This window comes from Arabiibacter massiliensis, assembly GCF_902386925.1.
Lineage (GTDB): Bacteria > Actinomycetota > Coriobacteriia > Coriobacteriales > Eggerthellaceae > Arabiibacter > Arabiibacter massiliensis.
In genome coordinates this window covers 3020096-3077766 of record NZ_LR698996.1, presented here as the reverse complement: position 1 = coordinate 3077766, position 57671 = coordinate 3020096, and the positions used below count along the sequence as shown (strand labels likewise).

Annotated in this window: 50 protein-coding genes, 1 pseudogene and 1 CRISPR repeat array (2 of these 52 running past the window's edge); of the genes and pseudogenes, 17 read left to right on the top strand and 34 right to left on the bottom strand. The window is 66.4% G+C overall.

Annotated features, from left to right (window positions below; genetic code table 11):
* Positions 1-314, bottom strand: the 5' end (the start) of a protein-coding gene (locus tag FX134_RS13195; RefSeq protein WP_080802881.1) for an asparaginase. The gene continues 691 nt to the left of window position 1, outside the view; 314 of the gene's 1005 nt are visible here — the first part of the coding sequence; its start codon is at positions 312-314; the stop codon falls past the left edge of the window.
* Positions 315-562: 248 nt separating this feature from the next.
* On the opposite strand from FX134_RS13195, the gene FX134_RS13190 reads away from it, so the two are divergent.
* Together FX134_RS13190 and FX134_RS13185 are read left to right on the top strand one after the other, a co-directional pair.
* Positions 563-1990, top strand: coding sequence for an amidophosphoribosyltransferase (locus tag FX134_RS13190; protein WP_080802879.1), 1428 nt, complete (start codon positions 563-565; stop codon positions 1988-1990).
* Positions 1991-2088: 98 nt separating this feature from the next.
* Positions 2089-2343, top strand: coding sequence for a hypothetical protein (locus FX134_RS13185; RefSeq protein ID WP_080802877.1), 255 nt, complete (start codon positions 2089-2091; stop codon positions 2341-2343).
* A 102-nt stretch (positions 2344-2445) separates the two neighbouring features.
* Here FX134_RS13185 and FX134_RS13180 read toward each other — a convergent pair whose 3' ends face one another.
* Positions 2446-3435, bottom strand: coding sequence for a diaminopimelate dehydrogenase (locus FX134_RS13180; protein WP_080802875.1), 990 nt, complete (start codon positions 3433-3435; stop codon positions 2446-2448).
* A 166-nt stretch (positions 3436-3601) separates the two neighbouring features.
* Positions 3602-4546, bottom strand: a complete 945-nt coding sequence (locus FX134_RS13175) for a LysR family transcriptional regulator (protein ID WP_172623490.1) — start codon at positions 4544-4546, stop codon at positions 3602-3604.
* A 142-nt stretch (positions 4547-4688) separates the two neighbouring features.
* On the opposite strand from FX134_RS13175, the gene FX134_RS13170 reads away from it, so the two are divergent.
* The gene (locus FX134_RS13170) at positions 4689-6386 is read left to right on the top strand and encodes an FAD-dependent oxidoreductase (protein WP_080802869.1); all 1698 of its coding nucleotides are present in this window, start codon (positions 4689-4691) and stop codon (positions 6384-6386) included.
* A 70-nt stretch (positions 6387-6456) separates the two neighbouring features.
* On the opposite strand, the pseudogene FX134_RS13165 reads toward FX134_RS13170, so the two are convergent.
* The 7 genes and pseudogenes from FX134_RS13165 to FX134_RS13135 all read right to left on the bottom strand — a co-directional run.
* Positions 6457-6957 (bottom strand): annotated as a pseudogene (locus FX134_RS13165) (molybdopterin oxidoreductase family protein); the annotation flags it as partial.
* A gap of 191 nt (positions 6958-7148) precedes the next feature.
* Positions 7149-10717: a CRISPR direct-repeat array (repeat unit 36 nt; unit sequence GTTTGACTACCAGTCAGTTTGTCACTGCTCCAAAAC).
* Positions 10718-10772: 55 nt separating this feature from the next.
* Positions 10773-11453, bottom strand: a complete 681-nt coding sequence (gene csn2, locus FX134_RS13160; RefSeq protein ID WP_080802863.1) for a type II-A CRISPR-associated protein Csn2 — start codon at positions 11451-11453, stop codon at positions 10773-10775.
* A complete protein-coding gene (cas2, locus tag FX134_RS13155; RefSeq protein WP_080802860.1) occupies positions 11450-11785 on the bottom strand; it encodes a CRISPR-associated endonuclease Cas2 in 336 nt (111 codons plus the stop codon). Before cas2 ends, csn2 begins: the two co-directional genes overlap by 4 nt.
* A complete protein-coding gene (gene cas1 / locus FX134_RS13150) occupies positions 11782-12660 on the bottom strand; it encodes a type II CRISPR-associated endonuclease Cas1 (protein ID WP_080802856.1) in 879 nt (292 codons plus the stop codon). Before cas1 ends, cas2 begins: the two co-directional genes overlap by 4 nt.
* Positions 12650-16765, bottom strand: coding sequence for a type II CRISPR RNA-guided endonuclease Cas9 (cas9, locus tag FX134_RS13145; protein WP_080802853.1), 4116 nt, complete (start codon positions 16763-16765; stop codon positions 12650-12652). Before cas9 ends, cas1 begins: the two co-directional genes overlap by 11 nt.
* A 169-nt stretch (positions 16766-16934) precedes the next feature.
* Positions 16935-19646 carry a formate dehydrogenase subunit alpha gene (gene fdhF / locus FX134_RS13140; protein ID WP_080802851.1) on the bottom strand — a complete coding sequence of 904 codons (2712 nt, stop codon included), beginning with the start codon at positions 19644-19646 and terminating at the stop codon, positions 16935-16937.
* Positions 19639-21477 (bottom strand): NAD(P)-binding protein, encoded by a 1839-nt coding sequence (locus tag FX134_RS13135; RefSeq protein WP_197735983.1) that lies wholly within the window; start codon positions 21475-21477, stop codon positions 19639-19641. The genes fdhF and FX134_RS13135 overlap by 8 nt, the downstream gene beginning before the upstream one ends.
* A gap of 348 nt (positions 21478-21825) precedes the next feature.
* Between FX134_RS13135 and FX134_RS13130 the strand changes: the two genes are divergently transcribed.
* Positions 21826-22152: an HIRAN domain-containing protein gene (locus tag FX134_RS13130; protein ID WP_080802846.1), complete on the top strand. Its 327-nt coding sequence runs from the start codon at positions 21826-21828 to the stop codon at positions 22150-22152.
* Positions 22149-22616 carry a hypothetical protein gene (locus FX134_RS13125; protein ID WP_080802842.1) on the top strand — a complete coding sequence of 156 codons (468 nt, stop codon included), beginning with the start codon at positions 22149-22151 and terminating at the stop codon, positions 22614-22616. The genes FX134_RS13130 and FX134_RS13125 overlap by 4 nt, the downstream gene beginning before the upstream one ends.
* Here FX134_RS13125 and FX134_RS13120 read toward each other — a convergent pair.
* Complete coding sequence (locus FX134_RS13120; protein ID WP_080802838.1) at positions 22613-23608, bottom strand: helix-turn-helix transcriptional regulator; 996 nt, start codon at positions 23606-23608, stop codon at positions 22613-22615. The two genes, FX134_RS13125 and FX134_RS13120, sit on opposite strands and share 4 nt — an antisense overlap.
* Positions 23609-23767: 159 nt before the next feature.
* Between FX134_RS13120 and FX134_RS13115 the strand changes: the two genes are divergently transcribed.
* The gene (locus tag FX134_RS13115; protein ID WP_080802835.1) at positions 23768-24724 is read left to right on the top strand and encodes an L-lactate dehydrogenase; all 957 of its coding nucleotides are present in this window, start codon (positions 23768-23770) and stop codon (positions 24722-24724) included.
* Between the two features lie 3 nt (positions 24725-24727).
* On the opposite strand, the gene FX134_RS13110 is transcribed toward FX134_RS13115, so the two are convergent.
* Positions 24728-25567, bottom strand: coding sequence for a TrmH family RNA methyltransferase (locus FX134_RS13110; protein ID WP_080802831.1), 840 nt, complete (start codon positions 25565-25567; stop codon positions 24728-24730).
* Between the two features lie 100 nt (positions 25568-25667).
* Here FX134_RS13110 and FX134_RS13105 point away from each other — a divergent pair, with 100 nt between their 5' ends.
* Together FX134_RS13105 and FX134_RS13100 are read left to right on the top strand one after the other, a co-directional pair.
* Positions 25668-26249, top strand: a complete 582-nt coding sequence (locus FX134_RS13105) for a hypothetical protein (RefSeq protein ID WP_080802829.1) — start codon at positions 25668-25670, stop codon at positions 26247-26249.
* 313 nt (positions 26250-26562) lie between these two features.
* Positions 26563-26754: a hypothetical protein gene (locus FX134_RS13100; RefSeq protein ID WP_080802826.1), complete on the top strand. Its 192-nt coding sequence runs from the start codon at positions 26563-26565 to the stop codon at positions 26752-26754.
* Between the two features lie 72 nt (positions 26755-26826).
* Here the strand turns inward: FX134_RS13100 and FX134_RS13095 are convergent, their stop codons facing one another.
* Both FX134_RS13095 and FX134_RS13090 read right to left on the bottom strand, forming a co-directional pair.
* On the bottom strand, positions 26827-27705 hold the full coding sequence (locus FX134_RS13095) for a patatin-like phospholipase family protein (protein WP_080802822.1): 879 nt from the start codon (positions 27703-27705) through the stop codon (positions 26827-26829).
* Positions 27706-27739: 34 nt separating this feature from the next.
* Entirely contained in the window at positions 27740-28102 is a 363-nt protein-coding gene (locus tag FX134_RS13090; RefSeq protein ID WP_080802820.1) for a transcriptional regulator, read from the bottom strand.
* 218 nt (positions 28103-28320) lie between these two features.
* Here FX134_RS13090 and FX134_RS13085 point away from each other — a divergent pair, with 218 nt between their 5' ends.
* Positions 28321-28698, top strand: coding sequence for a n-acetylglutamate synthase (locus FX134_RS13085; RefSeq protein ID WP_232050959.1), 378 nt, complete (start codon positions 28321-28323; stop codon positions 28696-28698).
* Here FX134_RS13085 and FX134_RS13080 read toward each other — a convergent pair.
* The 3 genes from FX134_RS13080 to FX134_RS13070 all read right to left on the bottom strand — a co-directional run bounded on the left by FX134_RS13080 (position 28695) and on the right by FX134_RS13070 (position 31082).
* Complete coding sequence (locus tag FX134_RS13080) at positions 28695-29435, bottom strand: TatD family hydrolase (RefSeq protein ID WP_080802817.1); 741 nt, start codon at positions 29433-29435, stop codon at positions 28695-28697. The two genes, FX134_RS13085 and FX134_RS13080, sit on opposite strands and share 4 nt — an antisense overlap.
* Before the next feature lie 209 nt (positions 29436-29644).
* Entirely contained in the window at positions 29645-30385 is a 741-nt protein-coding gene (locus FX134_RS13075) for a tRNA threonylcarbamoyladenosine dehydratase (protein ID WP_080802814.1), read from the bottom strand.
* Between the two features lie 67 nt (positions 30386-30452).
* Positions 30453-31082, bottom strand: coding sequence for a DUF6933 domain-containing protein (locus tag FX134_RS13070; protein WP_232050958.1), 630 nt, complete (start codon positions 31080-31082; stop codon positions 30453-30455).
* 754 nt (positions 31083-31836) lie between these two features.
* On the opposite strand from FX134_RS13070, the gene FX134_RS13065 reads away from it, so the two are divergent.
* Together FX134_RS13065 and FX134_RS13060 are read left to right on the top strand one after the other, a co-directional pair.
* Entirely contained in the window at positions 31837-33312 is a 1476-nt protein-coding gene (locus FX134_RS13065) for an ATP-binding cassette domain-containing protein (protein ID WP_080802812.1), read from the top strand.
* 98 nt (positions 33313-33410) lie between these two features.
* Positions 33411-34022, top strand: coding sequence for a helix-turn-helix domain-containing protein (locus FX134_RS13060; RefSeq protein WP_080802809.1), 612 nt, complete (start codon positions 33411-33413; stop codon positions 34020-34022).
* A 16-nt stretch (positions 34023-34038) separates the two neighbouring features.
* On the opposite strand, the gene FX134_RS13055 is transcribed toward FX134_RS13060, so the two are convergent.
* From FX134_RS13055 to FX134_RS13035, 5 genes are all read right to left on the bottom strand, one after another.
* Complete coding sequence (locus FX134_RS13055; RefSeq protein ID WP_080802807.1) at positions 34039-34911, bottom strand: hypothetical protein; 873 nt, start codon at positions 34909-34911, stop codon at positions 34039-34041.
* A gap of 226 nt (positions 34912-35137) precedes the next feature.
* Positions 35138-36655: a DUF92 domain-containing protein gene (locus FX134_RS13050; protein WP_080802804.1), complete on the bottom strand. Its 1518-nt coding sequence runs from the start codon at positions 36653-36655 to the stop codon at positions 35138-35140.
* A 5-nt stretch (positions 36656-36660) separates the two neighbouring features.
* Positions 36661-37542, bottom strand: coding sequence for a phytoene/squalene synthase family protein (locus tag FX134_RS13045; protein ID WP_080802801.1), 882 nt, complete (start codon positions 37540-37542; stop codon positions 36661-36663).
* The gene (locus tag FX134_RS13040) at positions 37539-39056 is read right to left on the bottom strand and encodes a phytoene desaturase family protein (RefSeq protein WP_080802799.1); all 1518 of its coding nucleotides are present in this window, start codon (positions 39054-39056) and stop codon (positions 37539-37541) included. Before FX134_RS13040 ends, FX134_RS13045 begins: the two co-directional genes overlap by 4 nt.
* Before the next feature lie 115 nt (positions 39057-39171).
* On the bottom strand, positions 39172-39573 hold the full coding sequence (locus FX134_RS13035) for an RrF2 family transcriptional regulator (protein WP_080802796.1): 402 nt from the start codon (positions 39571-39573) through the stop codon (positions 39172-39174).
* A gap of 257 nt (positions 39574-39830) precedes the next feature.
* On the opposite strand from FX134_RS13035, the gene sufC reads away from it, so the two are divergent.
* From sufC to sufU, 5 genes are read left to right on the top strand one after another with little or no spacing between them, the layout of a single operon-like run.
* Positions 39831-40598: a Fe-S cluster assembly ATPase SufC gene (gene sufC / locus FX134_RS13030; protein WP_080802792.1), complete on the top strand. Its 768-nt coding sequence runs from the start codon at positions 39831-39833 to the stop codon at positions 40596-40598.
* A 9-nt stretch (positions 40599-40607) separates the two neighbouring features.
* The gene (gene sufB / locus FX134_RS13025; RefSeq protein WP_080802789.1) at positions 40608-42023 is read left to right on the top strand and encodes a Fe-S cluster assembly protein SufB; all 1416 of its coding nucleotides are present in this window, start codon (positions 40608-40610) and stop codon (positions 42021-42023) included.
* Positions 42023-43378, top strand: a complete 1356-nt coding sequence (locus FX134_RS13020; protein WP_080802786.1) for a SufB/SufD family protein — start codon at positions 42023-42025, stop codon at positions 43376-43378. Before sufB ends, FX134_RS13020 begins: the two co-directional genes overlap by 1 nt.
* The gene (locus FX134_RS13015) at positions 43375-44607 is read left to right on the top strand and encodes an aminotransferase class V-fold PLP-dependent enzyme (RefSeq protein ID WP_080802785.1); all 1233 of its coding nucleotides are present in this window, start codon (positions 43375-43377) and stop codon (positions 44605-44607) included. Before FX134_RS13020 ends, FX134_RS13015 begins: the two co-directional genes overlap by 4 nt.
* Positions 44600-45034 carry a Fe-S cluster assembly sulfur transfer protein SufU gene (sufU, locus tag FX134_RS13010; RefSeq protein WP_080802782.1) on the top strand — a complete coding sequence of 145 codons (435 nt, stop codon included), beginning with the start codon at positions 44600-44602 and terminating at the stop codon, positions 45032-45034. The genes FX134_RS13015 and sufU overlap by 8 nt, the downstream gene beginning before the upstream one ends.
* Before the next feature lie 397 nt (positions 45035-45431).
* Here the strand turns inward: sufU and FX134_RS13005 are convergent, their stop codons facing one another.
* The 9 genes from FX134_RS13005 to FX134_RS12965 form a co-directional block, all read right to left on the bottom strand.
* Complete coding sequence (locus FX134_RS13005; RefSeq protein WP_080802780.1) at positions 45432-46094, bottom strand: TorD/DmsD family molecular chaperone; 663 nt, start codon at positions 46092-46094, stop codon at positions 45432-45434.
* Between the two features lie 56 nt (positions 46095-46150).
* Positions 46151-46729 carry a 4Fe-4S dicluster domain-containing protein gene (locus FX134_RS13000; protein ID WP_080802778.1) on the bottom strand — a complete coding sequence of 193 codons (579 nt, stop codon included), beginning with the start codon at positions 46727-46729 and terminating at the stop codon, positions 46151-46153.
* A gap of 13 nt (positions 46730-46742) precedes the next feature.
* On the bottom strand, positions 46743-49418 hold the full coding sequence (locus tag FX134_RS12995) for a molybdopterin-dependent oxidoreductase (RefSeq protein WP_087881581.1): 2676 nt from the start codon (positions 49416-49418) through the stop codon (positions 46743-46745).
* Between the two features lie 206 nt (positions 49419-49624).
* The gene (locus FX134_RS14640; protein WP_087881580.1) at positions 49625-50227 is read right to left on the bottom strand and encodes a TetR/AcrR family transcriptional regulator C-terminal domain-containing protein; all 603 of its coding nucleotides are present in this window, start codon (positions 50225-50227) and stop codon (positions 49625-49627) included.
* Between the two features lie 417 nt (positions 50228-50644).
* A complete protein-coding gene (locus tag FX134_RS12985) occupies positions 50645-51214 on the bottom strand; it encodes a VanZ family protein (RefSeq protein WP_080802770.1) in 570 nt (189 codons plus the stop codon).
* A 64-nt stretch (positions 51215-51278) separates the two neighbouring features.
* Positions 51279-52544, bottom strand: a complete 1266-nt coding sequence (locus FX134_RS12980; RefSeq protein ID WP_080802768.1) for an ABC transporter permease subunit — start codon at positions 52542-52544, stop codon at positions 51279-51281.
* On the bottom strand, positions 52537-53454 hold the full coding sequence (locus tag FX134_RS12975) for an ABC transporter ATP-binding protein (RefSeq protein WP_080802765.1): 918 nt from the start codon (positions 53452-53454) through the stop codon (positions 52537-52539). Before FX134_RS12975 ends, FX134_RS12980 begins: the two co-directional genes overlap by 8 nt.
* Positions 53455-53469: 15 nt before the next feature.
* Positions 53470-54276, bottom strand: coding sequence for a hypothetical protein (locus FX134_RS12970; RefSeq protein ID WP_080802764.1), 807 nt, complete (start codon positions 54274-54276; stop codon positions 53470-53472).
* On the bottom strand, positions 54273-54776 hold the full coding sequence (locus tag FX134_RS12965; RefSeq protein WP_080804075.1) for an RNA polymerase sigma factor: 504 nt from the start codon (positions 54774-54776) through the stop codon (positions 54273-54275). The genes FX134_RS12970 and FX134_RS12965 overlap by 4 nt, the downstream gene beginning before the upstream one ends.
* A 166-nt stretch (positions 54777-54942) precedes the next feature.
* On the opposite strand from FX134_RS12965, the gene FX134_RS12960 reads away from it, so the two are divergent.
* Positions 54943-55848, top strand: coding sequence for a DUF2268 domain-containing protein (locus tag FX134_RS12960; protein ID WP_080802762.1), 906 nt, complete (start codon positions 54943-54945; stop codon positions 55846-55848).
* 3 nt (positions 55849-55851) lie between these two features.
* Here the strand turns inward: FX134_RS12960 and FX134_RS12955 are convergent, their stop codons facing one another.
* The 3 genes from FX134_RS12955 to FX134_RS12945 form a co-directional block, all read right to left on the bottom strand.
* A complete protein-coding gene (locus FX134_RS12955) occupies positions 55852-56262 on the bottom strand; it encodes an FMN-binding protein (protein ID WP_080802759.1) in 411 nt (136 codons plus the stop codon).
* Positions 56259-56900, bottom strand: a complete 642-nt coding sequence (locus FX134_RS12950) for a TetR/AcrR family transcriptional regulator (protein ID WP_080802758.1) — start codon at positions 56898-56900, stop codon at positions 56259-56261. Before FX134_RS12950 ends, FX134_RS12955 begins: the two co-directional genes overlap by 4 nt.
* Positions 56901-57262: 362 nt before the next feature.
* Positions 57263-57671, bottom strand: the 3' portion of a protein-coding gene (locus FX134_RS12945; protein WP_143412203.1) for a M23 family metallopeptidase. The gene runs 329 nt beyond the window's last position; the window shows 409 of its 738 coding nt (coding positions 330-738); its start codon lies off the right edge, out of view; the stop codon is at positions 57263-57265.

Here is a 57671-nt window from a genome sequence, read left to right as displayed (position 1 = left end):
GGCTTGGGACTGCCCTGGATCAGGTACGACAGCGCGGCGGCCGTGTAGGCCATCGTGTCGGTGCCGTGCAGCACGACGAAGCCGTCGTAAGTCGCGTAGGCGCCCACGATCTCGTCGCGGATGCGCTCCCAGTCGGCCGGACGCATGTTCGTGCTGTCGATGTTCATGGGCTGCACCACGTCGAAGTCGCACAGCCCCTCGATCTCGGGCACGTAGCGCGCCAGCTCCGCGCCGCCGAGCGCCGGGTGGAGCCCCCGCTCGTCCTCGACCGAGGCGATGGTGCCGCCCGTGGCTATGATCAGGATGTTCTTCATGAGCCTACCCTTCGACTCTTTGTACCAGTTTTTGTGCAGTCTTTGTACCAGTTGGAGCAAGGCCTTCGGCAATCATACCAGACAAGCAGATTGCCGCGCCCTCCGCAAACACCCTCCCCCGCTTCGTGCAGAAAACGCGAAGCATCGGGCGGTTCGGCCCAAAGCGCCACGGGGAGCCGTATACTACTGTTTTCGTCTGCACGGCGGAAGACTCGGCGGCAAGGCAAAGCGAAAGGGCGAACAGACCAATGGGCGGATTCTTCGGGGCGGCATCTCACAACGACGTGGTGCTCGACGTGTTCTTCGGCGTGGACTACCACTCCCATCTGGGAACGAAGTGCGCGGGCATGGTGTTCCACGACGCGAACGACGGCTTCCAGCGCGAGATCCACTCCATTGAGAACACCCCGTTCCGCACGCGCTTCGAGGACGACCTGCCCGGCTTCCACGGCGGCAGCGGCATCGGCTGCATCAGCGACACCGACCCGCAGCCCCTGCTCGTGCGCTCGCACCTGGGCACCTTCGCCATCACCACGGTGGGCGCCATCAACAACGCGGAAGAGCTCGTGGAGGAGAACTTCGCCAACGGAGGCCGCCAGTTCATGGCCATGAGCTCGGGCAAGGTGAACACCACGGAGCTCGTCGCCGCGCTCATCAACCAGAAGGACGACTTCGTCTCGGGCATCAAGCACGCCCAGGACGCCATCGAGGGCTCGCTCACGCTGCTCATCATGACCGACGACGGCCGCATCATCGCCGCGCGCGACAAGATGGGCCGCCTGCCCGTGCTCATCGGCAAGAGCGAGGAGGGCCACTGCATCTCGTTCGAGTCGTTCGCCTACCACAAGCTGGGCTATTGCGACGAGTACGAGCTGGGCCCCGGCGAGATCGTCCTCATCGACGCCGACGGTTACCGCACCATCTCGCCCGCCGGCGATGAGATGAAGATCTGCGCCTTCCTGTGGGTGTACTACGGCTACCCCAACTCCAACTACGAGGGCGTGAACGTGGAGGTCATGCGCTACCGCAACGGCGCCATCATGGCCCGCGACGAGGCCGGGCGCGAGGGCGTGCCGGACGTCGACTACGTGGCCGGCGTGCCGGACTCGGGCGTGCCGCACGCCATCGGCTACTCCACCGAGTGCAAGACGCCTTTCGGCCGCCCCTTCATCAAGTACACGCCCACGTGGGCACGCTCGTTCATGCCGAGCAACCAGGAAGTGCGCAACCGCGTGGCCAAGATGAAGCAGATCCACATCCCCGAGCTCATCAAGGACAAGAAGCTCCTGTTCGTGGACGACTCCATCGTGCGCGGCACGCAGCTGCGCGAGACGGTGGACTTCCTGTACGAATGCGGCGCCACCGAGGTGCACATGCGCTCGGCCTGCCCGCCCATCATGTTTAGCTGCAAGTACCTGAGCTTCTCGAGCACCCGCTCCGAGATGGACCTGCTCGCGCGGCGCGTCGTACAGGAGCTCGAAGGCGACGAGGGCCAGAAGCACCTCGACGAGTACGCCGACGGCTCCACCGAGCGCGGGAAGTGCATGCTGCGCTCCATCTGCGAGCAGATGGGCTTCGACTCGCTGGGCTACCAGTCGCTCGACGGCATGATCGAGGCCATCGGCATCGACCCGGCCAAGGTGTGCACCTACTGCTGGACCGGCAAGGAGTCGTAGGGGAACTTTTCTCGCTGTACCGATAGAGGGACTTCTAAAAGCGTGCTTTCCGGTATGCTGTCCGCGTACTGGAAAGCACGTTTGTTTTAGGAGTCGCCATGAACGCAGCCGCCGCCCTCGCCCCCAAGCACGCCCGTCCCGCGCACGCGGAAACCCCCTTCGGGATCCGCGTGATCGCCGGCGGCCTCATCGACCCCGCGTGCGTCCCGCTCCACGCGCGCGCCGAGCGCCCGCCCCTCCCCGCCCGCACGCTGCGCGGCGTGCCGTACCGCCTGGACGCCTCCGAGCGCGCCTTCGCCGTCGCCGCCGGCATCCTTTTCGCCGCCGTCGCCCTCGCAGTGGCGCTGCTTTGAGAATGGCATAAAAGGGGACAGTCCCCTTTTATGCCAAAACGCGGAAGGGGCCCCGCCGACCATGCCGGCGGGGCCCCTCCGAACGTGCGATGCGCGCAGCCGTTACAGCAGGTGGGCGCGCAGATCCTCGGCGCTTTGCGCGGACAGGTACGCGGGCGGGATGTCGAAGAGCGTCTTGCAGCCCTTCTGGCCCTCCTGGCTCATGCGGTGCGCGGCGCGGGCGCAGGCCACGAGCACGCTGCCGGTGAACTCGGGGTTGGAGTCCAGCTTGAGCGAGAACTCCACCACGTGCGCGTTCTCGCCGTCCTGCCCGGTGACGCCCGAGCGGATGACCGAGCCGCCGTGCGGAATGCCGGCGTGGTCGCGGTCGAGCTCCTCCTGCGTGACGAACGTCACCATGGTGTCGTAGTCGGCGAAGTAGTTCGGCATCTCCACGATGGCGCGCTCGATGGCGGCCGTGTCGGCGCCCTCCTTCGCCACGACGAAGCACTCGCGCGTGTGCTTCTGGCGCGTCGTGAGCTCGGGGTTCTCGCCGTTGCGCACCGCTTCGAGCGCCGCCGGCACGGGCACGGTGTACTGGCGCGCATCGGCCACGCCCTCGACGCGGCGGATGGCGTCGCTGTGGCCCTGCGAGACGCCGCGGCCCCAGAACGTGCAGTCCGCGCCCTCGGGCAGGATGCTGCCGGCATACAGGCGCGCGAGCGAGAACATGCCCGGATCCCAGCCGGCGGAGATAACGGCCACCGTACCGCTCTCCTCGGCCGCCGCGTCCACACGGGCGAAGTGCGCGGGGATGTTCGCGTGCGTGTCGAACGAGTCCACGACGTTGAACAGCTTCGCGCAGGCGGGCGTCTGCTCGGGCAGGTCGTTCGCGCTGCCGCCGCACAGGACGAGCACGTCGACGTCGTCCGCATGCGGCGCGAGGTCGTCGGCCGAGAACACGGGCACGCCCTCGGTCAGCGGCTTCACGCTCGCCGGGTCGCGGCGCGTGAACAGGGCCACGAGCTCCATGTCGTCGTTCTGGCGGCAGGACAGCTCCACGCCGCGCCCCAGGTTGCCGTACCCCAAAATGCCGATGCGCGTTTTCGCCATAGGTCGCTCCTCAAGGTCGTCGTTCGTTTGTGATGCGACGATCATCCACGAATCCCACCCGCATCGTCAACGCACGCGCCCCAACTCCAACAAAGCCCCATCGCGTTGAAACGAGATGGAAACGCAAGCGGCCCGAAAGACGGCCGCGCGCCGATCGCGCCGCCCCTCATTCCGCTCGCGGCTCATGCCGACCCGAGGAGGATCCTTCGGGATGCGGCACCCGGGGATCGCCGTCGATGCGGCTCTTCAGATGGTCGCGAATGAGCCCGAACAAGGGAGTCCGCGCGAAATCGGGCCGGGCGACCAGGCACAGGTCGAAGGGAAAGCCTTCGAGGGGCAGGGTCACGACGTTCATGCCGATCGGCTTGAAGCGAGGTGCCCACGCCCCCAGGAACATCTCGCCGCACTCGCTCGTCCGGTGCAGCGCGTCTATGACGTTGCCCGTGATGGAGTATTCGCATGAGCATCCTCGAGCGGCAAGCTCCTCCTGGAGCGGCTGCAGCGTCTCCTCCATCCGGTCGAAGCCCACGAGGCTCTTGCCGTCGAGATCCGCGAGCGGGATGCGCTCCTTGAAGGCCAGAGGGCTGTCCTTGCGCACCGAGACGCCGAGGCTGAACCGGACGAGCGGAACGGCGACCAGCCCCTCCACCCTCTCAGGGTCGCACGCCATCAGCAGCGCGGCGTCCACGGTGCCCTCCCGCACCGCCGAAGCCGTCTCCGTCGTCTCGAGCGGCAGAACTTTCACCCCCAGCGAAAGCTCGTCGGCAAGGCTTTCCAGATGCTCGCCGATCTCGGGCAGCAAGAACGGGCTGAATGTTTCTGAATAGCCGATAGCCAAAGACGAGCGCTCACGCACGCACTCCTTGGCACGCTGCTCAGCGTCGTTGAAGCATTCGACGGCGGGGCGCATGATTGCCTCGAACAGCCTCCCCGCCGGCGTGAGGGACACGTGGTTGCGCTCGCTTTGGACCAACGACGCGCCCAACTCCATCTCCAGCGCGCAAATGGCCTGGCGCAACGCCTGCCGCGAGATGTAATGCGTCTTCGCAGCGCGCGTGAAATTGAGTTCGTCGGCGACGGAAAGAAAGTACCTGACGTGCGAGATATCCATGGGCGTCCTCCCAAACGCAACCTCTCCTTGCGTTTCGCTGGTCAGTATAGCTCCTTTTCTCCTCCCGCGCCCGCTTGTATAGTCGAAAGCGCATCGAGGCGATGCGAACCAGGGAAAAGAAGCATACGGAGGGAGAAGGATCATGGGAGAGATGAACACCGGCATCAGCCGACGCGGGTTCCTGCAGGGTGCGGGCGCGGCGGCCCTCGGCGCCGCAGGTCTGGGGCTGCTCGGAGGATGCGCGCCCCAAGCCCCGAGCGGAAGCGACAAGGGCTCGGCGGCGGAGGCGGAGGCCCCGTCCACGGACTGGCTGGGCGAGGCGCCGGTCATCGATGAGGCCGACGTGGTCGCCACCCACGAAGCCGATGTAGTGGTCGTGGGCGCGGGCACGGCGGGCCTGTTCGCCGCGTGCGCGGCGGTGGAGGAAGGCGCCTCCTGCATCCTCGTGGAGAAGGCAGGCACCGACGCGGTGGGCAACGGCGTGCGCGACACCCTCGCCGCGGTGGGCAGCTCCCAGCAGCTAGCCGACGGCGCCAACCCGGACAAGTTCGACGTCATCAACGAGATGGTGCGCCAGGCCAACGGCTACGGCGACGACCGCCTGTACCGCGTGTGGGCGGATCGCTCGGGTGAGGCCATCGACTGGTATGCCGCGCGCCTCAAGGAGAAGGACACGAACTTCCTGCACGAGATCGACGACCTTTCGAAGCCCCTGCGCTTCAAGACGTACGACGTGGGCCATTCCATCCAGTGGGAGGGCCGCGAGTATTCGACGACGTACGCGGCGAAGATACTGCTCGAGTACGGCCAGGCGAAGGGCCTCGAATGCCATCACGAGACCCAGATGCTGAGCCTTGTGAAAGACGAGAGCGGGCGCGTGAGCGGCCTGCATGCGAAAACCAAGGACGGCGTCGTGCGGTACAACGCGAAAAAGGGCGTCATCGTGTGCGCCGGCGGCTACGCGAGCAACCCCGACATGCTCGAGGCGCTGCAGCCCGAGACGGTGAAGATGATCGGCACGAACAAGGCGTTCCCGAGCGTGACCGGCGACGGCATCAAGGCGTGTTTGTGGGCGGGCGGCGTGATGGACGAGACGCATGCGGCCATGATCTTCGATCGCGCCGCCGTGCCGCCCGATGCGACCGACGCCTCCGCCGGCGACCTGTTCTGGATGGGCAGCCAGCCGTTCTTGAAGGTGGACCTGGACGGTAACCGCTTCACCAACGAGTCGGGCTGCTACGACCACATCCTGCACACCTCCTTCAACCTGAAGGACCAGACCTACTGCACCGTGTGGGATTCCAACTACCAGGCGGACATCGAGCACTTCGACACGCACGGATGCTCGCGCATCTTCCCGCACATGAACGGCACCGAGCCGGTCATGCCCATGTTCGTGATCGAGGGGATGAACCAGGGGCTCATGGAGAAGGGCTACATCGTGTCCTCCGACACCGTCGAGGGCCTGGCGAAAGAGCTCAACATCCCCGCCGACGCGTTCGCTGCCACGGTCGCGCGCTACAACGAGCTGGCTGACGCGGGCGAAGACTCCGACTTCGGCAAGGAAGCGCACCGCCTGAGCCATCTGGACACCCCGCCGTTCTTCGGCGTGCGCCAGCATGGCGGCTACTTCATCACCACGCTCGACGGCATCAAAATCGACGCCAACATGAACGTGGTGGACGAGCAGGGCGCGCCCATTCCCGGCCTATACTGCGCCGGCGACTGCTCGGGCGGCTACTTCGGCAACAGCTACGTGAACTTGCTCTCCGGCGCCGCCGCGGGACGCAGCGTGACGTTCGGTCGCCTTGCGGGGCAGAACGCCGCGCACGGGGCGTAAACGCCGACCGCAAACGCGACGGGGACAAGGGCTCAGGCGGGCGGGAACGCCCTCCTGAGCCCTTCCCTTTTCACACCCGCTCCACCCGCACGGCGCAGACCTTGTACTCGAGGGCCTTCGACACGGGGTCGAGGGCGGCGATGGTGAGCCAGTTGCTGTTGCCGTCTTGGAAGTGGAAGGGCATCCAGGTCTGCCCGGGGTTGGTCTTGGCCGACACGCGCGCGGTCGTCTCGATGGAGCCGCGGCGCGACGTCACGCGCACGCGGTCGCCGTCCGCCACCCCGAGCGCGTCCGCGTCTGCCTCGTTGACCTCGATGAACGACCTCCCCTCGATCGCATCGAGCCCCTCCGTGCGCCCCGTCATGGCGCGGGCGTTGTACTGCGCGAGCACGCGGCCGGTCGTGAGCACGAGCGGGTACTCCGCATCCGGCAGCTCGGCCGAGGGCCGGTACTCCGGCGTGGAGAACGCCCCCAGCCCCAGCGCGAACTCGCCCATGTGCAGGATGGGCGTGCCGGGATGCTCGCCGTGCGGGCAGGGCCATTGCAGGCCGCGCCCGGCCACGTCGGCGCCTGCCGCCGTACGACTACCAGCCAGTTTGCCACTACCCCAAGACGATGACCTGAAGGCCGAGAAGGTCGTTGTCATCAAAGACGGCGAAGCCTTCCTATTTGAGAAATAAACAACGCCGATACTCTGCCCCGGCGATTGACCCAGGTGGTGTTCGGCGTTGGCTTGATTATACAGCATCAGGATGGTTTTCGGTTTGACTACCAGTCAGTTTGTCACTGCTCCAAAACCGGGGGGCGGGATCTATGACCAGCGCGTCAGTTTGACTACCAGTCAGTTTGTCACTGCTCCAAAACATCCGAAATGTGGTACAATTCGACCCATAGGGCACCTCCCCTATCACCCCTTGGTGATAGGCAGGGTGCCTTTAGTTTGACTACCAGTCAGTTTGTCACTGCTCCAAAACTCAGTTCGCTGGTGCTCGGCTCGGAACACGTTTGACTACCAGTCAGTTTGTCACTGCTCCAAAACAAAGCCAGTGGGCCTTGGGAATAGATTCGAGTTTGACTACCAGTCAGTTTGTCACTGCTCCAAAACAGCGCGCGCGAGACGCCCCCGCCGACGGCGGTTTGACTACCAGTCAGTTTGTCACTGCTCCAAAACAATTCTGTGCTAAACGTCACCTGCCACGTGTTTGACTACCAGTCAGTTTGTCACTGCTCCAAAACCGCGACGTCGATGAGATCGTACCCGTCGAGGTTTGACTACCAGTCAGTTTGTCACTGCTCCAAAACCGTGCAGTCGTCGGCCATGTCCACGATGAGGTTTGACTACCAGTCAGTTTGTCACTGCTCCAAAACTTCTTGCGGCCCTTGTACGCATGCGCGCCGGTTTGACTACCAGTCAGTTTGTCACTGCTCCAAAACAGGCGGCGCAGCGCGTACCTGGGGAGCCAGTTTGACTACCAGTCAGTTTGTCACTGCTCAAAAACGTATGAATGGGCCAAAGCTCTCCTCCCAACGTTTGACTACCAGTCAGTTTGTCACTGCTCCAAAACAAAGGTTCACGAATGTCAAACCTCGTGAAGGTTTGACTACCAGTCAGTTTGTCACTGCTCCAAAACGCATGTTATCAATAAAACGGTCGTGTATCCGTTTGACTACAAGTCAGTTTGTCACTGCTCCAAAACTAGCTCATGAGCTTCAAACCCCGAGCCTTCGTTTGACTACCAGTCAGTTTGTCACTGCTCCAAAACGGATATGTAGCATTGAGCCACTTCTGGAAAGTTTGACTACCAGTCAGTTTGTCACTGCTCCAAAACAGCTTGCGCACGATCGCGGTGGCGGCGCGCGTTTGACTACCAGTCAGTTTGTCACTGCTCCAAAACGCGATATGGCAGATGGATGCAGCTTTTTCGGTTTGACTACCAGTCAGTTTGTCACTGCTCCAAAACCATAGCGCTGCAGCATGGCGGCGGTGGCCAGTTTGACTACCAGTCAGTTTGTCACTGCTCCAAAACCGCTTGAGCAGTACGCCGCGCCTTGCAGCCGTTTGACTACCAGTCAGTTTGTCACTGCTCCAAAACGGGTTCACGGCGTGGTACACCACGTAGTCGTTTGACTACCAGTCAGTTTGTCACTGCTCCAAAACTCGAGGCGCGTCCAATCGAAGTCCGTGAGCGTTTGACTACCAGTCAGTTTGTCACTGCTCCAAAACCGTAGATCAACGGCGTTACGCCGGTCAGCCGTTTGACTACCAGTCAGTTTGTCACTGCTCCAAAACGAATAGCCGCCATAACTTCCTCCTTCACCAGTTTGACTACCAGTCAGTTTGCCACTGCTCCAAAACGAGGATGAGGAGTCATGAGCAAGTACACCGGTTTGACTACCAGTCAGTTTGTCACTGCTCCAAAACAAGCTCGCGAAAGAGGGCAACCAGCTACCCGTTTGACTACCAGTCAGTTTGTCACTGCTCCAAAACTAGTTCGAGGTGTTGCGAGTGGTCACTCCGTTTGACTACCAGTCAGTTTGTCACTGCTCCAAAACGAGAACGTCGGCGGCGACGCGCAGATCGTTGTTTGACTACCAGTCAGTTTGTCACTGCTCCAAAACCCCTGAGTCGTCGGTAAGCACATAGCAGCTGTTTGACTACCAGTCAGTTTGTCACTGCTCCAAAACGATTGCCAGCGCTGCGCGAAGCGCCCGGAAGTTTGACTACCAGTCAGTTTGTCACTGCTCCAAAACGCCTCCATTGAGCGCAGGCTGCGAAGCTTCGTTTGACTACCAGTCAGTTTGTCACTGCTCCAAAACTTATTCTTCGGCACGTAACCGTCGCATGAGGTTTGACTACCAGTCAGTTTGTCACTGCTCCAAAACACATGTGGGGTGGTGACTGATGGATGCATGTTTGACTACCAGTCAGTTTGTCACTGCTCCAAAACAGCGCCTTCTTCTCCACGCCGTCCTCTACGGTTTGACTACCAGTCAGTTTGTCACTGCTCCAAAACGAGCGGTAGTAGTCGGCGAGCGTATCGAAGTTTGACTACCAGTCAGTTTGTCACTGCTCCAAAACGGATCGCGTGCCTCGGAAATTGAAGCTCCAGTTTGACTACCAGTCAGTTTGTCACTGCTCCAAAACAGAAGATAGCCAACCCGACGAGATAGGAGGGTTTGACTACCAGTCAGTTTGTCACTGCTCCAAAACGAGCAGCTGACCGCCCTTTCTCTCCAGCCTGTTTGACTACCGGTCAGTTTGTCACTGCTCCAAAACAGAAGATAGCCAACCCGACGAGATAGGAGGGTTTGACTACCAGTCAGTTTGTCACTGCTCCAAAACGAGCAGCTGACCGCCCTTTCTCTCCAGCCTGTTTGACTACCAGTCAGTTTGTCACTGCTCCAAAACGACGTAACGCACCCCCGCGCTAGTTTGGCGGTTTGACTACCAGTCAGTTTGTCACTGCTCCAAAACTTACCTCGGCGTATTCGTAAGGGTAGCAGTGTTTGACTACCAGTCAGTTTGTCACTGCTCCAAAACGAACGACACGGTTCGGTCCGCGAAGTCGAGTTTGACTACCAGTCAGTTTGTCACTGCTCCAAAACCAGCAGTCAGAGCGCGTGCGCATCGACATCGTTTGACTACCAGTCAGTTTGTCACTGCTCCAAAACCGCGTTTGCGGCATCGTATACCCCCACAAGTTTGACTACCAGTCAGTTTGTCACTGCTCCAAAACTGTAAAAGTGGTCAACGTGAAGACTGGTCAGTTTGACTACCAGTCAGTTTGTCACTGCTCCAAAACGCAAGGCGATCCTCCGACCACAAGGTCAACGTTTGACTACCAGTCAGTTTGTCACTGCTCCAAAACGGGAAATGCAATGGAGGCGAACAGATTTGAGTTTGACTACCAGTCAGTTTGTCACTGCTCCAAAACGGACGACCAGGCGGAAATCCGCACCGACTAGTTTGACTACCAGTCAGTTTGTCACTGCTCCAAAACACGGTGACCATTGCACCTCCCCAGGGCATAGTTTGACTACCAGTCAGTTTGTCACTGCTCCAAAACACTACCTCGTGGCGCAGATGCTTCTAGACGGTTTGACTACCAGTCAGTTTGTCACTGCTCCAAAACCGGGCTGCAACCCTAGCGCGGAGCTTCGACGTTTGACTACCAGTCAGTTTGTCACTGCTCCAAAACTAGGTGGCGCTCACCGCGCTGTCGATGGCCGTTTGACTACCAGTCAGTTTGTCACTGCTCCAAAACAGGGACTCGTACTGCTCCTCCGTCCCGTCGGTTTGACTACCAGTCAGTTTGTCACTGCTCCAAAACCGTTGGGGCAAAATCCTCTCTGCGGGAGGACGGGCAAACCGGCTGACGCGCATTTTTATGATTGGAGAAAGTCCATGTCAATGCGCATTTTTCTTTCATATTCGAAGTTCACATCATCAGGATCGCTCTCCAGTAACAGCACGTTCAATTCTGAAAAAATTGCTTGGCGATAGAACTCCTGGATCTCATCTGCCGCCAAAAAATTCTTCAAATTCACGAACACCAGCTGCTTTTTGAACGCTGCATCGGATGCAAACTTCAAGAACTTTATCAAGTTGTCAAGGAGCGTGTCGGAAGGATCAATCTCAACACCGAAGTCAAAGGCCTTCAGATACTTCCGCATCTCCCATTGTACGTCAAAAGCATAGTCCGATTGAAGCCGCAGCCCCAAAGCTGCAACCCGTTCGGACAGCGCACGCCCCGCCGACTCAATCTCCTGACGCACGTCATCCTCGGAGAGAAACATGTTCTCTACGCGCTCAAGCACCTCGCCGATAAGCGCCCGCTCCGTCCACGGAAGCTCAAAGGGATTAAACACGAACAGGAACTGGTTCCGCGAGCTGCGCCGCTCGTCATCGTCCCACAGCGCAAACGGCTCCAGCGCCTCGTCATCAAGCTCGGAGAACAGAGATTGACACACGCGCGAAAACAGCGTGCGGTTGTGAACTTCAAGCACCGATACCGCATCGTTTCCCAGGGTCAACGGCTCGGGAAACCCCGACAAAATAAGCTTCATAGCACCACGAACTCCTCCAAGGTGTCAAGCTCGCTGTAGGATTGCCGAGCGCCCGTGATGAACTCCATCGTCGCGAACTGCTTCTCGGTCACTTTGAGCGCCTGCACCAGTCCAGCCGGTGGACGATGCTGCCGCAGACGGCCGATAGCCGCGCCCGCCTGTGCATCGTTCACCACCAGCTTGGCGTACACCGACTCCTGCAGCATGAGAAAACCTTCCTTCACAAGGTACTTGCGGAACAGCCGGTATTCCTTGCGCTGCGCCGCCGTTTCCACCGGCAAGTCGAAGAACACGAACACCCTCATATAGCGCACCCTTTCCCGAGCGCTCATACCTGCTCGAAGCCTTCGATCTCGGATGCGGCCAGGTTCTTGTCAAGCGCCGCTAAACAATCCTGCACGAACAGCGACACCACCGAATGCAAGCGATACGAACCGCCCTTGTAGGCCACGACGCGGCTCCCCAGATCCCCCAGCAAGCGCCGAACATCCTGGTCGAAGAACTCCTGAGCATAGTCGAACGCCAGACGGTCGACGATAGGCCGGAACGGCTCCATCAGGTCGCACGAAAAGTTGAACTGGTTGTACTCGTTGCGGTGGCAGATGCCGCACTGGGTGAGGTACCCGCGCGAAACCACCTCCCTGTTCACCAGGGAGAGCAGTACGGCGTACCCATAGTTCAAAGCAGCGTTTACCGGCACGTTGTCATCGCGCGAGAAGCCGCGCCCGAACAGAGTCGCGAAGTAAAGGCGCGCCGCATGGGCCTCCCGATTCGTCGTGTCGCCCGACTTCACTTCGTCTCGGCATGCGTACAGGGCTTTCGCGGCCTCCACCTGGTCCTTTTCCTCAAGCACCCTCGCCTGCTGGCGAATCTTCTCCTTGACCACCTGCTGCCACACGCGCTTCTTGATAGGCTCGCCCCACGACAGCTGCTCCGCCACCCGCTTGCTGGCATTGTGCGCGCCGTACAGCGGAAGATACTGCCCGATGGGGTTGCACTTCTCGTCGGCCACCACTAGCGAAATCTTGCATTTGGCCAACTCCGCCAGCAGATAGGCGCTCAGGTATACCTGGGTGTTCTGCAGGATGATAGACGATATTTCCGACAGGTGGATCTTCTTCGTATCATCCGTTTTGCGCACCACCAGATAGCCGCCCTGATAGCTGCACCGGCACTGACTCTCGATGAAGATGGTTCTAAAGGCCAAGGGTCTCCCGCCTCTCGAACATACCGGTGACGGAGGAATCAACGAAGCAGACCTTGCCGGCGGAGAGTTCTTTTGAGAACGAAACACGCATGCAACCGGCGCACTTCGATCCACCCATCGCTGACAAATCGATCATATTAGTGTGAGCTGCCGCAATCGAGACAAGTGACAGAAGAACTTGGCCTCTTTCGGCTTCCCCAGTTTTCACGAACGATGGCTCTAAGTCTGCCACCTGCATCATTTGCCCCAGGCGCGATGCAAAGCGCGCATACTTCGCCTGCAGCGACCGCAGCATTCCCAGCAGCTCCTCTTCCGAGCACTCCTCTCCGCGCTCTATCCGACCGATCAGCTCGGTCTCGTCCTGCGAGAAAGCAAACTGCTGCGCATTGCGCACTTCCCTCTTCCCCGTGATATACAGCCGCGAATCGCCCACGATGATCTGCTGGTACTTGTACACCTTGCGCCTGCGGATACGCGCAAATTCGAGCCCCGACGCCGCCGCAAGCTCGCGCGCGTACTCCTCCAGCGCCTGCGGGTCGCTCACCAATGCCGACGCAACGCGAACCGGCACGGGCGCGAATTCCAGCACCCGCTGGTTTTTCTTAGGCTTCACGGCTTCATACACGAAGAAGTACGCGAACTGCTCACGGGAATAGCTGCCGTACCTGTGCGGATCGAGGCCCTTCTTCAAAGGAAGGTTCAACGTTTTGCCCGCCGCCCGCGGCGAGTAGATGGTCGCATCCCAAAACGCCCCGTGCGTCTCCTCGGGCATACGCGAGATGAAGCAGTCCTTGTAGTCGAAGCACCGTTTGATGCGATCGATTTCCGCCCCGGCGTCCCATGCGTCGCGGAATACCTCGCCCGTCTCCACGTCGAACCCGGGCGTGAGGAAGCTCGATACGATGAACCCTGCCGACCCGGGCATCTGACGCGTCCGTCGGAAGTCCTCCGCCTGCTTCTTGATGAACTGCTTTACCACGGCGGCCATCTTCACCGGCTCGCTGTACACGGCGGCGTGCCGATACCGCACAAACCGCCCCACCTGGCACGCTAGGTACGCGTCGTGCGCATGGTGGAAGTCGTTGACCTCGCGGCTCTTCACCAGCCCGCACTGCTCGCGCAGCTGATGCGAGATGCTTGCCTTCACCGGCTGCACCTCGCTTTCAGGATAGCTCGTCTGCAGCAGCTGCTGCACCTGCTTGACGATCTGACTCGTCTCCACCAGCTGGCGGTTGACGAACTTCTTCATCTGATCGTCGCTCACGCTCGTACGCGTAAGATTGTTGAACTTCTTCTCGCCGATGAGCTCCGCATCGCGCAACGAACGCCAGAATCCCCGCATGCGCGCGATGACCTTCTGATCGAGCAGCAGCGTGTCGAGCTTGCGCTCGTTCTCATCCGGAAATACGAGCACTTTGTTCTCGAAGCTGTCGTCCTTCGTGTAGGACTGCGGCAGAATATGGTCGACGTGATAGAGGTGCAGGTTGTTGATGTCCAGCGCCCGCCCGGAGTACATGCACTTGCCGCACTGCATGAAGTAGAGCGTCAGCCGCTCGTCATCGAGCGCGCGCGGATCGCGCTCCTTGAGCTCGGCGTACACGTCGGCGTGCTGCGCTTTGAGACTGGAAAGCGCCGCTTCCAGCGCCTTGTAGCGGCTGGTGGTGCGCCTTCCTTTGTTGCGTGCGTCCTCGTCGCGCGTCACCTCCACGTAGATATGCGCAGGGGGCTTGCCGGCGATCCCCGCAATCTCGTCCACAATCCGCAGCGCCTGCTTGATGCCGCGGCGCAGAGCGGGCGAGCCCGTCACCTCGTCCACCGACATGCCGCCCGCCTCCAACGCGCGCTCACGGTTGCGTTCGTCTATCTTCGCCTGGAACTCCAGCAGGTCGTCATGCAGTATCTCCATGAGGTTCATGGCCGCCCCCATGCGTCGCGCATGGTTCGGGTCGCCCTCCAGCAGGATGTCCATGATGGTTTTCGGGCCGTCGTCGGTGGCACTGCGCAGCCCGCACAGAAGCTCGCCCGACAGCCGCCCCCAGCCGGTGTAGCGTTTCTGGCAGAGCCGACGGATCTGGCCATCGCTCAGGCGATCGCCGTAAGCGAGCTTGATCTTGCGCTTCAAGATGGAGCGGTCCTCGAACACGGTGTTCCACAGGATGATATCCTCAGCCATGGCCTCATCGGCCTCGGTCAGCTCGTCCACCTCGAGTATCTTGCAGAAATCGTAATGCGAGGACAGCTGCGACTCGAATGCGTCCTCGCCCTGCCCGCCGGAAACGTGGTAAGCGCCGCCGACCGACGTACCGCCCTCCGGCCCATGGGTGCGCGCCAGCCACTTCTCCACCGTCTCGTAGGTCACGCGCTTGCGCTTCTTGAACAGATCCTCCACGATACCCAGGCGATCCTCCGCATCGAAGCGGTAGCTCTTGTCGCCATCCTGCGTCCAGCGCGCACCGGCGAGCTCGTTCAGCACGCAGAACAGCTCATAGACAAGCGAGCAGCGCGCCAGCACCGGCTCGCCTTTCAGATACGTGCAGGTGCCGGTCATGCGACGGATGAAATCCTCGGCGCTCTGGTCTTTGTCGATGACGTCTTCCCAGTTCCAAGGGTACACGCGCGCATTCTCCATCCCAGGCTTGCGCGACGACCACGCGAAGCGCGTCTCCTCCTGCGCGTTGCGCGCGGCGTTTTTCTGCGTGAGCGGACCCACGTAGTAGGGGATGCGGAACGTCACGAGCGATTCCAGCTTATCCTTCTCCTGGGCGAGGAAGGGGTAGAAGGCCTTCTGCCGCTCGATGATGGCGTCCATCTCCTCCAGATGCAGCTGGTAGGGAATGGTGCCGTTGTCGCTGGTCTTGAGGCGACGAAGGAACGTACCCGCCTCGATAGCGCGCTCGACGCCCGCGTAGCGCTCATCTGCGGCAGCGCCGATAGCGGCAAGCAGCTTCTGCACCTGCTTCAGGAAGTCTTCGTGTGAAAGCTTGCTCGCGCCCAGGTTGTACTTGGTGTAGCCCTGCGCCTTGTCGGGGTCGTAATCGCGCGTGCCCTCGTAAAGGGGGCCGCGGAAAAACTCGTCGTAGCGCTCAGGGCCGTAGGCGCGCACCAGGCTCTTGAGCGTTTCGAGCTCCCTGCGGTAGCGCTCGTACTCCCCCATCTTGCAAAACGAGAGCGTCTCGCCCTGCGCCTCGCTCAGAATGCCCATCAACACGTAGGACGAGTACACCTTTTGCATCGCCTCGAAAAGATCGCGCCCTTCGTCGGGGCAGGCGTAGGCCTCAACCTTCTCATCGTTGGAGAGCGCGAACTTGCTGCCCTCCGCCTCGACGAAGAACACCTGCGAGAAATCGGCCGCATACCCTACCACGGCGCTGGAAACCGCCTTGGCAAGCTTCTTGTAGGCCTTCTCCACGCCAAGCGCCGCTTCTGCTCGCTCGCGCTTCTCGGCAGGGCGCACAGACGCATCGCCCAACGCCTCCGTCAGCGCCTTCGCATTGCACGAGCAGTCGATGTCGTGTGCCTCGCACCATTCCTCCAACGCCCGGCACAGCCCTTCGACCGCATCCTCCATGTTGGCGTTCTTCGCGCTCAGCGCGGGGTTGTCCTGGTGCAGGAAGTTGCCACGATGCTTCACGATATTGTGAAGCGCCAGGTAGATGAGCCGAATGTCAGCCTTTTCGCCGGACTCCATCAGGTGCGCGCGCAGATGGTAGATGGTGGGGAACCGCTTGTAGTAGTCGGCCTCGGTGAAGTCGCTTCCGTTGAAGAGCGGCCAGCGGTAGTCGGCATGCGCGGGTTCGCGATCTTCCGGGAACAGGCGCGCCTGGTTCAGGCGGATGAAGAACTCGGGGTCGACCTTCGTCATCTCTTCCGCAAAGAACCCCTGCAAGAGGTCGAGCCGCTGGCGCCGACGGTCGTAGCGGCGGCGCTGGCCGCGGTGCACGCGCGTATCGGCGGCGGTTTCCGCAGAGGGAAACACCCGACTGCCCCACGTCGGCTTGCCCTTGAAACGGCAGAGGTCGCCCGCCTCGTCGAGCACCGACCAACCTACCGACCCGGTTCCGATATCCAGCCCCACATCGTACGACTCGACGTTGCGCAGATTCATAGCTTCCCCTTTCAGGACGTTCCTGCTAGAATGGGCGACATCTTGATACCAGTCAAGATGTCACTGCGAGTCAAAATAAAGGCCTAGCCTTACCTGCCCTTCGGGGCGCCGCGGAGGCGGCACTTTGACTCCACCGCAGAGGGGTCCTTCGGGACCCCTCTGTTGCTTTCTAAACCCGCTCCATCCGCACGGCGCAGACCTTGTACTCGGGGGCCTTCGACACGGGGTCGAGGGCGGCGATGGTGAGCCAGTTGCTGTTGCCGTCTTGGAAGTGGAAGGGCATCCAGGTCTGCCCGGGGTTGGTCTTGGCCGACACGCGCGCGGTCGTCTCGATGGAGCCGCGGCGCGACGTCACGCGCACGCGGTCGCCGTCGGCCACCCCGAGCGCGTCCGCGTCTGCCTCGTTGACCTCGATGAACGACCTCCCCTCGATCGCGTCGAGCCCCTCCGTGCGCCCCGTCATGGCGCGGGCGTTGTACTGCGCGAGCACGCGGCCGGTCGTGAGCACGAGCGGGTACTCCGCATCCGGCAGCTCGGCCGAGGGCCGGTACTCCGGCGTGGAGAACGCCCCCAGCCCCAGCGCGAACTCGCCCATATGCAGGATGGGCGTGCCAGGATGCTCGCCGTGCGGGCAGGGCCATTGCAGGCCGCGCCCGGCCACGTCGGCGCCGTCGAGGCGCGCATGGCTCATGCCGCCGTACGAGGGCGTGACCGCGGCGATCTCGTCCATGACCTCGGCGGCCGTAAGGCGCGGCTGCGCGTAGCCCATGCGGTTCATGACCTCGGTGAAGATGTCGGTGTCCAGCCGCGCGCCCGCCGGCCCCTCCACAGCCTTGCGCACGCGCTGCACGCGCCGCTCGGTGTTCGTGAAGGTGCCCTCCTTCTCCGCATAGCTGCGCCCGGGCAGCACGACGTCGGCGTACTTCGCCGTCTCGGTGAGGAACAGGTCGTCCACCACGAGGAACTCCAGCGCCTCGAGCGCGCGGATCACATGCCCCGTGTCCGGATCGGTACGCACGGGGTCCTCGCCGAACAGGAATAGGCCGCGCACGCGCCCGTCCAGCATAGCCGGGAAGCACTCGGTGGCCTTGAGCCCGCGCTCGCGCGGCAGACTCGCGCCCCACGCGCGCTCGAAGCGGCGCACGACCTCGGGGTCGGCCACCTTCTGGTAGCCGGGTAGGTCGTCGGGGCCGGCGCCCATATCGCACGCGCCCTGCACGTTGTTCTGCCCGCGCAGCGGGTTCACGCCGCCGCCGGGTTTGCCAAGGTTGCCCGTGATCATCGCGATGTTCGAGAGCGCCATCACGCCATCGGTGCCGGTGGAGTGCTCGGTCACGCCCAGGCAGTACACGATGGCGGCCGCCCCGGCCGCGGCGTACATCTTGGCCGCCGCCACGAGGTCGCGCCGATCGATGCCGCAGATGTCCTCCACGAGCTCCGGCGTGTAGTCGCGCACCGTGGCCGCGAGGATCTCGAAGCCCTCGGTGCGCTCGCGCACGAAGTCCTTGTCGTACAGCTCGTTCTGGATCAGGTAGTTCACCACCCCGTTCGCGAACGCGACGTTCGTGCCGGGCCGCAGCTTCAGGTGGATGTCGGCCTGCGCCGCCAGGCCGATGTCGCGCGGGTCCACCACGATGAGGCGGCACCCCCGCTCCACGGCGGCGCGCAGCTGCATGCCGATGACCGGATGCGCCTCCTCGGGGTTCGACCCCACGAGCATGATGACGTCCGCCTGCTGCGTGACGTCGGCGATGGAGTTCGTCATCGCTCCCGAGCCAAGCATGGTCGCCAGACCGGCGACGGTGGGAGCGTGTCAAACACGCGCGCAGCAGTCCACGTTATTCGTGTAGAGGCTGATGCGCGCCATCTTCTGGAAGAGGTAGATGTCCTCGTTCGTGGACCGCGAGCAGGCGAAGGCCGCAAGCGCCTCGCCGCCATGCTCGTCGCGCAACTCCGTGAAGCGGCGCGCCACGAGGTCGAGCGCATCGTCCCAGGTGGCGGGCTCGAGCTCGCCCGTAGCGGCGTTGCGCACGAGCGGCGTTGTCAAGCGGTCGGGCGCGTCCACGAAGTCGAAGCTGCCGGAGCGCCCCTTCACGCACAGAAGCCCCTTGTTCGACGGCCCCGGCGCGCCCTCGGCGTCCACGATGCGGCCTCCCTTCACCTGCAGGTCAAGCTGGCAGCCCACGCCGCAGTGCGGGCAGGTGGTGCGCACGCGCTCCGTCTCCCATGAGCGGTAGGCGCCGCGGCGCTTCTCCACGAGCGCGCCCGTGGGACACGCCTGCGCGCAGTTGCCGCACGACTCGCAGTCGGTGGCGCGCCAGTCGGGGCCGAACGGGGCCTCGATGGTCGTGCGCGCCCCGCGCTTGTCCGCGCGCAGCGTGTGGTTGCGCGCGGCGGCGTTGCACGCGCCCACGCAGCGCTGGCAGCGGATGCAGAGGTTCGGGTCGTAGGACAGGAAGGGGTTCGCGTCCGCCTTGGGCTCGGCCGCGCGCGGCACGGCGCGCTCCGGCCCCTCCACGCCCAGCTCGCGGCAGAGGTCTTGCAGCTCGCACGCGCCGTTTCCGGCGCACGAGAAGCACGGCGCTCCCACGCCGGGCCCATGATCGGCCACGATGAGCTCGAGCGCGATCCTGCGGTAGGCGTCGAGCCGCGGCGAGGAGGTGGTCACGACCATGCCGTCGCGCACCGGCGTCGAGCACGACGGCACCGGGTGCTCGAGCCCCTCCACCTCCACCACGCACACGCGGCACGCGCCGACGGCGCTCACGTCCTTCAAGAAGCACAGCGTGGGGATGCGCACCCCGGCCGCTCGCGCGGCGTCGAGGATGGTCGCGCCCTCGGTGACTTCCACCGTCAGGCCGTCTATCGTGATGCTAGGCATACTGCCGCCCGCCTTCCTCCGTCGATCCGCAGCCGAACACGTCGCAGCGCAGGCAGCGCCCGCACTCCTGCTCGACTTCCTCGCGGCTCATTCCCAGCTCAACGCCTTGGTAGTCGCGTTTGCGCTCTCGCGCGGGCCGCTCGGCCATCTCCACGCGCCCCTTCGGCACGCGGTCGTTCGGACGGGCCGCGGGCGTCTCGACGTCGCAGGGCAGCTTGTGATGGTAGCCCAGGAACTCGTCGATGTTGCGCGCGGCCGCCTTCCCCGCCGCGATGGCGCGGATCACCGTGGCCGGCCCCGTCTGGCAATCGCCGCCCACGAACACGCCCGCAAGGCCCTCGGCCGCCAGGTGCTCGTCGGCATCGAAGCAGCCCCAGGTGGTGCGCATGCCGAACTCCTCGAACGGCCCCGCTTCCACGCGCTGCCCCACCGCGATGAGCACGACGTCGGCCTCGATGCGCCGCAGGGGCTTGTCCGCCGGCACCGGTGACGGGCGGCCGCCGCGCACGGGACCGATCATCTGGGGTTTCGTCACGAGCGCCGTGCACCGGCCGCTCGCGTCCGCCTCGATGGCTTCCGGGGCCTCCAGCACGATCAGCTCCACGCCCTCGGCGATGGCGCTCTCCACTTCGGCCGGCAGCGCCGTCATGTCCTCCTTGCGGCGGCGGTACACCACCGACACCTCGTCCGCACCCGCGCGCACCGCCGTGCGCGCGCAGTCCATGGCCACGTTGCCGCCGCCCACCACCGCCACGCGCTTGCCCGTGAAGTCGGGATAGTCGCCGTCGCCGATGGCCCCGAGCATATCCACCGCCGACATGACGCCCTCGGCGTCGGCCCCGGGAAGCGCGAGCGACTTGCCCGCCTGCGCGCCCACGGCCACGTACACGGCATGGAACTCGGCCACGATCTCGGCCAGCTCGGACGCCCCGATGGCGAAGCCGCAGTCGGCGGTGATGGTGCCCGCGTTCAAAATGCCGCGGATGTCCTCGTCCAAGCGCTCGCGCGGGAAGCGGTAGGCGGGGATGCCGTAGCGCAGCATGCCGCCCAGCTGGCTGCGCGCCTCGAACACCGTCACGCGGTGCCCCATGAGCGCGAGGAAGTACGCGCAGGTGAGCCCGCTCGGGCCGCCGCCGATGACGGCCACCTTGCGCGCGGTGTCCACGCCGTGCTTCGGCGGCTCAACCTGGTCGGCAGGCGCTTGATCGACGGCGTACTTCTTGATGCCGCGGATATTCACGGGCGCGTCGATGAGCGCGCGGCGGCAGCGCGCCTCGCACGGGTGCTCGCAGACGAACGCGCACGCCGTGGGGAACGGGTTGTCCTTGCGCACCATGTTCACCGCGCCGGCGTAGTCGCCCGCAGCCACAAGCGCGATATAGGCGGGCACGTCCACGTGCGCCGGGCAGAGCGTCTCGCAGGGGATCGTCTGGCCGACGCCCTCCTGGCAGCGGCCGGCTGCCACGTGGCTTTCGTACTCGGCGGCGAACTCGTCCATGCCGTCGAGCAGGGCCTGGGCCGCCTCGTAGCCGATGGCGCAGTCGGACGTGTCGCGGATCATCTCGGCCAGCGCGCGCATCCGCGCGAGCTCGGCGCTGTCGGCCTCGCAGGCCGCCACGCGCTCGAGCATCGCCGCCAGCTGCGGCAATCCGTCGCGGCACGGCACGCACTTTCCGCAGGTCTGGGCCGCGCCGGTTCGCAGAAGCGCCAGCTCGGCAACGACCGGGCACGTGCCCGGCGGCACCGCCTCCACGCGCCGCGCGAACCGCTGCGCCCGTTCGGCGACCTTCGCGTCGTCGCGCGCCCGCGGCGCGATCGATAGCTTCGTCAACGTCTCCTCCGCCCTCTTCGGAAACCTTCCCTCCATTCTACCGCAACGCCGCCCGTCCTCCGCGCCTCTCCGGCGAACGCCCTCCTCTGTCATCCTGAGCGCAGCGACCGAAGGGAGCGGAGTCGAAGGATCCCGCACGGCGATAGCCGTGACGCTTCCTGCTGACGCCGCGCGGGATCCTTCGACTCGCTTCGCTCACTCAGGATGACAGAGGGGGGGCGCTTCGCTCAGATGCTTAGACAAGGCGCCATCCGCGCCTCGAAAGAATCTTCTCACCTGTCCCAATGGCGGGATAAGCGAATCGCCCCGAGCGCGTATCATGGCGGCATCGAGACAGAGGAGGCCATCATGTACGAACCATCACGGCATATCGCAACGTATCACATCGCAGGATTCCAGCACTGGGACGGCGCGCTCGCCCTGGGGAACCTCAAGCCGGGAACGCGGCTGGACATGGCGCCCGAGCCCGACAACCCGTTCGACCCCGAGGCCGTCGCCCTCTTCCACGAGAAGACGAAGCTCGGCTACATCCCTGCGGCGGAGAACTCGCTCGTCTCCACCTTGAGCTTCTACGGGCACGCCGACGCGTTCGAGATGCGCGTGCTGCAAGTCGACGCCGAAGCGGCCCCTTGGCGGCAGGTACGCGTGGGCCTGTACGTGAGGGACGCGCGATGAGCTCGCAGACCGCGCCCATCGAGGCGGCTGCGGCGTTCGCGAGCCTGTACCAGCGCTGGTTCGATGACCCGCGCGGCCTGGCCGAGGACAACCGCAGGCAAGCGCGGGAAACGCTCGGCGCCTACGTGGCGGACGTGCTCACGCTCTGGGACGAGCGCGCCCGCGCCTGGCTGCCCGGCGCGCCCACCATCCTGCGGCTCGAGACGTGCGATCTGGCCGCGTTCGCGATGCGCGAACCCCACATCGCGCTCTTCGTCGGCAGCGTGGAGACCGCTTCGCCCGTCGCGGGGCTGCGCTGGGAGAGCTTCCGCCCCTGCTCGTACGCCATCGGGCGAACGGTAGCCGACCTCGTGTTCGATATCGACGAAGACGGGCTGCTCGCAAGCGTCGAGGCCGTGCTCGACGACGGCGGCCGGCTGCTGTTGGGCAACCGCGACGCGCGGCCGCTCGCCCGCGCCGTCTAGCGCGCGGCTCGCTCGTAGGCGGCCACGATTCCGGCCAGATAGTCGCGGTACTCGGCCGCGAGCGAGGCCGGCTTCTCGATGCGCACGCGGTCGCCGAACTGCGCGAGCCAGCCGAACAGCACGGGGCTCTTCATCACCGTGGCGTACACGCGCGCCCGGCCCTCGCCCGCCGGCAGCGACTCGACGTCCTTGCCGAACCGGTCGATGACCGCGCCCATGGCCTCGCCGTCCACGAGCAGCGTGGCCGCCACGGGCTCGCCCGAGTACATGCCGAACGCGCGGCCCTCGAGCTCCTGGGCATCGAACGTGGCGATGCGCTCGTTCTTCACGGCGGGCTCGTCCGTGACCCTGATGCGGTCCATGCGGTCGACGCGGTAGGTGGCGAAGCCGTCGTGCTTCTCGTTGAATACAACCAGGTAGTAGTACCCTTCGGCGTACACGAGCTGCACGGGCGTCTCGACGTAGCGCTCGCCGCCGTGCTGCAGCACCTTCTCCTTGGCCGCATCGTACTTGAAGTAGACGAACGAGATCTGCAGCTTCCGCGCGATGGCCTCCTGGATGCGGTCGACGCTGCGGAACACCGACTCGTTCTGCATCTTGATGCGGCCCTCCACATGCAGCCGCTTGTCGAGCAGCGCGCGCTGGCGGGCGGACGCGAGCTTCTTCACGGCCTCGACGAGCGCATCGCTTTTGCGCTCGGTGAGGAAGCGCGAGCTCTGCACGGCGTCCACCAGCAGCAACAGCTCCGGAAGCGCGAAGTCGCGGCTCTCCAGGGCGTACTGCACCGGAGCGCGCTGGTAGGTGCGCACGTCGAAGCCGAACTCGCGCAGCGCCTCGATGTCGCGGTAGATGCCCTTGCGCTCGGCCGTGATGCCCTGCTCCTCGAGCCGGTCGAGGATCTGCGACATCGTGAGGCCCTGCTCGGCATCGGTCTCCTCCTCGAGCATCTTCATGAGGTACAGCAGCTTGAGCTTCTGGCGGTTGACGGCCATGGGAATCCTCCTTCGCGCGATGCGGCCCCGATCGGGCTGCGGCACCAGTATAGCCTCTATCCCCCTTTCGGTACAGACAATCGATGGATCTCCTTGACGCGGCGGCCGGGCTGCGGTAGGTTCTCGGCTTGAGAAAGCGAAACGATCGGAAGGAAGCATATGCAGCGCGTAGTCAATGATCGGAAAGTAGCCATCGTCGGATGCGGGTTCGTGGGCTCGGCCACGGCGTTCGCGCTCATGCAGAGCGAGCTGTTCACCGAGATGGCGCTCATCGACGTCGACCGCGACCGCGCCGAGGGCGAGGCGCTCGACATCGCGCACGGCATGCCCTTCGCCGGCCCCATGAGCATATTCGCGGGCGACTACGACGACGCGGCGGACGCGGCCATCATCGTGGTGACGGCCGGGGCGAACCAGCAGCCCGGCGAAACGCGCCTCGACCTCGTGCATAAGAACGTGCGCATCTTCAAATCCATTATCCCCGAGATCGCGCGGCGCGACTACCAGGGCATCCTGCTGGTGGTGTCGAACCCGGTGGACATCCTCACGCACGTGGCGCTGAAGCTGTCGGGCATGCCGGAGAACCGCGTCATCGGCTCGGGCACGGTGCTGGACACCGCGCGCTTCAAGTACATCCTGGGCGAGCACCTCGGCGTGGACCCGCGCAATGTGCACGCGCGCATCATCGGCGAGCACGGCGACAGCGAGATCGCGGCCTGGAGCACGGCGAACGTCTCGGGCATCCCCGTGAACGACTTCTGCGAGCTGCGCGGCCACTACGAGCACGACGAGGCCATGCGCCGCATCGCCGAGGACGTGAAGAACAGCGCGTACGAGATCATCGCGAAGAAGAAGGCCACCTACTACGGCATCGCCATGGCCGTGAAGCGCATCTGCGAGGCCATCGTCCGCGACGAGAAGCCCATCCTGCCCGTGTCGAACTTCCAGCACGGCGTCCACGGTCTGCACGACGTGGTGCTCAGCATGCCCGCCGTCGTGGGCAGGGGCGGCATCGAGTACCAAGTGCCCGCACCGCTGTCGGACGACGAGCTGGCAAGGTTGCGGGAGTCCGCGAAGACGATGCGGGAAGTGATGGCCGGGCTGGATCTGGGCTAGGCGCTAGTCGCGCCACTTCGTTCTGAGTTCCCAGAAGGCCACGGCGCTGGCGGCGGCCACGTTGAGGGAATCGACGTCGTGGTCCATGGGGATCTTCACGGTGTAGTCGCAGGCGGCGATCGTGGACGCGGCCAAGCCGTCGCCCTCGGTGCCCAGCACGAGCGCCAAGCGCTCGCAGTCGCGTAGGCGCGCATCGTGCAGGTAGATGGCGTCTTCCGCGAGCGCGAGCGCCGCCGTCGCGAAGCCGAGCGAGCGCAAAAGCGGCACCCCCTCGGCCGCCCAGTCGCGCACGCCGCCGATGCGCGTCCACGGCACCTGGAACACCGTGCCCATCGACACGCGCGCGGCGCGGCGGTACAGCGGGTCGTGGCACGAGGGCGTCACCAGCACCGCGTCGATGCCGAGCGCCGCAGCCGAGCGGAACGCGGCACCCACGTTCGTGTAGTTCACGATATCCTCGAGCACGGCCACCCGCCGCGCGCCGGCCAGCACCTCCTCCACGCTTGGTAGCGCCGGCCGCTCGAACGCCGCGAGCGCGCCGCGCGTCACCTCGTAGCCGGTCAGGGCGTGAAACTGCTCGCGCGTGGCCACGAACACGGGCGTCTCGGGGTCGGCCGCGAGCGCGCGCTCGACGAGAGGCATGGTCTGGTCGAGCCACTTCTCCTCCATGAACAGCGAGCGCATCCGCACGCCGGCGTCCAGCGCGCGCTCGATGACCTTGCGCGACTCGCCGATGAACAGGCCGCACGCCGCATCGGGGTACTCGCGCAGCTGCGCGTCGGTCATTCCCGAATACGCCGCGAGCCGCGGGTCGGACAGGTCGCTGAGACGGATGATGGGCATGTCGTTTTCCTTTCGCTCGACAGTCATGGTACCACCGAGCGCCCGAGTGCCCTATACTCGATCCATACCGATCGCGCACGACCGACCCGAAGGAGCGCCTGTGGCCGCCACCGTCAAAACCCTCATCGAGCATCACGGCGAACTGTACTGGGGCACGCGCACGGCCACCCCGGGCTACCATTACGGGCTGGCGCTCGAGCTGGTCCCCGAGGGCGTCATCGCGCAGGTCGTGTACGTGATGAGCGACCTCGATGAGGACGACGAGCCGCTCGTGACGCCCGACGACCTTCTGACCTGCTACACGACGGCCGACCTCGAGGCCAAGGGCATCGTGCTGAGCGACCTCATGGAGGACGAGGGCGCTGAGGACGCCATCGGCTGGTACTGCATCGAGGAGTCGCTGTTCGAGAAGGAGCGCGTCGACGAGCTGCTCGAGAGCAACGAGCGGCTGGACGGCTACCTTGACATCGTGCTGCAGATCATGCTCGTCTCGCCCGAGGAGGTGGCCGCCGGCCTGCCCTCCCTCGACGAGATCGGCTTCTTCGACCTTCTCGACGAGCTGGAGGGCGTCTCCGAGAAGATCGACCGCGGCGAGGTGGCGCGACCTTTGCCCTTCAAGTTCCGCCTGGTGGGCGACGCGCTGCTGGGCTGGGAATTCTCCGACGAAGCCGACTTCCACTAAGCGCGCCGCACGAAGCCGACGCCCGCTTGCGCCACGGAAAAGCTCGAAAAGCGTCGATCAAGGAGACAGATACTACGGGCGAGCGGCAATTCCGAGAGGACAACTTGGCGCACCTTGGCGACAGCATCGCCTTCTACCGTGACGCTTTAGCAGCCTCCCTTGATTCATGCGTTCGCGTGAAATAGAGTGGTAAAAGGTAGAAATTCACTTGTTCGCATGAGCGGGTTCTGTCGTTTGAGACCAGAATTCAATTGGCGATAAGCGAGAAGACTACCCTGCCCCCGAGTCCGCTCCTCTCGCTGAAAGGATTATGATGATTAGCTTCTTCGATATCGTACCCCTTCTGTTCGGAGGCCTAGATTCAAATGATGTCGAAGATCTAAAAAAAGATATGGGAGATGCCCGCGAGAGAGAGGACGGGAGGAGAGCGCTTATCGTAGTGTTGACTGCGCTTTTCGGTCTCGCAATGGCTATTGTAGGAGTAGTCATAGTTTTCTTTTCTTGACAACAGTACCGACCGTATATCGTCCCCATTGAGCGCACGAGAAAGTCACCCGCCGAAGCTGCCTCTGTCATCCTATGAGCGGCTCAGGAAGCGTTCCCACGTGGGCAGCTCCTTCTGGGCTTGGGCGCGGCCGCGTTGGAAGTTGGCCTTGAGCTTGCGCTCGTCGCGCTCGGTGTTGGCCACGCCCTGGTCGTTCGCGTAGAACACGTAGGCGCGGCCCTCGGCCTCCAGGCGCGCGAGGCGGTCGAGCTCGGCGTTGTAGCGCTGCGCCCACGTGTCGAGCGCCGCGCGCAGGCGGGGACGCCGCCAGAAGTACGCGTCGTAGAGCCGGTTCGGCCGCTCGGGCCGCCGGTAGCCGCGCGGACGCGTGCACACGACGAAGTAGCGGCGCAGGCCGTCGTCGGTGGCCCGCGGCAGCATGATGCCGCCGCCCACGCCGATGCCTCCGTCGTAGAGCGCGCGGCCGTCCACCCAGGTGGGAGGCACGATGATAGGATAGCTCGTGGACGCGCGCACGCGCAGCATGAGCTCCTCTTCCGAAGGGAAGTCGTCGCGCGTGAAGAACACGGTGCGGCCGCTGTCGCGGTCGATGGCCTGGAGCGTGACCCGCGCCGGGTTCGTCTGGAAGGCCGCGAAGTCGAACGGAAGCCGGCAGCCCGAACGCGCGCGGCCATCGCCGTGCAGCAGAGCGTCGAGGCCGTCCGCACCTGCGAGCGGGGCTATCCACCAGCGGAAGGCCAGGTCATCCAAGCACGTGGTGAACGAAGCTTCCGCGCGTGCCGCGTCGCGCGACACGTAGTCGATGGCGTTCGTGGCGCCCGCCGACAGGCCGTACACGTCGTCGAAGAACAGCCCGGCGTCCAGCATGACGGAAAGCGCGCCCGCCGAGTACGAGTTGCGCATCCCGCCGCCCTCGAAGATGAGCGCCACGTTGCGAATAGTGCTTTCCATCGCGCGATCCTCCTTTCTCCAGGCGCCTGCCGCCCTACAGCGCCGCGATGGCGCTCCGGACGGCGGCGATGTCGGGCGACGGAGCCGTCAGCTGGCGATACAGCTGCTCCACCTGATCGCGCAGCGCGATCTCGCGCGCATCGCTCAGCACGAAGAACGACACCTGCAGGTAGAGCTTGAGCTCCTGGGCGCTCTCCAGCTGCGCGGGGTTCGTGGACGGGCCCGCCGCCCGCGCGTCGGCAAGCGTCGCCAGCATGCCCTTCGTCACGCGCCGCATTCGGGAAAGGCTCTGCTTGCGGTCGCGATACGCCTGGTACTGCGGCAGAAACAGCGCCGTGCACACCGCGAGCACCTCCGCGCACGCCGTGAACCACTCCGGCAACGACCCGAGTTCCACGCCGCCTCCTTTCGCCAGCCTTTTCGCAAGCCACTATAGCCGTGCTCGTCGGAGCTGCCGCGCCTGCGGATGCATCCGTCACGCCCCTGTGGCCGCCGCGTGAGTTCGCGGGGACTCGCACCGACTCCGCGTGCGCGTTGAGGCGACCCGGCACGCCGTCCGCTTCACACCGGTGATAAGATGCCTGCGATACCCCACGTCACAGCGAAGGGAGCGCCATGCCGATGCCGAACTACGATGGCCGCGTGTTCGTATCGCTCGAGAACACGGAGAACGGCGAGGTGGATGGGCGGACGCGGTTCGCCTACCACCAGAGCGGCGCCACCGTCTGGGCCGACTATGCGGGCGGCGACATCGTGCAAGGTCATCTTGTGGGCACAGCGGACGGAAGCGGCCGTTTACATTTCCTCTACCACCACCTGAACGCCGCGGGCGTGCTGCGCGCGGGCGAATGCGAGAGCGTGCCGGAGGAGCTGCCCGACGGTCGTGTTAGGCTTCATGAGGCATGGCGTTGGCTCAACGGCGACTGCTCGGCCGGCACTTCAATCATCGAGGAGCGGGCGGCGGGCAATTGCGAGGCCGAAGGGAGAGACTAGAGCTTGAGCAGGGCGCGGCTGGTGCGGGCTATGCGGTCGGCGAGGGGTTCGGGATCCTCGCGGCGCAGGCGCGCGATCTCGCCGAGAGCGTCGTGCAGAAGACGGGCTAACTCCTGCGCCGGGACGGGTGGGCCGGCGGCGGGCGGCTCGTCGGTTTCCAGCAGCAGACGGTTTCGCGGGATGGCCTGGGCGTAGGCGCGGCCGCGCTTCGATGCCAGCATGTGCGGCCCCACGGAGAAGTAGCAGCCCAGCTTGGCGGCGCGCAGCAGCTCGTCGGATGACCCGGAGAACCAGTGGAGGATGCATGCGCACACGTCGAACGTGCCGCGGCGCTCGAGGATATCGAGCACGGCGCCCGCCGAGCGCACGGCATGGAGGGAGAGCACCTTGCCGCCCTCTGCGGCGCAGGCGGCGGCGATACGGTCGAACGCCGCTATCTGCGCCTCGCTCGTCGAGGCGTACTTCGGGCCGAAGTCGAGACCCACTTCGCCCACGAACCGGGATGCAGCCACGTTCGCGACAGCGCGCTCGACGGCCGCCTCGCCCGCCGGGCCGTCTTCCACCCACCACGGATGCAGGCCCGCGCCCACGCGCACGTTGGAACACAGCGCGAGCAGCCGCGCGGCCCGCTCGTAGCCCTCGGGCTCCACCGTCACCGAGAACGCGCCCGTCCCGCACGACGCGAGCCCGTCCGCAAGCGCCCGCGGATCGTCATCGAAGTCCAAATGGCAATGCATATCGAACAGCCGCAGATTGCGCAGGTTGTCATCCTGAGCGAAAGCGACGCGGGCCGCGTACCCCTTGTCATCCTGAGCGCAGCGCCGCAGGCGCGGAGTCGAAGGATCCCGCGCGGTGTCAACAGGACGACTCCCGGCTACCGCCGCACGGGATCCTTCGACTTCGCTCGGCTGCGCCTCGCTCCGCTCAGGATGACAAGCCGTTTCGCTCATACGCGCTCGATTCCCGCCAGCTCGCAGATCACCTCTCCGGCGATCATCTGGCCCATGATGGGCGGCACGAACGACGCGGTGCCCAGGTTCGACCGCTCGCGGCGCGCGGCGCCCTCGCGCACGGGCACGTCCACCGGCTGCTCGCACGAGTACAGCACGCGCAGGTGCCGGATGCCGCGCTTGCGGCCCTCTTTGCGCATGATGCGGCAGAGCGGGCAGTTCACCGTGTCGTACACGTCCGCCACGCGAAAGCAGTCGGGGCGCAGCTTGTTCGCCGCCCCCATGCTGCTGATCAGGCGCAACCCGCGCTCGTCGGCGTACTGCGCGATGGCCAGCTTCGCCGAGATCGTGTCGATGGCGTCCACCACGTAATCCGCACCGCCGGCGTGCGCTTCCAGGAACGCGGGCACGTTCTCGGCCAGCAGGAACTCGTCGATCGTCTCCACCTGCGCGCCGGGATTGATGTCGGCGATCATCGCACGCGCCACGTCCACCTTCTTGCGCCCGATGGTGCTCGTAAACGCGATGGCCTGGCGGTTGATGTTGCTCGCCTGCACCACGTCGTGGTCGACCACGATGAGCCGCCCTACCCCGCCGCGCGCGAGCGCCTCGACACAGTTCGAGCCCACGCCGCCCACGCCGAGCACCATGACCGTCGAGGCCGCGAGACGCTCGAGGCCGTCGCGTCCCATGATCAATTCGAGTTTCGAGGTGGCGGTGTCGCCGGTTGTCGTCATGCGCGTCCTTTCCGTCGGCGACCATGGTAGCACGTGCGCAGACGCATCTTCGAGCGAAACGGACGCCTCAGAGCGCGGAAGCGTCCGTTTCGCTCGAAGATGCCTGCCCAGCCGCCACCCGCATGCCGATCCCCAGACGCGCGAGGTCGGCGGCAAAGCGCTCGGCGGGCAGGCCGAGGCCCTCGAAGCCGGCCGCCTTGCAGGGCATGTGCTCGTTGACCAGGCGGCAGAGCTCGAGCGGGAACGGCTCGGCCGCCGCATCGAGCGCGAGCGGAAGCCGCAGCAGCTTGTCCACCAGCACATTGAGGAACGCGACGGGCCGCCGGCCGTGCGTGCGCGTGACCTCGGGAGCTCCGGCGAAGAACAGGTACGCGTCGATCGCGCGATCGTCGAACCCGCAGGTCGCGAGCGATGCGCGCATCGCCGCGAGCGCGACCGCCTCCCAGTCGCGCCAGTCCGCCGGCTGCATGCACGCGAAGGCGGCGAACCGGTTGCTCGCGTTCGCCAGCAGCAACACGTCGGCCCCGCCGAGCGCCGCGCGGTGCGCCTCCCAGCAGAACGCGAGGTCGTCCGGCTCGCCGTACGGCGGCCGCGCGAGCCGCAGATGCCGCTGCAACGGTATGGTGATGCCCAGCTGCACCGCTTCGCCTCCCTTCATACCGCCCGAATCGATGCGAACCAGTATACCCGACGGCACGCGCCCGCGCCTTTCGTCCTCCCAAGCGAAGCGGACACAGCGAACGCCACCCCCTGTTTGGACGCAGCGACGGACAGCGGCGTGCTTTTTGCCCGATCGCGGCGACCGGACGGCAGAGTGCGTCTGCCGTCCTGAGCACGGCGACCGAAGGGAGCGGAAACGAAGGATCCCGTGCGGCGGCGACCGCGACGCTTCCTGCTGGCACCGCGCGAGATCCTTCGACTCCGCTGCGCGGGCCTCCTCACGCTCGCTCGGACATTCCGCAGTCTTCCCGATGCGACCTTGCAGCGGAAACGAAGGTTCATGGCAGGTTCTGACGGAAATCCGCCATCCGACAAGCCGCCGTGACGACATGCGTCCATCCGCTTTTCGGTGGCAAGCGTCTGAGCTGCGAAAATGGAGGACTGCCCCAAAGCAGTCTGAGAAGGGCCGCCGAACAAAAGGCAGATTTCCGTCGTTTTCTGCCACGAAGCCGCATTTCGCGTGCACGGAATCGGCTTGCCGCCCCGTCCGGGCGCGTGCTACACTGGGCGGCGTCAACGTTTCGCGGCCGCCCCATATGCCAGGCAGCCGCTTCTGCAAGGAGAGCGATACATGAGGTTCTAGCGATGCCACTCACCCGACGTACCCCTTGGCGCCCGCATGGCGCCGGGCTCTGCGCGGATCGCATCGCAGCTTCATAGGCGCCCCATCCCTTCCGCATACGCGCTCGCCCGCGAGCATCCGCGCAGGCCCCTTCACGAAGGAGGCCTCCATGGTTCTCACCTTGCACGACATCTGCTACACCTACCCCGGCTCGCCCGCGCCGGCGCTCGACGGCGTGTCCGCCACGTTCCCGCAAGGCTGGTGCGGCATCGTGGGCGACAACGGCTGCGGCAAGAGCACGCTCGCGCGCATCGCGTGCGGCCTGCTCGTGCCCGATTCCGGCTCGGCGTTCCCGCGCCTGGCCGCCGCGTACTGCCCGCAGGACGCCTCCACCCCGCCCGAGATGCTGGAGGAGTTCGCCTGCGACTTCTCGCGCGGGGCCCAACGCCTGCGCGAGAGCCTGGGCATCGACGACGACATGCCCTGGCGCTTCGACGCGCTGAGCTTCGGCGAGCGCAAGAAGATTCAGGTGGCGTGCGCGCTCTGGCAGAACCCGCAGGTGCTCGCCCTCGACGAGCCCACGAACCACGTGGACGCGCGCTGCCGCGAGGCGCTCGCGGACGCGTTGGCCGGCTTCCGCGGCATAGGGCTTCTCATCTCGCACGACCGCGCGCTGCTGAACCGGCTGGCAAGCCGCTGCCTCATGCACGAGGCCGGCAGCTGGACCATGCGCCCCGGCGGCTACGACCAGGCCCGCGGCCAGCAGGAGCGCGAGCACGCCGAAACCTCCGCCCGCAAGGAGGCCGCGAAGCGTGAGGCCGCGCGGCTCGCGGCGGAAGCCGACGCCCGAGCGCACCTGGCGGCGCGAACGGCCAGCCGCCTGAGCGCCCGCCATCTGGACAAGCACGATAGCGACGGGCGGGGCCGCCGGCAGCTTGCCGTGTTCACCGGCAAGGACGGTCAGGCAGGCGCCCTCGCCGCGCGCATGGACGCCCGCGTCGCGCGGGCACAGCAGGCGGCGGCCGGCATCCGCGTGGCGAAGCGCTACGACGGCTCGCTCTGGCTGGACGCGAAGCCCCACCCGCGCGCGACGCTCCTGTTCATGGAGGAGCACGACATCCCCTGCGGCGAGGGGCGGCTGCGGCTGCCGAAGCTGGCGGTCGGACACGCCGACCACGTGGGCATCTCCGGCCCGAACGGCGGCGGCAAGTCCACCCTCGTGCGGCACCTGCTGCGCCAGCTGCCCGCCGACGTGCCCGCGCTCGCCATCCCTCAGGAGGTGGGCCCGGACGAGGCCACCCGCGTGCTCGCACGCCTCCACGGTGCCGATGAGGCGCGGCGCGGGAGGCTGCTCTCCTTCGTCACGCAGCTCAACTCAAGTGCCGAGCGCATCCTGGCCGGCCGCGACGTGAGCCCCGGCGAGCTGCGCAAGCTCATGCTGGCCGAGGGCGCGCTCGACGGCCCGGCCCTCATCGTGATGGACGAGCCCACCAACCACCTGGACCTCCACTCGGCCGAGGCGCTCGAGCAGGCGCTCGCCGCCTACCCCGGCGCGCTCGTGGTGGTCTCGCACGACGAGGCCTTCCTCGACGCCTGCACGAGCACCCGCTGGATCGTCGACGAGGGGGCGGTGCGCGTGCGGTGAGAAGGGTGGCAGCACCCGCCTCCACGGAGCGTAGGTTGCGGGGGCGGCGGCGCGCGGGCATAATCGACCGCACGGACAACGACGGCAAGGAGCATCGCATGACAAGCTACGTGACCGGCGGCGCCATCCGCGCGCTGCGGGAGAAGAAGGGCTGCACCCAGCGCGAGCTGGCCGAGGAGATCGGCGTCACCGACAAGGCCGTCTCGAAATGGGAGACGGGCAAGGGCCTGCCCGACATCGCGCTCGTGGAGCCGCTCGCGCGCTCGCTGGGCGTCTCGGTGGCCGAGCTGCTGTCGGGCGAATGCGCCGTGAACGCGAACCGGTCGGCCAACATGCTGCGCGGCAAATTCTACGTGTGCCCCGTGTGCGGCAACGTGGTGCACGCCGCCGGCGAGGGCGCGTTCAGCTGCTGCGGCATCCTGCTGCCCGCCTTGGAGCCCGAGGAGGAAGACGAGGGCGGCGCGCACCGCCTGGTCGTGGAGCAGATCGACGGCGACTTCCACGTGTCCCTGGACCACCCCATGGACAAGCGGCATTACGTGAGCTTCATGGCCTACGTCACCACCGACCGCGTCCATATGCGCAAGCTCTATCCCGAGCAGGAGCCCGAGGCGCGCTTCCCCATCATGGGGCCGGGCATGCTGTACGCGTTCTGCAACCGCCACGGTCTGTTCGCGGCGAAAGCACGTCCGGCGCGGCTGCGGCGCTGAGGTCGCAGCCGACGGCTCACTTCGGGGATGTCGAAGACGAGCCGGAGTCGGAACCCGTCCCGTTGCCGGCGGAAGGGTCGTTCGACGAACCGGAGTCCGGCTTCGCGGAGGGGTCGTCGGGGGCGGATCCGCCGCCGGAGTCGGGCTTCGTTTCCGATTCGGAGCCCGCGTCCGGGTCGGCGGGTTCGGAGGAGCCGGCGTCCGTGCCCGGGTCGGTCGTCGCGCCGGGCTGGTCCTTCGACGCGTCTTTGCCCGCATCCTGCGCGTTCGCGTCGCCCTCCTTCGCGGAATCGGGCTGCTCGTCGGACGTCGCGGGCGCATCCTGGCCCGCCTGCGTTCCCGCTGTCCCCGCGTCGGTCGAAGCCGTCTGGCTGCGCGCAGGCAGGAGGGGCTCGGTCTTCGCGCCCACGCCCTGGCCCGACGACGCCAGGTCGATCGCCACGGCGCTCACCGCCACGGCGACGAGCGCAGACGCGACGGACACGGCCAGCACCCCGCGCTTGATCTTCCGCTTGCGCTCGCGCTCGACGCGCGCCCGCCGCACTGCGGAATCGCCGCTTCGGAGGGCGTCGTCCGCGTGCGCCGCGCGGGGCAGGGCCGTCGTCTTCGCGGCCCCGTCGCCGTCCACCGCCTTCGGCCCGACGGCCCCGGTGGGGTTGAGCTCGCGCAGCTTGTCGGCCGAGCGCTGCAGGAACTTCTTGTACAGCTGCGAGGCCACCGCCGACACCACCGAGCCCACGCCCACGCCGATCACCGAGCCGTAGATTCCTATCTGCGACGCCAGCAGCATCGACGTCACCGCCGCTAACGCACCTGCCGTCACCTGGGCAAACGACAGATCGTCGAACAGCCCGCCCTTCTTCTGCGCCTCGTTTCCGCCCTTCGTCATCGCCAAACCTCCCCGCGCCTTCCGCGCCCATCATGTGCCGTCGTTCGCCCCCGAACATACCGAACGCGTGTGGAAGCCCCGCGAAGTTCACCCAACCGTTACCGACGTCCCACGAAATGCGCGTACGCGCGGTCATGCGCGCCGCCATGGGACGATTGTCGACCGAAACACACGCATCAGAGCGCTGTGGCGTGTGTTTCGGTCGACAATCGCATGCCGGTTGCCGCTACGCCACCACGAGCAGGCCGAGCGCTACCACGGCGAGGCCGCTCATGAGGTTGACGGCGTCGTTGGTGACCCAGGCGTAGCCGGACACGAGGGCGGCGCGAGCGGCGCGCGGCGGCGTCTCCACGAGGGGCGCGTCGGGCGCGTCCGAGCTGCGGTACTTCGCCTGAACGAGCACGCCGAGCACGCTGTCCACGAGAGAGCCCGCCACGCCGCACGCGACGATGAAGAGGAACGCCTCGGGCCCGGCGGGGATGGCGTAGCCGAACGCGCGGAACAGCAGCATGGCCAGAAGCGCCGAGCTCGCCGCACCCGCGACGGTGGCAGCCAGCCCGAGCGGGCTCACGCCGCCCGAGAGCCCGCGCTGCATGGGACGTCGCGTGAGGATGCTCACCGGCGGCCGTCTGCTGTACACGCCCACCTCGGACGCCCACGTGTCGGCCGTGCTGGCCGCGAGCGCGCCCGCCGCCAGGACGAGCAGCCACGGATTGCCCGCGACCGCGTACGCGAGCGCGCACGCGAGGAACGGCACGCCGTTGGCCAGCACCTGGCGCAGCCTGCGCGGCCCGTCGTGCTTCCGGCGCGCCGGCGCTCCCCCGCGCTTCGCGGCGCGGCGCGCCATGAGCTTCGCGGCCACGTTCGAGCTGCCGAAGAACCACATGAGCAGAAGCCACAGCGGCCAGCCCCCGATGCCGAAGGCGAGCGCGCCCACCGCCACGGCCCCGAGGGCGCCCGGCTTCGTGAGCAGCCGCATCCGCAGCGACGCCACGGCCACCGCGCCGCTCAGCGCGACGCCGGCCAGCACCGAGGCGAGCGGAGCGCCCGGCAGGAACAGCCCCACGTAGAGCGCCGTCACGCCGAGCGGCACGAACAGGTTGTCCAACCCGTCGGTCGAGAACAGCTCGAGCAGCGTCGCCGCCACGGCCAGCACGGCCGCGATGCCGAGGGCCGCGAGCCACGCCGGCGCGCCACCCGCCGCCATCCCGGCCCCCAGCGGCGCCGGCGCGAGCAGCACGGCCGTGCACGCGAGAAAGCTCGCGCCCAGCATCACCGCGCTGCCGACGTAGGACTTCCCGCCCCCGGCCGCGAGCGCGATGCGCCGCCGCCCGAAGCGCTTCCCCGCCACGGCCGCGAACCCGTCGCCGAAGGCCATGCAGAACACCCCGAGCGCGCCCACGTACGGCGCGCCGACGCCGAACGCGTACAGCGCGAGCACGGCGAGCGACACCGCGTAGTACACGGTGCCCGGCGTGTCCTCGCCCTCCTCGCGCGCCATGAACGAGAGCCTCTGCTTGCGGTACGCATAGTAGTTCACGGCGATGAACAGGGTCGGAAGCGCCGCCGCCCACCACGGCGACGTGAAGAACCACGACGCCACCGCCCACCAGCCGCCCAGCCCGATGTGCACGAGCTTGCGCGTGGCCTCGGCCGACGCGCCCCGCCGCGCGAGCAGGCTCGACGCCGCGAGCACCGCGCCCACGTACAGGCCCGAGAACGCGACGCCCAGAAGGTTCCCCATAGCGCTCACCTCCCCTCGGCCAGCGCCGCGGCGGCTGCGCCCACCAGGCGGCGCGCCTCGCCCTTCGGCACGGAGCAGCGCCGCTCGAAGCAGGCGTACCCTTCGGCGCGCACCTCGTCCATGATGGCGCGGTACAGCATGAGCGACGACAGCGTGGGCAGCCGGCTGTCCTCGTCGAGCGCGCGCACGTCGCGCTCCATCGGGAGGTACAGCTCCTCGGAGCGCCGGGCCACGGCCTCCCACGCGCGCCGGAACGCCTCGTCAACGCGATGCGCGTGCAGGCCGTCGAGCGTGCAGCCCGCCTCCTCGAGCACCGACGCCGGCAGGTACACGCGCCCGCAGGCCAAATCCTCGCCCACGTCGCGCAGGATGTTCGTGAGCTGCATGGCAACGCCCAGCGCCACGCCGCTCTCGCGCAGCCCCTCGCCCACCGGCCCGGACGCATGCAGGAGCGGCAGCAGCATGAGCCCCACCGAGCCCGCCACGTAGTAGCCGTACTCCTCCAGCTCCTCCATCGTGGCCGGCTGGCGGAACGCCAGGTCGCGCCGCTGCCCCTCGATCATGTCGTAGAAGGGCCCCCCGTCCAGGTCGAACGTCGCGAACACGGCCTCCATCGCGCGCCACAGCGGCGCGTCGGGGGCCTCGCCCGCCAGGAAGCGGTCGAGCCCGTCGCGCAGCGCCTCGAGGGAGGCCGCGCTCGCATCGCGGTCCACGCAGTCGTCGGCCGTGCGGCAGAACGCGTAGAGCGCGTACACGCCCTGGCGCTTCGGCTCGGGCAGCAGCGAGAACGCCCGGTAGAAGCTGTTGGAGTTGCGTTCGATCACCGACTCGCACCACGCGAAGTCGGCCGCCCGCTCGGCGAAGAGCGCCGCGGACGCCGGGCTCATCGAACGTCCTCCACGTCGGCGGCGCGCCCGTCGTCGCGCAGAAGCTCGTCGGCGGCCAGCTTCGCGCTCAGAAGCACGATGGGCACGCCCGCGCCCGGATGCGTGCTGCTGCCGCAGAAGTACAGGTTCTCGCACTTCCGCGCCTTGTTGTGCGGCCGCCAGTAGTTGCTCTGGAACAGCGTGGGCCGCAGGCCGAACGTCGCGCCGTTCTCCGCGTTGAAGCGCTCGGCGAAGTCGAGGGGCGTGTAGACGGTCTCGGACACGATGTGGTCGCGCACGTCGTCGTACACCGTCTCGCGCTCCAGCAGGTCGAGCACCAGCTCGCGGCGCGCGGCCACCTCGTCGGGCCCCCACGACGGGCCGCGCGGCGAGAGCGGCGGCACCGGTACGAGCACGTAGAGCGTCTGGCCGCCCTCGGGCGCGAGCGACTCGTCCAGCGAGCCGGGCGCGTAGCAGTAGAACGACGGATCCTCGGGGAACCGCTCGTCCTCGAAGAGGTCGGCGATGTTGCGCTCGAAGTCGGGCGCGAAGCGGATGGAGTGCACGGCCTCCTGCGGGTAGCGCTTGTCCAGCCCCAGGTAGAGGATGAAGCACGAGCACGAGTACGCCATCGAGTCGATCTTGTCGTCGGTGTACTTCCCGCGCGCGGCGTCGTTGTCCACGAGGTTCTTCATGGCGTAGGGGAAGTCGGCGTCGCACACCACGTAGTCCGCGCGGTCGAGCGCGCCGTCCGCCTCCACGCCGCACGCGAACCCGTGCTCCATGGCGATGCGATCAACCGGCGCGGACAGATGCAGCTCGCCGCCCAGCTCGAGGAACAGCCGCTCGAGGCCCTGCGCCAGCGCGTACATGCCGCCCGGCATGAACCACACGCCGTAGAGGAGCTCGATCATGGGGATGATCATGTAGAGCGAGGGCCCCTCGTAGGGCGAGATGCCGATGTAGAGCGTCTGGAACGCGAGCGCCTTGCGCAGCCGGTCGTCCTTCACGTGCTTGGCCACCGACGAGTACGCGTCGCCGAGCGTGTGCAGCCGCACGCCCGCCACCAGGCTCTTCGGGTTGTAGAAGTCGCTCGGTTTGCGGAAGGGGCGCTGCAGGAAGTTGTCCTTGGCGATGAGGTAGCGCTTGTAGAGCAGCGCGAGGTACTCGAAGTAGCCCTGGGCGTCCTGCTCGCTCACGCCCTCCACCGTGGCGGTGATGGCGGACAGGTCGTTGGAGAGCCGCAGCCGGTCGTCGGGGCCGAAGGAGATGTCCATGAGCGGCTCCACCTTCTGCAGGGGGATGTACTCGTCGGGGTCGCGGCCGCAGACCTCGAACACCTCGCGGTACAGGTCGGGCATCATGACGATGGTGGGGCCGACGTCGAACGTGAAGCCGTCCTTGCAGATGCGGCTCATCTTGCCGCCCACCTGCGGCTCCTTCTCGTACAGGGCGACCTCGTAGCCGGCGTGCTGCAGCCGGACGGCCGCCGCGAGGCCGCCGACGCCGGCCCCGATGACGATAACCCGTTTCATGCGACTCCTTCGACGTGTGCGATGCGCTATCCGGTCAGTGTATGGCCTGGTAGCGCGCCGCCCCGTCCGGGGAGCGCATCGTGGGGCGATCCGTAGCGGACGCGTAAGGCGAGCGTTAGAAAGCGGAGAGGTCGGCCAAGGTCACGCCGTCGACATACTGCTCGATGACGCCGTCGAGACCCGCCCAGAAACGCACGGTGGTGCACTCGGCTGCGCGCGGGCACGATTCGCCGTCGAGCGCGAGGCAGGCCACGGGCGCGGTAGTGCCCTCCACGGCGCGCAGGACGTCGCCGGCGCGCACGTCGGCCGGGTCCTTCGCCAGCGCGTAGCCGCCGCCCTTGCCGCGCACGCTGCGCAGCAGGCCCGCCTGCACGAGGGGGCGCGCCAGCTGCTCGAGGTACTTGAGCGAGATGCCCTCCGCCTCCGATGCCTCGCGCAGCGACACCGTGCCCGCGCCCTCCTGCGCGATGCGCACCATCAGCCTGAGCGCATACCGCCCCTTGGTCGAAATCAGCATCGATCCGTCCTTTCCTCGCCAACGCCTCGAACTCGTCTGCGGCACGCTCCCAATCTTCGCTCCAAAAACACGCCTCAGCGCGCGAGGCGTGTTTTGGAGCGAAAATGAACCCTTGGGCCAGAATCCTGACACTCAACGCGCCGCTCGCCGTTGTTTGCCTAAATTCTAGCATCTTTGTAGGATTATGTCTTGACATTCCGCGCCGTCACCGTATCTTAATCCTAGCAAACTTATATGATTAAGAAAGGCACGCGAATATGGCATCCCAGACGAGCGCACCCCTCCTCTCCCTCCGCGGGCTCTCGGCCTCGGTGGACGAGACCCCCATCCTGCACGGCATCGACCTTAACGTGGGCGCAGGCGAGACCCACGTGGTCATGGGCCCGAACGGCGCGGGCAAGTCGACCCTCGGCCACGTGGTCATGGGCGATGCCGCCTACCGGGTTGACGCCGGCTCCATCGAGTTCGACGGCCGCGACATCACCGAGCTCTCCCCCGACAAGCGCTCGCGCGCGGGGCTCTTCCTCAGCTTCCAGGCGCCGGTGGAGATCCCCGGCGTGCCGCTGTCCAGCTTCCTGCGCGCCACGATGGCCGGCCGCGAGGGCACGGGCAGCCTCAAGGGCAAGCAGTTCAAGAAGCACGTGCGCGCGCTGGCCGAGAAGCTGGACATGGACGAGTCGTACCTCGACCGCGAGCTGGGCGTGGGCTTCTCCGGCGGCGAGAAGAAGAAGCTGGAGATGCTGCAGCTCCTGCTGCTGGAGCCGAAGCTGGCCATCCTCGACGAGACGGACTCGGGCCTGGACGTGGACGCGCTCGGCGTGGTGTCGCGCGGCATCGAGGCGTATCGGCGCGCGACCGGCGGCGCGCTCGTCATCATCACGCACAACACGCGCATTTTGGAGCACCTCGACGTCGACCGCGTGCACGTGATGGTGCGCGGCCGCCTGGTGGCCGAGGGCGACGCCTCGCTCATCGGCGAGATCGACGAGCAGGGCTTCGAGCGCTTCGAGCAGATCGAGCGCTAGGAGACGACCATGCCAAACGAAAACCGCACCTACGTGGAGGACGTCGACCGCACGCTCTACGACATCCGCGACGCCACCGACCCCGCGCGCTACCTGGACGCGGGCCTCACGCCCGACATCGTCCGCGAAATCTCGGCCAAGAAGGGCGAGCCCGCCTGGATGCTCGACTTCCGCCTGAAGGCGCTCGACACCTACCAGCGCATGGCCGCGCCCGACTGGGGCCCCGGCCTGGACGGCCTCGACATGGACCACATCGTCACCTACGTGAAGCCCAAAAGCGAGCAGCAGGCCGACTGGGAGAGCCTGCCCAGCGACGTGAAAAACACGTTCGACCGCCTGGGCATCCCTGAGGCCGAGCGCGCCTACCTGGCCGGCGTCGGCGCGCAGTACGACTCCGAGCTCGTGTACCACAACATGCAGAAGACGGCCGCTGACATGGGGATCGTCTACTCCGGCATCGAGGAGGCGCTGCACGAGCCGAAGTGGGAGGCGCTCATCCGGGAGAAGTTCATGACGCTCATCCCGCCCACCGACCACAAGTTCGCCGCGCTCCACGGCGCGGTGTGGAGCGGCGGCTCGTTCGTCTACGTGCCGGCGGGCGTGAAGCTCGACTTCCCGCTGCAAAGCTACTTCCGCCTGAACGCGAAGGGCGCGGGGCAGTTCGAGCACACGCTCATCATCGTGGAGGACGACGCGAGCCTGCACTTCATCGAGGGCTGCTCGGCGCCGAAGTACAACGTGGCGAACCTGCACGCCGGCGCGGTGGAGCTGTTCGTGGGCAAGCGCGCCTCGCTGCGCTATTCCACGATCGAGAACTGGTCGAAGAACATGTACAACCTCAACACGAAGCGCGCCCGCGTGGAGGAAGGCGGCGCGATCGAGTGGATCAGCGGGTCGTTCGGCAGCCACGTGGGCTACCTCTACCCCATGTCGGTGCTGGTCGGACGCAAGGCCACGTCCAGCTTCACCGGCATCACGTTCGCCGGCGCGGGGCAGAACCTCGACACCGGCTGCAAGGCGGTGCTCGCCGCGCCCGAGACGTCGGCCACCGTGGAGACGAAGTCCATCTCGAAGGGCGGCGGTATTTCGACGTTCCGCTCGTCCATCGTGGCCACGGAGAACGCGAAGGGCTCGGCCGCCAGCGTGTCGTGCCAGTCGCTCATGTTGGACGACCTCAGCCGCTCGGACACCATCCCGGCCATGGACATCCGCTGCAAGCACGTGGACATCGGCCACGAGGCCACCATCGGACGCATCGGTGACGACAAGGTGTTCTACCTCACGAGCCGCGGCGTGTCCGAGGAGGAGGCCCGCACGATGATCGTGAACGGGTTTGCCGACCCCGTGAGCAAAGAGCTGCCGCTCGAGTACGCCGTGGAGATGAACAACCTGATCAAGCTCGAAATGGAAGGGGCCATCGGATAATGGAGACCCTCACGATACAACACGCCAACGCCATGCCCGCCCCCACGTGGCACCGCCTGCGCATGAACGACGCGGCCATCGACCTTCCCGCTGGGTTGACGTTCGCCCGGCAGGTGGAGGTTGAGTGCGCCGAGGAGCTGCTGGGAGAGGCGGGGGCGTTCGAGGAAGCCCTTTCTGTGGCCGCGCAGCGGTTTGGGGAGCAACCTGCCGAATGCGCGGCCGACCAGGGGTTCTCCCCGGTTGAACCCGCAAGCCTCCCAACATCGGCTGCGCACCAGGTTGACGACCAAGCAACTCTCCCTGCAGCCACGAAAAGCGGGCCGGCTGCGCACCAGGTTGACAGCCCAGCAACTCTCCCTGCGGCCACGGAAGCCCTCGACACCCCGGCCCTCTCCTTCTACCAGCAACAGGCCTTCGAATCCCGCTACCTCTCCGCCGCCGACGTCTTCACCACCGGTATGGGGGACGAAGTCCGCGAGTACCTCGAGTTCGCGGCGGGCGACCCCCTCGTCTTCGCCACGCGCCCCGGCGAGAACACCTGCGCCACGGTGCGCGTCAGCGGCGTGGACGGCGCGGTGAACGCGGCCGCCATCGACGTCGTGGCCGCCCCGGGCTCGTCGCTGTCGCTCGCCATCGCGCTCGACTCGCCGGCTCCCGGCTCGGGCGTCGTGGGCGTACGGCTGCGCGTGTTCGCCGGCGCCGACGCGCGCGTGAACGTCAGCTGCACGCAGACGCTCGACGACTCGTGGACCGTCCTCGACGACGCCGGTATCGTGCTGGCCGAGCGCGCCCGCGTGCAGGTGCGCCACACGGTGCTCGGCGCCGGCCGCGCCTTCACGGGGCTCGACGCCGACGTGCGCGGCGATGACGCGCGCCTCGACCTGGACACGCGCTACCTGGGACACGGCGCCCAGCAGCGCGACTTCAACTACGTCGCCCACCAGCGCGGACGCCGAACCGTCTGCAACCTCGACGCGAACGGCGTGCTGGCCGGCGCCTCGACCAAGACGTTGCGCGGCACCATCGAGCTCGTGCACGGCTGCAAGGGCTCCTTCGGTTCCGAGCAGGAGACGGTGCTTTTGGCCGATGAGCGCGTGGAGAACCGCACCGTGCCCGTCATCCTCTGCGACGAGGACGACGTAGCCGGCAACCACGGCGCCACCATCGGCCACGTGCGGCCCGAACAGCTGCTCTACCTGGCCAGCCGCGGCATCTCGCCCGACGACGCCGAGCGCCTGTTCATCACCGCCGCGTATCAGGAAGCCGCCCTCGCCGCGCCCAACGAGCGCACCCGCGCCGCCGTCGCCCGCCTGGCCGCAACCCGCGGCATCGCCCTCGAGGAGGAAGTCGCATGAGCGTACCCGTCGACATCGCCGCCAATCCCTACAAGCAGGACTTCCCCCTGCTAGCCGCCAACCCCGGCCTCGCCTTTCTCGACAGCGCAGCCACGGCGCAGCGTCCGCGCGCGGTCCTCGACGCCCAGCGGCGCTTCTACGAGACGATGAACGCGAACGCCCTGCGCGGCCTCTACCGCCTGTCCATGGAGGCCACCGAGGCCATCGAGCAGGCCCGCGCGCGCGTCGCGCGCTTCATCGGCGCGCCCGACCCGCGCGAGATCGTGTTCTGCCGCAACGCGAGCGAAGCCCTGAACCTCGTGGCCCGCGCGTTCGCGCCCACGGTGCTCGAGCCCGGCGACGAGGTGTGCATCACCGTCATGGAACACCACTCCAACCTCATTCCCTGGCAGCAGGCGTGCCGCGCCGCGGGCGCGCGCCTCGTGTACCTGTTCCCCGACGAGCACGGCGTCATCCTGCCCGAGGAGCTGGACGCGAAGATCGGCCCGCGCACGAAGATCGTCGCCGCCGCCCACGTGTCGAACGTCCTCGGCATCGAGAACCCCGTAGCCGAGATGGCCCGGCGCGTGCACGCCCACAGCGGCTACCTCGTGGTGGACGGCGCGCAATCGGTGCCGCACATGCCGGTGGACGTGCGGAAGCTGGGCTGCGACTTCTTCGCGTTCTCGGCGCACAAGGCGCTCGGCCCCTTCGGCATCGGCGTGCTGTGGGGCGCGTTCGACCTGCTGGATGCCATGCCGCCCTTCCTCACCGGCGGCGAGATGATCTCGTCGGTCACCCAGGACGACGCCGTGTGGGCGCCCGTGCCCGAGAAGTTCGAGGCCGGCACGCAGGACGCCGCCGGCATCGTGGCGACCGCCGCCGCGCTCGACTACCTGGAAGGCATCTGCTGGGACGCGCTGCAAGCCCGCGAGCAGACGCTCGTACGCACGACGATGGAGCGCATGGCGACGCTTCCTTACCTCGAGGTCATCGGCCACCCCGACCCCGCGCGCCACCATGGCGCGGTTAGCTTCAACGTGCGCGGCGTCCACCCGCACGACGTGGCCAGCATCCTCGACGAGCACGACGTGGCCATCCGCGCCGGGCACCACTGCGCCCAGCCGCTGCTCGCGTGGCTCGGCGTGGAGTCGTGCTGCCGCGCGTCGCTCGCATTCTACAACGACGAAGCCGACATCGACGCGCTCATCAAGGGGCTCGAGACCGTTTGGAGGACCTTCAATGGCTAGCATCTACACCGCCGCGCTCATGGAGCACAACGCGCACCCCGACTACAAGTACCAGATGGACGAACCCACCTGCACGCACGACGGCGTGAACCCCAGCTGCGGCGACGAGCTCACGCTGTCGCTGCGCCTGAATGGAAACCTCATCGAGGAGGCCGCGTTCACCGGCCACGGCTGCGCGGTGAGCCAGGCGGCCGCCGACATGATGGCCGACCTCGTCACCGGCGAGACCGTCGACGAGGCGCTGCGCCTGGCCGGCCTCTACCTCGACATGATCAAGGGCCGCCTGCTCACCGCCCAGGAGCTCGCCGACCTCGACGAGGCAGCCGAGCTGGCCACCATCGCCCGCATGCCCGCCCGCGTAAAATGCGCCGAGTTGGCCTGGCGCACCTTGGAGAAGATGCTCGAGCAGCAGCTGAAAAACGCGTAGGGAAGACGGCTTTCGCACAGGAGCCCCCCCCGGCAACCGTTTTCATGCATCTTGCTTGCCAACTGTCTTACGAGAAAGATGCTCGTAAGACAGTTGGCGGCACATGTCCCCGAATAGGACATTCCCCATTCGGGGCATTTCGGACACTTTCAGCTGCAAAGTCCTCGAGTTTTGCACCCTCGCGTCATCGAAACGGCCTCGAAAATGCAATGTGCTCGAGTTATGTACCTTCCCGGCACGTCCAACGGAAACATGAGGAAATCACGACCTGCGCTTTTAGGGAGAACGCAGCAGCCCGTCTCGCCGAAAAGCCCCGAGGGGGCGTGCGCAAGAGTGCATAACTCGACGACATTGCATTTTCAGGCCGAAATCCCGCGCACAGGCTCCACCGCCGGGCTTAGATCCCGTCCGCCGCAGCGCCAAGCCGCTCGGCATCGGCGGCCACGAACGAGGCGAGCGCGTCGGCAACGGCCGCATAGAACGCGGAGTCCCCTTTCTCGCGCATATCGCACGCGAAAGCCCCGGCCCACGTCCCCAGATGCTCCTCGGCGAACCGGCCGCTCGCCTCGAGCGCCGCCCGGCAGCCCGCCGCGTCTTCCCGCTCGCACGCATCGACGGCCTCGTCGGCGAGCGAGGCGAGGAAGTCCAGCTCCAAGGCGATATGGTCGTCGGGAACGCGCGGGTAGAGCCGCGGGATGAAGCCCTGGGCGCGATAGGCGTTGCGCACGTCGAGCGTCGTCTTGGTCATGATGGTGCGCTGGGAATCGCGGTACACCGACTCCCACGGCGCCGCCGGCAACGCGGCGGGCCCGACGAACAGTCGCACGTACTCCGAAGCGAGCACCTCGGCATCCCCGTCCGCATCCGCGATCAGCGCGCACAGCTCCTCGCCCTTCCCTTCCGCCAAGGGACCGCCCATCACCTCGAAGGCGGCGCGGGCCACCTCGACGTCGATCGCCGCGAGCAGCTCAGGCGCAGGCTCATCGCCCAGCAAGCGCTGGAACATCCGGTAGGCGAAGCGGCGCGCGCTCAGAAACTCCAGGTCGTCATACACATGCATGGGAATCCTCCTCTGGATGGCGGCCCCGGCGCGCGAAGCGCCGGGGCCGGCCGAAGCTAGACGATGAAGGGCTCGAAGTCCTCGGAGCCGGCCGCCGGGTGCGGATTCACCAGCAGCGAGGGTTCCGTCTGCGCCGCATCCGGCAAGATGGGCAGGTCGCGCACCGCCTCCGGATGCCTCTGCGCCAGCTCCTCGACGTCGCCCCATTCGATGGCGCGCATCACGCACGCATCGACGCACACCGGGTTGAGCCCCTGGTCGCGGAACGACTTGCAGCCGTCGCACTTCGCCGAGATCTTCCGATCCTCCAGCACCACCGGATGCTCGTACGGGCACGCCGTCGCGCACGTGCCGCACCCGATGCACACCTCCGGATCGCGGTACACCGTCCCGTCATCCTCAGATTTCTGACACGCCCCCGTGGGACAGGAGGCCACGCACGCAGGGCTCGCGCAGTGGTTGCACGTGGCCGCGAAGTGGTAGAGCGACGAATCGGGATAGACCCCCGTCTCGAACGTGCGCACCGTGCGCAGGGTGAAGCCCGCCGTCAGGTCGTTGCGATCGCAGCAGGCCACCTGGCACGCCTTGCAGCCGATGCACTCCGCCTGATCGAAGAAGAAACCGAATTGAGCCATGATGAGCTACCCCCTATTCGCCTTCGAGCACCGGAACGCGCAAGGGAAGCAGGTAGTCCTCATCCGGCGCCTCGGTCCACTTTTCAAAGTTCACGATGTTGGTGTTGTACCCCGCCGTGCCGCAGCCGGAGGAAACCGGCTCGGTGAGCATGTTGTCGGTGCCTGCGCGGTCGATGCCCGTCTCCTCGTCGATGTCGACCCACGGGCCGTGCGGCAGCGCCACCACGCCGGGCATGATGCGCTGCGAGACGCTCACGGGACGCAGCACCTGGCCCGCCCGGTTCCAGATGCGCACCCAGTCGCCGGTCACGACGCCCTTCTCCTCCGCGTCGGCGGCCGAGATGAACACCGGGTTGGAGAACGCGTGGCGCAGCCAGGGAAGGTTGTCGTACTGCGTGTGGGCGCGGCGCAGGTAGTGCGGGTTGAACACCTGGTAGGGGTATTCGCCCTTCACGCCCGCCTCGAAGTCGTCGAACGTCGCCTCGTAGCCGTTGACCGGCGCCTTGTAGCTGGGGTACGGCTTCCACGTGAAGTCCTTGGTGCGGCCGGCGGCGTTGAGCGCGTCGGCCTTCGTCTGGCAGTAGATCTCGAACTTGCCGCTGGGCGTGGCGCGGGGGTTCGCCTCGGGATCGGCCAGGTAGTCCTGATAGCCCAGGTAGGTGTACACGTCGCCCGGCGTGCGCGGCACCTTGTAGATGCCCTTCTCCAAAATCTCCGCCAACGGCATGAAGCCCTCCTGCGGCTCGCCCTCGGCGTTCAAGCGGGCGATGTCGTCCTCGGTCACGGAGAACAGCGGCACCGTCTCCCCGGTCTCCGGATGCACGAACACGGTGCCCGCCAGGCGGTTGAAGAACTGCTGGTCCTCCGACATCGGGTACATCTCGTCGGGATTCAGGCCCATCTTCTCGGCCAGGCCGCGCCCGATCTCCTGGTTCGTCTTCGACTCGAACAGAGGCTCGCACACTTTCCGTCCCACGATGTACACCTCGCGGTTCAAGAAAGACTGGTTGCCCACCACGCCGGCGCGGATGCCGTTCGTCTCCCACTCGCCCGCCACGGGAAGGACCACGTCGGCGTACTGGGCCTGGGAGGTGAGGGCGCGGGCCGTGGCCACCGCGAAGTTCACCTTGCGCATGGCCTCGATACCGCGAGCCGTGTTCAGGTGCGTGTTGAGGGTGCCTGCGTTGTCGAGCACGATCAGCTGGATGTCGCAGGTCTGCGGGCTCGCGGGCAGCAGCATGCCGAAGGTGATGTTGCCCGTGGAGTTGAACGTGCCGTCGAGCACCGCGTTCCACTGCTCGTCGTCGTTGACCACCGCGTCGACGGGGTTGGGATACGAGACGCCCTTCGCCTTGCTGCTTCCCACCGTGAAGATGGGGATCTCGGGATGGCCGATGGTGTTGTGGTAGGCGCAGTCGGTGGCGTGCCCCGGCTTGCCCACGTGCCCGCCCATGAAGCCGATGGTCATGTACAGGGGCAGCAGGTCGTCGGAGTCGTTGGTGCGGAACGCCGCGTTGCTGCGCAGCGTCGACACCGCGTTGTCGCGGCGCATGAGGTCGGCGTAGAAGCGGATGTCCTCCACCGGCGTGCCCGTGATGGCCGACGCCCATTCGGCATCTTTCACCTGGCCGTCGTACGCGCCCATCAGGTAGTCGCGGAAGTTCTCGTCCACCTTCGCGTCGGCCGGCATGCTGTCGCCGTCGATGCCCACGGTGTACTTGCCGAGGAAGTCCCAGTCGATGACCGAGCCCTTGTCCTGCTCGTCCAGCTTGAACATCTCGTAGGCCACGGCCAGTAAAAACGCCGTGTCGGTGCCGGGGCGCACGCGGATCCACTTCGCGTTGAAGTGCGCGGCGGTGGCGTTGTACTCCGGGCCGACGAACACGAACTGCGTGCCGTTCTGCTTCGCCTCGTGGAAGTAGTAGGTGTAGGAGCCCGGCGAGGCCCAGGCGGGATTGCACCCGTACAGCACGATGTAGTCGGCGTTCACGAAGTCGGTGCGGTCGTTGCCCTGGCCGATGCCGAGGAACGGCAGCCCCATGACCGAGCCGCTGAAGCAGCAGCTGCCGAACGACATGGTGCTTCCCGTGGAGATGCCGCCCACCGAGGCGTTGATGCATCCCGCGAGCGGGCCGAACGAGGAGTTCACGCCGCCGTACAGGACGGAGCGGTCCCCATAGGTCTCAGCCGTGTAGGCCACCTCGTCGGCGATGATCTCGAAGGCCTCGTCCCAGCTGATGCGCACCCACTCGTCCACGCCGCGCAGCTCCTTGGCGCCGCCCGTGTGCGGCTCCCAGTGCTTGCGCTTCATGGGGTACTTCAAGCGGTCCGCGCCGAACGTGTCCTGCCGGTGGGCGTGGCCGCGCGGGCACGCGCGCATCTGGGGGTTAGCCGGCGAGTCCTCGGTGGTGTCGTCGGTCTTCTGCCTGATGACGATGCCGTCCACCACGTACGCCTTGTTCTCGCACATGCCGCCGCAGTTCGCCGCGCAGGTGACCGGGATCCATTCGCCCCCGCTCGCCGGATCGAGCTCGGCGTCGGGCGCCTGGTACGCCCCGTCGGCCGCGGCGTCCGTCTTCTCCAGCTTCGTCTCGGGCTGGCAACCGGCCAGGCCGATGCTCGCCGCAGCAGCCGCGCTGGCGGCGATGAACGCACGACGCGACATCCCCCGCTTCTCACGCACATCCATAGCGTCTCCTCTTCTCCTCCGCTCCGTTTCCCATCGGAGCCTCCCGCATGCCCGCTCAGCATGCCCCGGCAGCGCGCCGGGCGAGGTGAATGATAGGAAACGAGGGGGTGCGCAGAAAAGCAACAGCCGGGGCTTCCCGTTTCGAAATGAGACAATGAAGGACGACTGTCCCGGAATTCGGGCGTCAGGGACGCGGCTTCGCCCGCCTAGTAGAGCACGTCGAAGAGGGGTTGGGGGACGAGCGACTCGATTGCGGCCGCCACGTCTTCGACCTCTTGCTCGCATCCGTCGAGCACCCATCGCTCGACGATCTTGCTCATGCCGGCGCCGGCGAACTGGATCATCGCCCGCGTGCCGTAATCGAGCCGGTCGCCGTGCTCCTCGCTCCAGCACTGCGCCATGTACTCCACGTTGGTCTCGTACATGAAATCCCGCAGCGAGCTTTGGCCGGTGTAGCGCAGCGCGTGGGCGAAGTAGCGCCGATGCTCGGCCAGGTAGCGCAGCATGACGCGCAGCGACGACTCGAAGGAGTAGTATTGGTCCCTGTCTTGGATGCGGATGTTCTTGAATCGCTTGAACGACCAGTTGACGACGTCGTACTTGTCCTCGAAGCAGCGGTAGAAGGTGGACCGGGACACGCCGGCGCGCTCGATGATGTCGCCCACGGTGAGCTTCGCGAAGTCCCGCTCCTCCATCAGCTCGTACAAGGCATGGAAGATGGCGCGCTTGGTCACGAGCACGCGATCGCTGTCCGTGTTCGTGCTGCTGTCCCGACGCTCCCTTGTATCGCCGTCCGCATGTTCGTCCATCGAGCCCCCATCGATCCCCATCGACTTCGATCCTGCCCGCATTATACCCCGACGGCAGCTGTCCGAAATGTCTCGAATGGCGACAGCCCCCTTCAACTCCCCAATTGCGCACGGCTCCCAACTTGGGAACACATTCGGCTGCAATGTCGCCGAGTTTTGCACCCTCGCGTCATCAAAACGGCCCCGGAAATGCAATGTCGTCGAGTTATGCACCTCCTCAGCGCGCTCGAAGAGAGCATGCGGAAATCGCGACCTGCGCTTTTGGCGAGAACGAAGCCGCCCGATGCCCAGGAAAGCCCCATCGAGGCGTGCGCAAGGGTGCATAACTCGACGACATTGCATTTTCGGGCCAAAACCCCACGCACGGGGGGCGATGTCCCAATTGGGGACAGTCCCCATATGGGACATCGGCCCCTTTTAGGACGTTTGCGATGCGCGGGCGGAGCGGATGCGCTCCCAGGCCTTCCATAGGCCGAAGCCGATCAGGCCGCCGGCGACGTTGAGGATGACGTCGTCCACATCCACGACGCGATACAGGTAGCCCGCCACGGCCAGCCCCGCGACCAGCTGCGCAAGCTCGATGGCCACCGAGCTTGCGACAAGCACGAGCGCCGCCGCGCGCAGTCGGCGCAGGCGCTCCAACAGCAGCGGCAGCATGAATCCCAGCGGCACGAACATGAGCACGTTGCCGCCCACGATGACGGACGCGATCGACCACCACCAGCCGGTTTGAGCCGCGTCGGCCACCGTACGCGCGATGCCGGCGAAGGGCACGAGGTTGAACGAGATCCCCCACGTCGGCGCATAACCCATCCCGCGCTCGAACGGCAACGGGAACAGCGCGACCGCCGCCACCGCTCCCACGTAGGCCGTGAGCGCCAGGTACAGGCACGTCCGCTTCGCCCCCGCGCGCCGCACGAGGCACACGATCAAAACCACGATGAGCGCCACGCCCGTCGGCACCACCATGACTCCCCGCTCCAGCATCTCGCCGCCTCCGTCTTTCGCCGCGCTCTACCATCGACCTCCATTATACCGGCGGCAACACCCCCTACATCACCTGGTGCCGGCGGAAGGCGCGGGCGGCGAGCGGCGTGCATGCCAGCAGCACGAGCGCGTAGGCGATGGCGAGCACGCCCACGAGGTCGATGACGAACGGGCCGGCCGTGTAGGACACGAGGGAGTTGTAAAGCACCTGGTCGGACAGCGCGTTGATGGGGAACAGGTACAGCACGTGCAGCAGCGCGCCGCTGCCGCCCGAGGGGATCATGCCCGTGAGGAAGATGAGCGCCGCGCACACGGCGAAGATGGCCAGCTGGGAGCGCAGCTTCGACGACAGCAGCAGCGTGAGCCCCGCCAGTCCGAGCGTCATGAGGTAGCCGAGCCCCACCGCCGTCCACGTGGCCTCGGCCATCGTGAGGTCGTAGGGGATGCCGAGCGAGAGCACCTGCACGGGCAGATCGCCGCCCCCTGCGCCGAAGAACGCGAGCGCCACGCCCATGATGATGGCGGTCGCCAGCGCGAAGTACGCCGTCGTGAACAAAAGCGACGCGATGATCTTCGCCGCCACCAGCTTGGAGCGCCCGTAGCGCGTGGCCAGGAGCACGGCGTCGGTGCGGTCCTGGTACTCGCCGGCGAACACGGGCGTGAGCACCACGCACACGGCCACCATGGCGAACGCGAGGAAGCCGATGCACGCCATCACGTCTGCCCACCCGCCGGCATAGCCGTAGGCGAGCGGCTCGCTTACCCCGGCCTGCTTGTCCGTCCAGTAGGTGCGCTCGGCGCCTGTGTACGTCCACGTGCCGCCCATGCCGTCGTCGAGCTCGCGTTGCAGCTTGTCGGCGACTGCGCCGTAGAAGCCCGCGGTATCCGCATCGCTTAACTGCGCCGCCACCTGGTACTGCTCCATCGAGCCCGTGATCCACGGCGAGAGCAGGTACGAGTAGTACGTGTCGTATATGGCGCGGAACTCATCGGGCTCGTAAGCCTCCTTCATGAGCTGGTACGCCGCCGCGTCGCTCAGGCCCTCCACCTCGGCGGGATCCACCTTCGAGAATGCGAGCGCCTTATACGCGGCCACCTCTTCCTGCACGCGCTCGACGGAGAGCACGCCCGCGTGCGCGTCAGCCCGCGCCTTCTGCTGCGCGATAGCGGCGGTGCCGCTCAGAATCTCATCCGTGTTCGACGACGTCTTGGTCTGCACCACGTTGAGCGTCATGATGCCGCACAGCAACAGCAGGATGCCCACGCTCACCACCTGCGACGTGCGCCGCGCGAGCAGCTTCTTCAGCTCGAATTTCACCAGATCAAACATGGCGGCCTCCTTGGGATGCGGGCACGGCGGGCGCTACGGACTCCACCGCATCGCGGAACACGTACAGGTATACATCCTCCAACGTCGGCTCAAGCGGGTTCGCGCCGGGCACCGGGGGCTCATCGGCCACGACGCGCGCCACCGCGTGCCCGTCGGCGGCGTAGTGGACGTTGCTCACGCAGCTCGTCGCCGCCAGCGCTTCGGCCTGCCGCGCGTCTACGTGGCACTCCCACACCTTCCCCGCCACGGCGCCCACGATATCGGCGGGCGCGCCCTGCATGATGAAGCCGCCCGCGCGCATGACCAGGATCTCGTCGGCGATGTACTCCACGTCCGACACGATGTGCGTGGACAGGATCACTATCTTGTCCTGCGCGAAGCTGGCGATGAGGTTGCGGAAGCGCACGCGCTCCTTCGGGTCGAGGCCGGCCGTGGGCTCGTCGAGCGCCAGGATGGCCGGGTCGTTCAGCACGGCCTGCGCGATGCCGAGGCGCTGCTTCATGCCGCCGGAGAACGTGCGAATCTTCTGCCGCGCCACGTCGGCGAGGCCCACCGTCTCCAACAGCGCGAGCGAGCGGCGGCGCGCCGCATGGCGGTCGAGCCCCTTGAGCGCGGCCAGGTACAACATGAAGTCAAGCGCCGTGAAGTCGGGATAGGAGCCGAAGTCCTGCGGCAGGTACCCCAGCCGCGCGCGGTACCCGTCGCCGAGCGCACGCACGTCGCGGCCGTCGAAGCGGATCTCGCCGGAGGTGGGACGCAGCACGTCGCACACCATGCGCATGAGGGTGGTCTTGCCCGCGCCGTTCGCGCCCAGAAGGCCGTACACGCCGGGCACGAGGCTCGCCGACACGCGGTCGACCGCGATCTTCGACCCGAACTGCTTGCTCAGCCGGTCAATGGTCAGTTCCATAGGGGTTGCTCCTTGCTATCGTAGGGCCGATGAGGAGGGCGAGAAAACGTCCAGGCCGCCGGCGATGCCCGCGAGCCACGCGCGCACCTCGCGGGCCGTCCACAGAAGCGAGGCCGCCGCCACGAGTGCCCAAGCCCAGGTGGAGGCGAGGGCGTAGAGGTCGGGTGCGAGCATGAACGCCCCGTAGGCCGCCGCCATCACGAGCAGCGCCCACACGCAGGCGAGCGGCAGCGCCTGCACCGGCGCGCACCGCCGCACGATGAGAAGCGCGCCCGCGCAGGTGAGGAAGAACGGGACGCACGCGTGCACGAGCGACGCGAAGGGGTCGGCCCCCAACGCGACGGGCGCGGCGAGCGCGATGGCCGTGACCGCCACCACGTCGGCGCAGCCCAGCACGATGAGCCGGGCGAGCGCGACCGCGCGGCAGTCGAAGCGGCAGGCGTACTCGAGCTCGGCCACCCGATGAGCGGCGCTGGACACGAGGTCGGGCAACCCTACGAGCACCGTGGCCGCCGCCAGCACGCCCGATGCGAACGAGAGGCCGTTCGGCGTGAAGCCCTCGAACGCACACGCCGCGATCATCGCCACCACGAGCACGAGCTGGGCCGCCCATACGCGCAGGTGGATGAAGCGTGCCTGCGCGGCGACGAACCCGGCGAACGAAACCGCAGACGAGGTCTCGCAGTCTGCCGTGCCCGCCGCCGCCTCCGCGCGCACGGCCGCAAGGGTGGCCGTCTTGCCGGCCGCGTCCGGCGCGCCGCGCTCGGCGCGGTAGTGCGCGCTCAGCAGCCGCTCGACATCCTTCCGGCTCGTTGCATTCATGCGCCTTCCCTTCCTTCCAATCCGCGGCGCAGCTCGGACAGCGCCCGGTTGAGCCGCCGGTTCACCGCGAAGCGCGACACGCCCAGGACACTCGCGATCTCGCCCACCTTGAAGCCCTGGTCGAAGCGCAGCTCCACCACCTCGCGCAGCTCCTGGTCGAGCGCCTCCACCAGCGCGCCCACCTCGCTGCCCGCGCACGCGTCCGCCGGGTCGGCGCCGGGCGAGCGATCGGGCACGTCCACGTCGAGGGATGCCGCGGGCGGACGCTTCGCGCGCGCCGCGTCGATGCAGAGGTTGCGTGCGATGGTGAACAGGTACGCGAGCGGCTTGCCGTCCGCCGGCGAGCGCCCGCTGCGCACGAAGCGCAGAAACGCCTCCTGCGCCACGTCCGGTGCCTCGTCGTACGACGGCGCGTGCCGCCGGCAGTACGCCAGCACGTCGTCGTAGTGCTCCTCGACTAGCCGTTCGAACGCCTCGCCGTCCCGCTGCCTGTTCAACACGCCCCGCTCCACCTCCTCTACCTGCCTATAACGAATCCTAGACGCGATCCGTGCGGCCGCAGACGAAAAACTTCGCGAATTTCCTTGACTCTCCCGCAGCGTGAGGCCGTAGCATGGGCGGCGCGCTCGAAGACGGGCGCGCGAACCTGCGAGAGAGGACGCCCCTATGGACGTGCAGCCCGTGCGCTCCGACGCCGCCTACCGCGCCATGATCGACGCGCCGGCCGAGAAGCGCGCCGATGCGTACCGCCACCAGCTCATGGCCCCTTTCAAGGAGAAGTGGGACTGCTACCACGTGCCGCTGAAGGCGCCCCAACCCGGCGGCTACGACGTGGTCATGGCCAGCGAGATGCTCGGCATCCTGCCGCCCGCGCGCGTGGACGACAGCTGGGCCGATGCCGTGCGGCTCCTGGGCGACGACGCGTTCTGGGACGCATGCCAGCACGCCGTCGAGCGCTCGCTTGAGCGCTTCGACGCGCGAGGCATCGCCCTTCCCCGCCAGGCGTACCGCTTCACCGTGCTTTTGGCGAATCCAGAGAGCCCCGTCGTGCGGGTGAACGAAGGCTACTGCGGCGACGGCGGCATCCCCGGGAGCATCTTCGCGTGGCTCGTGCCGGGCGAGCGCACCATGCGCCGTCTGCTCGCGGCGCTCGCGCACGAGACGAACCACAACGTGCGCTTCCAGTTCGTAAAGTGGCGAAACGACATCACGCTCGGCGAGATGCTGGTCAGCGAAGGGCTGGCCGAGAACTTCGCCGTGGAGCTGTTCGGCGAGGAGCTGGCGGGTCCATGGGTCACGCGCACCACGCCGGAGGCGCTCGAGCAGGTGAAGCCGCTCGTGCACGCGGGCCTGGGCGCGCAGGGGCTGGCCGAGCTCTCGGCCTACCTCTACGGCGACGAGACGGCCGCGCTCATGGGCTACCCCACCCGAGGCCTGCCCTACTGCGCCGGCTACGCCTGCGGCTACCACCTGGTCAGACGCTTCCTCGACGAAACGGGAACCGACATCGCCGACGCCACCCTCCTGCCGGCGGCCGACATCCTCGACGCCGCGCGCGGCTTCTGGGAGTGAGGCCTACAGGCCCTTCCGCAGGGCGTTCTCCACGGCCTTCTTCAGCACGGTGCTCGAATTCGTCGCGCCCGTCACGGCGTCGACGTCGATTCTCTGCGCGGCCACCATGTCCCCGATGATGGCCTCCGCAGGCGCGCCGCGCTCGTTCTTATGCTCCACAAGCGCGATGTCGGTTATCCTCCCGGCTTGCACCGTCACCTCGACCTTCGCCGAGATGAAACCGACATCGCAGGCGCCCGCAAACGTGCCGTCGGCAACGTCCGTGAGGGCGACCTCGCGCACGACCAGGTCCTTCACGGCCCGCTGGTAATCCGCGACGCTTTTCAGGTACACGACGAGGAACACGAGCCCCACAAGCAGCGCCACGCAAACAACAACCAGCGCAACCTTCCCCTTGTCCATTCCGAGTATCATCGCTTCGCCCCTTCCGCAATTGAGTCGTACAGCAGCTGGAACCCGTAGTCGAGGAAGCGCTGCCTCGGCAGCCCCAGCGCGCTTTCCAGGTAGTCCTCCTTGTTGGACGCAAGCTGTATGAAGCCGGAAAGCATGCCCCAGAAGGCGTAGATGGTGGGCATGACCTGCAAATCGTCGCGCAGCTCGCCTCTCTCGATCCCCTCTGCCAGGAAGCTTTTCAGCTTCTCGTTTATCTCCTCGCCCACGCGATACGCCTCCGCATCCTCCGGCGCGAAGCCCCCGTCCGCGAAATCGACGTTGATCTTGTCGAGCGCCATTTTGAAGTAGAAGGGGAATTCCTCCTGGTAGCGCGCCAATCCCTCACATATCAGGCCGTAGCGCTCCTTCGTACCCTCCCGCTTCGCCAACGCGTCGGAAAGGGAGTCGTCGAGGCGCCTCATGCTTTCCAGCACCAGGACGCTCACGATCTCCTCTTTGTTCTTGAAGTAGACGTAGAGGGTGGCCTTGCTGTATCCGGCGGCGTTCGCGATGTCGTCCATCGTGGTTGCCGCAATGCCCCTCCGCGCGAAAAGCTCCTGCGCCGCCTGGGCGATGTGCTCCCGGTGCGCGCCTCGCGGCTCCTTCTTTCTCCGACCCACGCCATTCCTCCCTCTTTAATTAAACCGTGAGTTCAATTAAATCAGGACGCGAAGCAACTGTCAACCCTCGCAGCGTTCAGGGGCCGTTTGCGCGCGAGGCGCCAGTCGCCGAAATCCGTTGAATGGCGCAGGACGCCTGAAGCAAACCTGGTTCAGGTGCAAAGTCATCGAGTTGTGCACCCTTGCGCTGCCGAAACGGCCCCGAAACTGCAATGTCGTTGAGTTATGCACCTTCTTCTCGTGTCCGAGCGGAATGCCTCGAAGTCGAGACCTGGGGTTTCAGTGCGAGCGAGGCCCTTCCTTGCGTCAATAGGCCGTATCGGGCCCTGCAGAAGGGTGCATAACTCAACGACATTGCATTTTCAGGCCGATTCCCCGCACGCAGGCTCCACGCGCAGACCGCGCGTGAGGAACGGTGGGAAATCGTCGTAGGCCTTCGGCGGCACCGGGCGCGGGTCGGCTGCCTCGTAGTTCGGCGCGGGAGCAGCCGCGACGCCGGCGAACCGCACCGGCACGCCGGGCGAGGTGTAAAAGCTCCGGCCCTTCTGGATATGGAAGTGCAGGTGCGGATGGGAACTGCAGCCGGAGCTTCCACAGATTCCGATTTGCTGCCCGCGTTGCACCCGCTGGCCCGCCGCCACCAGCACGCCGCCCGGCTTCAAATGACACAGGCACGAGAACTCGTCGTTCCTGTGGTCGATGAGAACGTAGTTGCCGCGGATGTCTCCCCCGCCGCAGCGCACCGTGCCATCAAGCGCAATCGGCGCGTCA

Coding starts and splice junctions, on each gene's coding strand:
- FX134_RS13190 (WP_080802879.1), top strand. CDS start 563: ATGGGCGGATTCTTCGGGGCGGCATCTCACAACGACGTGGTGCTCGAC.
- FX134_RS13185 (WP_080802877.1), top strand. CDS start 2,089: ATGAACGCAGCCGCCGCCCTCGCCCCCAAGCACGCCCGTCCCGCGCAC.
- FX134_RS13180 (WP_080802875.1), bottom strand. CDS start 3,435: ATGGCGAAAACGCGCATCGGCATTTTGGGGTACGGCAACCTGGGGCGC.
- FX134_RS13175 (WP_172623490.1), bottom strand. CDS start 4,546: ATGGATATCTCGCACGTCAGGTACTTTCTTTCCGTCGCCGACGAACTC.
- FX134_RS13170 (WP_080802869.1), top strand. CDS start 4,689: ATGGGAGAGATGAACACCGGCATCAGCCGACGCGGGTTCCTGCAGGGT.
- csn2 (WP_080802863.1), bottom strand. CDS start 11,453: ATGAAGCTTATTTTGTCGGGGTTTCCCGAGCCGTTGACCCTGGGAAAC.
- cas2 (WP_080802860.1), bottom strand. CDS start 11,785: ATGAGCGCTCGGGAAAGGGTGCGCTATATGAGGGTGTTCGTGTTCTTC.
- cas9 (WP_080802853.1), bottom strand. CDS start 16,765: ATGAATCTGCGCAACGTCGAGTCGTACGATGTGGGGCTGGATATCGGA.
- FX134_RS13130 (WP_080802846.1), top strand. CDS start 21,826: ATGTACGAACCATCACGGCATATCGCAACGTATCACATCGCAGGATTC.
- FX134_RS13125 (WP_080802842.1), top strand. CDS start 22,149: ATGAGCTCGCAGACCGCGCCCATCGAGGCGGCTGCGGCGTTCGCGAGC.
- FX134_RS13120 (WP_080802838.1), bottom strand. CDS start 23,608: ATGGCCGTCAACCGCCAGAAGCTCAAGCTGCTGTACCTCATGAAGATG.
- FX134_RS13115 (WP_080802835.1), top strand. CDS start 23,768: ATGCAGCGCGTAGTCAATGATCGGAAAGTAGCCATCGTCGGATGCGGG.
- FX134_RS13110 (WP_080802831.1), bottom strand. CDS start 25,567: ATGCCCATCATCCGTCTCAGCGACCTGTCCGACCCGCGGCTCGCGGCG.
- FX134_RS13100 (WP_080802826.1), top strand. CDS start 26,563: ATGATTAGCTTCTTCGATATCGTACCCCTTCTGTTCGGAGGCCTAGAT.
- FX134_RS13095 (WP_080802822.1), bottom strand. CDS start 27,705: ATGGAAAGCACTATTCGCAACGTGGCGCTCATCTTCGAGGGCGGCGGG.
- FX134_RS13085 (WP_232050959.1), top strand. CDS start 28,321: ATGCCGATGCCGAACTACGATGGCCGCGTGTTCGTATCGCTCGAGAAC.
- FX134_RS13080 (WP_080802817.1), bottom strand. CDS start 29,435: ATGCATTGCCATTTGGACTTCGATGACGATCCGCGGGCGCTTGCGGAC.
- FX134_RS13075 (WP_080802814.1), bottom strand. CDS start 30,385: ATGACGACAACCGGCGACACCGCCACCTCGAAACTCGAATTGATCATG.
- FX134_RS13065 (WP_080802812.1), top strand. CDS start 31,837: ATGGTTCTCACCTTGCACGACATCTGCTACACCTACCCCGGCTCGCCC.
- FX134_RS13060 (WP_080802809.1), top strand. CDS start 33,411: ATGACAAGCTACGTGACCGGCGGCGCCATCCGCGCGCTGCGGGAGAAG.
- FX134_RS13055 (WP_080802807.1), bottom strand. CDS start 34,911: ATGACGAAGGGCGGAAACGAGGCGCAGAAGAAGGGCGGGCTGTTCGAC.
- FX134_RS13050 (WP_080802804.1), bottom strand. CDS start 36,655: ATGGGGAACCTTCTGGGCGTCGCGTTCTCGGGCCTGTACGTGGGCGCG.
- FX134_RS13045 (WP_080802801.1), bottom strand. CDS start 37,542: ATGAGCCCGGCGTCCGCGGCGCTCTTCGCCGAGCGGGCGGCCGACTTC.
- FX134_RS13040 (WP_080802799.1), bottom strand. CDS start 39,056: ATGAAACGGGTTATCGTCATCGGGGCCGGCGTCGGCGGCCTCGCGGCG.
- FX134_RS13035 (WP_080802796.1), bottom strand. CDS start 39,573: ATGCTGATTTCGACCAAGGGGCGGTATGCGCTCAGGCTGATGGTGCGC.
- sufC (WP_080802792.1), top strand. CDS start 39,831: ATGGCATCCCAGACGAGCGCACCCCTCCTCTCCCTCCGCGGGCTCTCG.
- sufB (WP_080802789.1), top strand. CDS start 40,608: ATGCCAAACGAAAACCGCACCTACGTGGAGGACGTCGACCGCACGCTC.
- FX134_RS13020 (WP_080802786.1), top strand. CDS start 42,023: ATGGAGACCCTCACGATACAACACGCCAACGCCATGCCCGCCCCCACG.
- FX134_RS13015 (WP_080802785.1), top strand. CDS start 43,375: ATGAGCGTACCCGTCGACATCGCCGCCAATCCCTACAAGCAGGACTTC.
- sufU (WP_080802782.1), top strand. CDS start 44,600: ATGGCTAGCATCTACACCGCCGCGCTCATGGAGCACAACGCGCACCCC.
- FX134_RS13005 (WP_080802780.1), bottom strand. CDS start 46,094: ATGCATGTGTATGACGACCTGGAGTTTCTGAGCGCGCGCCGCTTCGCC.
- FX134_RS13000 (WP_080802778.1), bottom strand. CDS start 46,729: ATGGCTCAATTCGGTTTCTTCTTCGATCAGGCGGAGTGCATCGGCTGC.
- FX134_RS12995 (WP_087881581.1), bottom strand. CDS start 49,418: ATGGATGTGCGTGAGAAGCGGGGGATGTCGCGTCGTGCGTTCATCGCC.
- FX134_RS14640 (WP_087881580.1), bottom strand. CDS start 50,227: ATGGACGAACATGCGGACGGCGATACAAGGGAGCGTCGGGACAGCAGC.
- FX134_RS12985 (WP_080802770.1), bottom strand. CDS start 51,214: ATGCTGGAGCGGGGAGTCATGGTGGTGCCGACGGGCGTGGCGCTCATC.
- FX134_RS12980 (WP_080802768.1), bottom strand. CDS start 52,544: ATGTTTGATCTGGTGAAATTCGAGCTGAAGAAGCTGCTCGCGCGGCGC.
- FX134_RS12975 (WP_080802765.1), bottom strand. CDS start 53,454: ATGGAACTGACCATTGACCGGCTGAGCAAGCAGTTCGGGTCGAAGATC.
- FX134_RS12970 (WP_080802764.1), bottom strand. CDS start 54,276: ATGAATGCAACGAGCCGGAAGGATGTCGAGCGGCTGCTGAGCGCGCAC.
- FX134_RS12960 (WP_080802762.1), top strand. CDS start 54,943: ATGGACGTGCAGCCCGTGCGCTCCGACGCCGCCTACCGCGCCATGATC.
- FX134_RS12955 (WP_080802759.1), bottom strand. CDS start 56,262: ATGATACTCGGAATGGACAAGGGGAAGGTTGCGCTGGTTGTTGTTTGC.